Source organism: Streptomyces sp. 130 (assembly GCF_007096885.1).
Lineage (GTDB): Bacteria > Actinomycetota > Actinomycetes > Streptomycetales > Streptomycetaceae > Streptomyces.
Genome location: NZ_VJNO01000003.1, coordinates 57,672 through 115,342 on the forward strand (window position 1 = coordinate 57,672; position 57,671 = coordinate 115,342).

The following is a 57,671-nucleotide window of genomic DNA, read 5'->3' on the forward strand; positions in this document are numbered from 1 at the left end:
GTCACGAAGGCCGAGCGGCCGGGCGACCCGCTCCTCGACGACGTCCGCGAGGGGCCGGGCGTGGACCCGTTCGACGATCGCGCCGAGCACCGCGGACGTGCTCTGGGCGTTGTAGTGGGCTGGGCCCTGCCGGGGCGTGGCGGACGCGACGATGCGACGCCCCCGTTCGTCCAGGGACGGGCTGTCCCGGTGCAGGGAGGGGGGAAGCCTGACAGTGTGCCCGAGCAGGTCGGCGACGGTGACGGCGGCCATGGCCGGGGCGCAGTCGTCGAAGAAGCGGGCCAGCGGGTCCTGGAAACCGAGAAGCCCGTCTTGGGCAGCGAGTCCGGCGATGACCGCCAGCACCGGCTTGTTGGCGCAGTACAGCCGTCCGGCCACCTCGTCGGCGCCGGCCCCGGCAACCGCCTGGCCCACCGCGAAACGGTGGGTCTCGCCGCGATGCCGGTGGAAGACCTGGCCGCCGAGAAGAATTCGGCGCTCCACCAGCTGCTCCAGCATCCGGCGGATGCGCGCCGGGGCCTCGGACGCACTCACAGCACAGCCCCCGCGAGGGAGTGGCCACGCGGTGAACGGGGCGGCCGAAGCCTTTCGTCGGAGGCGGCCCGGGAACGCGGCCGAGCCCGGGCACGGCCTTCCTTCCTGAGACGCGCAGACCCCACCACCAGGTGTTCCACCCTGTCTCCGATCTCCGATCTCCGGACGAGCCGGAGGGCACCTTACCGGGGGTCGCCTCGGGATGTCCCTCCCCGATGCCCTACCGCAGTTCCCGGCTCGGTGGCGGGCGGGTGCGCCATGCGGTGCCTGGGACCGGATGTCATGCTGCGGGCCGGTGTGCTCCTGTTCGCACAGCGCCCCGCCCGTGGCCGCGCACCGCGAAGGTCGTCGACGCCATCGCCCAGGTCGAGACCGGACGCAACGACCGCCCCGTCGATGACGTGGTGATCGAAAAGGTGGTCATCGAGACCCGCTGACACCCACCAGCGGCTCGCGAGAACACCGCAGCACCACAAGTCCCGCAGCGCGCCGCTCCGGACAACCGCCTCCGCGGGTTCAGTACGTCCGGACATTCCGCGAGAGCCCGGCGCTCCGAGTGCGCGCCGGATCTGCGGGGGTGCGCACCTGGTGAAACGTGTCGGCCGGGCGGACGGCAGCGGTTCCACGGCGGTGTTGCTGACGGGAGGGACGGGTTTCACCGGGTCCAGGCTCTGCGCTGGGTTACCGCGCCGCACGGACGGGCCCGTGGCTGCTCCGCGCGACTGGCCATGTGCCCGGCCAGCCTGCACGGTTGCTCACGGTCGCATGCCACTGGGCCCGGTTGAGCCGCGACGGTGCCGGCCGCGTCCCGGTTGCTTCCATGGCTGCGACGTCCGGTCAGCGGGCGAGCGGGCCGGACAGCGCGTCCAGGAAGGTGCCGCCCAGCAGGCCGAGCAGGACGGAACCGGCGGCTGCTCCGTAGGCGGTCGCGGCGGCGATCCCCGATGTCGGGTGAGGGACGTCAGCGGGGCCGGGTGCCAGGAAAGCCGGGGCGATCCAGCGCAGGTAGTAGAAGAGGGACGCCACCGTGTTGACCGCCGCGACGACGGCGAGCCAGGCGTAGCCTCCGTCGATGGCTGCGCTGAAGGCTTCCAGTTTTCCGAGGAAGACGGCGGTGGGGGGCGTACCCACGAGGCCCAGCAGGCAGACGACGAGAGAGGCCAGCAGGGCCGGGTGCGTCCTGGCCAGGCCTCGGTAGTCGTCGATGGTGCGGGCTCGGCCGAGTGCGCAGACGACGGCGAAGGCTCCGAGGTTGGTCAGGGCGTACCCGGCCAGGTAGTACAGCAGTGTCCGCTGGTCCAGGCCGGTGCGTCCGGCGACGGCCACCGGGAGCAGGAGGTAGCCGACCTGGCTGATGGTGGAGTAGGCGAGGAGCCGTTTCACGTTCTGCTGGAAGAAGGCCGCCAGGTTGCCCAGAGTCATCGAGGCCGTGGAGAGTACCGCCACCAGGCCGGCCCACGGCAGGCCGGCGTCCGCGAGGGGGACGGCGGCGAGCCGGTAGAAGGCCGCCAGCGCACCGATCTTCGGGATCGTGGTGAGGAACGCGGCGACCGGAGCCGAGCTGCCCTGGATCGTATCCGGTACCCAGAAGTGGCCCGGCACGCCTCCGGCTTTGAAGAGGACACCGGCAAGCAGGGCGAGCGTGCCGGCCGCCACCAGTCCGGACGGTGCCTGGGCGAGTTCGGTGCGCAGCGTGGCGTACGACGTGGTCCGCCCGGCGGCCAGCAGGATGGTGATGCCGGTGAGCATGACTACGCCGAGGAGTGCGCCCACCATGTAGAACTTCAGGGCGGCCTCGGTGCCCGGGCCGTCCTTGCGGAAGCCCGCGAGCGCGTAGGCCGGCACGCCGGCCAGCAGATAGCCGGAGGCGAGCAGCAGCAGATCCTGGGCTCCCGCCAGGACCAGGGCGCCGGTCGTGGCGAGCTGGAGCAGGACGTAGAACTCGGTTTCGCGGGGGTCGCCGTGCAGCCGTGGCATGGCGAGCGCGAGGACCAGCAGGGCAGCCCCGAGGATGATGACCCTGCTGGTGGCCGTGAGCGTGTCGAGGGCGAAGGACTGGCCGAAGGCCGTCTTCACCGGGCCGCCCGCGTCGAGCACCGCGGCCACGGTCCCTCCGGCGCATGCCGTACCCGCCAGGGCTCCGGTCAGCCACTGGCGGTGGCGCGGCAGCCAGGCGCCGAGCAGCAGACCGAGCACGGCGGAGGCGGCGAGGAGGACCTCGGGCAGGAGGTCGAGGGGGTTCTCGTTCATCCCGGTCATCTCGCGAACAGCTCCAGCACGGTGCGCGAGGCGGGTTCGATGACGTCCAGGACGAACCGGGGGGCGAGGCCGAGAACGACGCCCAGGATGAGCAGCGGAATGATCGCGAGCCCTTCGTTGACTCGGATGTCGGGGAACGGCCGGTCGGCGCCCGGCGCGGCGAGCGGCAACCGCAGCGGCCCGAGGAAGATCTGCCGCAGGGCGCGCAGGAACAGGCCGGCGGTGAGCAGGATGCCGAGCACCGCCAGTCCGGTGGCCACCGGTTGCGGGCCGAGGCTGCCGGTGAGCACCTGGAATTCGGCGATGAAGCCGGAGAAGCCGGGGAGCCCCAGGGAGGCGAAGGCAGCGACACCGGTCAGCGCGGCGAAGACCGGTGCCCGGCCGGCGACCCCGGAGTAGGCGGACATCTCATACGTACGGCCACGCTCGTACAGCACCCCGGACAGGAGGAACAGCGCCCCGGTCAGCAGCCCGTGGCTGACCATCTGGAAGACCGATCCGGTGACGGCGAGGCGGCGGGCCTCCTCCTGGCCGGTGCCTACGGCGCCGGCCGCGCCGATGGCCAGGATGATGTAGCCCATGTGGTTGACGGAGGTGTACGCGACCATCCGTTTGAAGTCGCTCTGGGCCAGGGCGACGAGCGCGCCGTAGAGCACGGAGACCACACCGATGGTGACGAAGACGGGGGCGTACTCGCGCCAGGCGCCGGGCAGGACGGGCAGGGCGATGCGCAGGAAGCCGTACGTGCCCATTTTCAGCAGCACCCCGGCGAGGATCGCCGACCCGGCGGCCGGGGCCTCGGTGTGTGCGGGCGGCAGCCAGGTGTGGAAGGGCACCGTGGGGGTCTTGACCGCCAGTCCGACGCCGATGGCGAGAAGGACGAGTGCGCCGTACGAGGCACGGCCGGCCAGGGGGTTCGCGGTGGTCAGCTCCATGATGTCGAAGGTGTGGGGGTCGGCGGCCAGGTACAGGCCGATGAAGCCGAGCAGCAGGGCGAGGGAGCCGATGAAGGTGTAGAGGAAGAACTTCAGGGCGGCGCGGGCGGCGTGCTCGTGCCCCCACCCGGCGATGACGAAGTACATCGCGACGATGGACAGGTCGAAGAAGACGAAGAACAGGATCAGGTCGAGGGCGACGAACAGACCCAGGCAGGTGGTTTGCAGGAAGAGGAACAGGGCCGCGAACTCCCGCACCCGCCGGGTCGAGCGCCAGGCGTACAGAGCGCACGCCAGGAACAGGACGCAGGTGACGGCCACCAGTGGCAGGGACAGGCCGTCGACTCCGATGTGGTAACTGACGCCGGCGCCGGGGATCCAGCGGGCCCGCGTCTCGTACTGCATGCCCGCGCCGAGGTCGTAGCCCGCCCAGACGGCCGCCGTCAGGACGAGTTCGGCGGCGGCGGTGGCTGTCCAGGCCGTCAGGAAGAGGCTCCGGGGCGCGCTGCGCGGCACGCACAGCAGGAGGGCCGCCATGACGGTCGGGAGCAGGACGATGGCCGTGAGCACGGCGGTCACCTCACGAGGACGAGGACGACGGCGAGGACGGTGAGGGCGGCAACCGCCTGAGCGAGGTACTGGTGCAGCTGCCCGGTCTGCGGTCGGCGTGCCCAGCGGCCGAGCGCTCTCGCGCCTGCGGCCACGCCCTCCGCTGCGCCGTCGACGAGCCGCTCCACGTGTGCGTCGGTCCATTTGGCCAGCCGGACCGATGTGTGGGCGGTGGCGTCGACGGCACGGTTGAGCACTCGGTCGTCGAAGAGGGCGAGTGCGCCGGCCAGGCGCAGCACGGGGGTCACGAACAGCGTGCGTGCGGCGGTTTCCAGGACGAGCCACTGCGACACCGCGGCGGTGATCCGGCCCGGCAGGGCGAGAGGCCGTGGGCCTCGGATCCAGACCCCGGTGGCGACGGCGACCGCCAGTGCACCGGTCAAGGCGAACTCCCAGGCGTACGGCCCCGGTTGCGCCTCGCCGCCGAGCACCCGCCCCACCGCGTCCCGTACGGGCGGGAAGGAGGTGACGGTCAGGGCGGCGCACGCGACGGCCAGGGTCAGGAGCGGCAGCCGGGTCCCGTACGGCTGAGGCTGCCGCTCGCGGGCGTCCGGTACGGACGTGGGCAGGGGCCGCCAGACGAACCACAGGGCCTTGACGCTGTAGACGGCGGAGATCGCGGCGCCGGCCAGCCCGGCGGCGTACAGAGCCGTACTCTTCTCGAGGACGCCGGCGAGGAGTACGTCTTTGGCCGGCCACAGGGCCAGGGGCGGGACGCCAGCCAGCGCCAGGGCCGCGACGCCGAAGGTGACGCCGGCGGTTCGGTAGCGCCGGGCCGCCCCGCGCAGGGCGGGCAACTCCTTGGTGCCCAGGGCCGTCAGCCAGGCGCCCGCGACGAGAAAGGCCAGGCTCTTCGCGGCGGCGTGCGCGACGAGTTGCAGGGTGCCGCCGGTCACCGCGCCGGCGCCGGCCGCCAGCACCATGAAACCGGTCTGCGCGCAGGTCGAGGCGGCAAGGAGCTGCTTGAGGTCGCTCTGGGCCACGGCGACCAGGCCGAGCGCGACCGCCGTCACGGCACCCGTCCACGCCACGACGTGCCCGCCCCAGCCGGACCGTGCGAGGAGCGGCTCCAGCCTCAGCAGCAGATACGCCCCGGCCGCGACCATGGTCGCCGAGTGCAGCAGCGCGGAGACGGGGCTGGGGCCCTGCATGGCCCGGGACAGCCAGAAACTGAACGGCAGCTGGGCGGACTTGCCGAACGCGGCCGTGATGACACCGGCGGTGACGAGGTCGGACCAGGCACCGGTCGTGGCCGCGAGGCCGTCGAGGGCGAGGGAGCCGGCTTGTCCGCTCGCCAGCGCCGCCCCGGCGGCGAGGTAGAGGCCGAGGTCGGCGGCGCGGGTGGTGAGGAAGGCGGTGTCGGCCGCGTCACCGCGCTCGCTGTCGCGCCACCAGTAGCCGATCAACGCCCAGGAGGTGGCGCCCATCACCTCCCACGACATCAGCAGGACCGGCAGCGTCGTCGCCGTCACCGTCCCCAGCATCGCGCCGGCGAACAACAGCATCAGCCCGAAGAAGCGGGCGCGTGCCTCTCCCGGGCCGATGTCCGCGACACTGAACAGGAGGACGGCCGTGGTCACCGCGGTGACGGTCACCGCCATGAGGCCCGACAGACCGTCCACCGCGAGGGCGGCGGGAAGCCCCTCCAGCAACGGCGCTTCGACGCGCGGGTGCCCGAACGCCACCGCGACGGCGAGGCCGAGCCCGACGGCGGCCGTGACGACCGCGACGGCGGGAGCGCAACGGTCCACCGGCCTGCCGACGACCGCGAGCAGGGTCCCCACGCTCAGCGGCAGCGCGATGAGCACCCACAGCAGCGCGCTCACTCCTTCAGCTCCGCCGCCATGTCGGTCATGTCGACGTCTCGGGCTCTGAAGAGCGCGGTGACCACAGCGAACCCGATGGCCATCTCCACCGCCATGACCGTGACCGCCAGGACCACGAGCACCTGACCGTCGGCGGTGGCCGGGGCGATGTAGTGCCAGGCTGCTGCCGCGCCGACGATGACGCCGCCCAGCATCAGTTCGAACCCCATCATGAGCATCACGACCGACTGCTGGGTGAGCGCGCCGAACAGTCCGATGCTGAACAGGGCCGCGGCAAGCAGCAGGAAGAGTTCCAGGCTCATCGGCCCACCCCTCCCCGTACCGGGTCGTCGGCGGTGCGGGACTTCAGGTCGTCCCCGAACCGGTCGTACCGGCCGCGGCGGGTGGCGAGGACGACGGTCGCGACGATGGTCGCGAACAGCGCAAGCCCCAGGGTCATCATCGTGAGCATCTGAGGGCCCATCAGCGACATGCCCAGGTCCATGGCCGGGTCGGCCGACGGCCGGCCGCTCCGGGCCGGCCACGGAGCGACGAACACGCCCAGGGCCAGGGCAGCGAAGAGCGCCGAGCAGATCACGGTCGCGCCCTTCTTGTTGTGGACCATGCTCATCGGCATCAACCCGGCCGGATTCATCATGTACATGAGCATGAATACGGCCATGATGGTCATCTCGATGGTCATCATCAGCACGATCACGATCCCGAGGTAGTCGAGCCCGAGCAGCAGCACCTCTCCGGCGACGCACAGCAGCGAGGCCAGCAGCGCGTACGTCGCCCGGGCCATGGAGTCGAACCGGAACACCATGGCCCCGCCGGCCACCGCCAGGAGGGCCAGCGCCCAGAAGATCACGTCGTAGAACATCGGCCGCGGACCTTTCCTTTCACCGGTTCAGTACGACCACGGCGACGAACAGCGCCTGCAGGAGCGTCAACGGCATCAGCACCATCCAGGCCACCTCCATGTACCGCTCCATACGCAGTACGGGCAGCGCCCGGCGCCCGGCCACCAGCAGCGCCAGGACGGCGGCGGTCTTGAGCAGCGTCCACGCCCAGCCCGGCAGCAAGGGGCCGTGACCTCCTCCGAGGAACAACGGCACGCTGAAACCGGCGGTCACCACGAGCAGCAGCCATCGCCCGCCCAGGAACACCAACCGGTCCACGCCCGCGAGCTCGGCCGACGCACCACCGGCCGCATCCCGGGACAGCGGGTGGGAGAAGGGCCCCCAGAAGGACATCGCGAGCGCGCTCAGCAGGTAGACGGCGAACGCCACCGGCATCCACACCACGAACCACACACCGTTCTGGGCGGCGACCACGTCCCCGACCCGCAGGGACTCGGCTCCCAGTGCGGCGGTGGTGAGCGCGAACATGTGCGGAAGTTCGTAGGCCAGGCCCTGCGCCAGAAACCGGTAGCCGCCGATCAGCGGCAGAGCCGAGTTCGGCCCCCAGCCGGCCAGCCACACCGCTGCCCAGGCCAGCGCCTCCATGGCGTTGAACCACACGACGCCGACCGGGGGATCACTCACCGCGCGAAAGCCCCACGGCAGTACGCCGCCCGCGAGCACCGCGGCCACGGGGACCAGCACCACACCCAGCCGGCCCAGCAGCCGGTCGGCGGCCGTCGTACGGCGCGGCTGCTGGACGAGCAGCCGCAGGGCTTCGCGCAACGGTGACAGCGCCCGCACCCCGGCCTCCCGGACGCTCCCGGCCCGGCCACGCTCCGCCTCCCCCGTCAGCACCGCGAAAAGGCCTGCCGTGGCAACGGCTGCCGCCGACAGCGCCATGGGAAGGACGACGGCCGCCCACAAGGGCGCGGCATCAGACATGGACCGCTCCGGACACGGGCGTGAGGGCGAGTTCATCGACGTCCGGGTCGAGACTGGCCAGGACGATCCGCGCGCAGGCGTACTCGGCACCGGTCAGCAGTCCGGGAAGAACGTCGAGCAACGCCTGCGACGGCGGCTTCGCCCCGTCCAGCCGGCCGCGTGGTCCGGTCCGGTCGGCAGACGTCAACGGCCGCGCGTCATCGAGGGCTTCGAGGCCGCGCTCCGTTTCCTTCAGCCACGTCAGCAACCGGTCGTGGGCGTCTCCGTCCGCAGCCAGCGCCGGCCCGGACACGCCGGCCGCTTGTGCTTCGCCGGCCGGCAGCCTCCCGAGTCCGGCGATCGACCAGCGCAGGATCCGGGACCGTCCGATTCTGCGCACCGTCCCGCTGAGCACGCCGCCGATCGCCTGACGCGACGCCCCCGACAGGAACGCGTCCCGCAGCAGACGGCATCGCGCCGCGGCATCGTCCCAGCCGGCGACGGCAAGGAGCCGTCCCGCGCTGTCCAGATGCGCCGCACAGCGCCGGCGCGCCGCGCTGTCCCTGGTGACGTGCTCGCCCCGGACGGCCCGCAGCCACGGCTCGTCCCAGAAGGGCAGGCGAAGGCCGGCCGGCACGGGGAGGTGGTCCGCTTCGACGTCCTGCACGACGTCTCCTTGCAGCGTGAGGCGGAGGATCAGCCCCGCGGGCCAGTCGCTCAGCCCGGGACCGAATGGCACGTGCAGTCGGTCGAGTTTCAGCGCGTCGCGGTCATCGGCCCGCTCGGCCATCGGCAGGCCGGCCACCTCGTCCATGGAGTGACCGCCGGACGCTTCGGGCTGCGAGCCGTCGTGGTGCGCGTGGTGGCCGTGCCCGGAACCGTGTTCCCCGTGCCCATGACGCTTGGCGGGGCGCTCTGCGGGGTGGGGGGCAGGACCGTGTGCCGCCCTCGCCTCGCGCGAGCGAACCGCCCGGTCGGTCAGTTCCCGGCGCGCCACGTCGAGTGCGTGTGCGACCTGGCCGCTGCGCTCCACCGTGATGCGCACGGCAGGTGCCGGCACCGACTGTTCGATGCCGTCCACCCATTCGGCGGCCGTGCGGACGGGGACGCCACAGACGAGAAGCAGGTCCGCAGCCGCCGGAGCGGCCACGAGGGGCCATCCGCGTCGGCGCAGCTCCGCCTCCGCCTCCAACCGCAGGGCGGTCGCTCCGGGCACCGTGACCGCCAGAACTGCCGGGCGGTTCATCGCCGTACGCCGCAGCAGCCCTCTCACGTCCACCGCAGAGCCCCCTCGCGCCAGGCGTAGGCCACCGCGGCGAACAGGACGCCGAGGAAGACGAACATCTCCACGACGGCAGCGGTGCCCACCCGGGAGACGACCTTCACCCACGGATACATGAAAAGCATCTCCATGTCGAAGGCCAGAAAGATCATGGTGACCGGATACCAGCGCACGTGGAAGCGTGACACGGCATGCTGGTCCGGCCCGACGCCTCCGGAGAACGCGCCGGTCTCCAGAGGAGTCCGCACCGCGGCGAGGTACAGGCCCAGGCCGTACAGGGCAGCCAAACCGGCGCCGACGACGCCGAGAAGGACCAGCAGCGACCGCCATGCGTCCATCCCGCCCAACCTCCGCTCGCGGCGTCACCGTCGTCCCCATAGTGCGTGGCCGGCCGCTTCACGTCCTGCAGGCAGGCCCGAGCCGCCGTGCGACGCGCCCGCCTTCCACCGGATGACGCAGCGCTCCGTGACGCGGAGTCCGACGCCCGGGGTGGGCCATGAGCCGGACCGGGCGGAGGGAACCGCTCGGGGGCGAGGGGCGAAGGACGGGTGGAGGCCCACGTATGCGGGCGTCGTCCGTGGGGGATCTCAGCTACGAGGTGTCGGCCCGTGCTCTCGGCATTCCCGTGGGCGCGGTCAGATCACGGTTGCACCGGGCGTGCGGCAAGCCGCGCGATGCATGGGGCGGATCCCGTCCGACGGCACTGCGAGAGGTATCCGGCCATGAATGACGAACTTCAGCGCCGTCCGTGCCGCTGGCCGGGGCGGGGCGGGGCACCTCGTGGTGCGCCGCCCCGCTTGTACGGCCGGTCCGGTCAGTCGTTGCCGAGCAGCTCGTTCATCTGCGTGATCTCAGCGGTCTGGGAGGTGATGATCGCTGCGGCCGTCGTCTTGGCGGGTCCGTAGACGCCGTCGGCCTGCTCGGTCTTGGCCATCTCGACCGCCCCCTCGTGGTGCTCGATCATCATCTTCATGAATGCGGTGTCGAATGCCTCGCCCGAGGAGTCCTTGAGCTTGTCCATCTCCTCGGCGCTCATCATGCCGCCGCCCCCGCCGTGCGCGGAGTGGTCCATGGCGCCCTCGGCGGGTACGTCTTCGCCCCAGGAGGTCAGCCATCCGGACATCGTCCTGATCTCCGGGTCCTGCGCCTTCTTGATGTCTTCGGCAAGCTTCTTCACCTCGGCCGACTCGGCGCGGCTGGGGGCGAGGTCGGCCATCTCCACGGCCTGGCGGTGGTGGGGGATCATGCCCTTGGCGAAGGCCGCGTCGGCGGCGTTGTGCCGTCCCTGCGCGGCGGACGCCGAGGCGGAGGGGGAGCTTGCGGTGTGGTCGTCGTGACCGGACGGGCCGTCGCCGCTGCCGCAGGCGGCCAGGACGAGCGCGGCCGCGCTCGCGGCGGCCGCGGCGGCGGTACGACGGACCAGAGAACGCTTGCTGATCATGGTGGTGCAACTCCTTGAGCGCGCGGCCCCGGAGAGGGCGCGCGAAGTTCACGGTGTGAGAGCGGGTGGGAGTGCGGCACCAGTGGCCGGAACAACCGGGCCAGGTGCCGTGCGGGCCGCTCTATATGCGAAGAAGTTGCAGCTCGGAAAGGTCGGGCGGGGCCCGTCCGCTCTCCGCGGAGGCCGCCGTTCGCCTCGGCGCGACGGCGGCGACGGGCGCGTCCGACAGGGCGCCGGCCAGTGGGGGCGGCGCATAGGAGGTTTCGGTCCCGGCCGCCACGCATGATCCATCGGCGTGAGCCAGATGCTCCGACCCGCCGTCGGTCGGCGAGCACCCGGGCAGCGGATGCGAAGCGTCCTCGGTGGCCGTGGCCATCGCCGTGCCGTGGTGGCCCGCCTCGGCGCGTGGAGACTGCGGCGCTCCCCCGGGGGCGAGGGCGTGCATGCCCAGCAGGCCGGCGAGCACCGCCAGTACCAGCAGCACGAACAGCCGCCCGGCGGGGCGGCGGCTCGAACGCGGCGCGGAGGAGGCCATGCGCACATCGTACGGGCTGCCCCGGCGGAGGGTGCCGGCCGCCGGATGTCCGCCAGTTCGTGGAGCGCAGCCACCACCGGGCCCCGGGGCCCATCGGCCCGCGGTCGGCCGCGGTGGCGGAGCTGAAGACGTCCGGGCTGGGGGCGCCCTCAGCCGGCGTTGCCCTGGCCGGGGTCGAAGAGTTCGTTCGACAGCAGCCCGGCGGCGGCGCCGTCCAGTGTCGTCTGCATCTCGCGGGAACGGGGCACCATGGTCTTCTCGTACGCGCGAATGGCGTCGGCGATGGTGCCGTGACTCGTGATGGCGGTGGCGAGTTCGCTCGCGTCGAGCATGGCGAGGTTGACGCCGACGCCGAGCGGGGGCATGAGGTGCGCGGCGTCACCGAGCAGGGTGACGCTGGGGTTCGTCTGCCAGGTGTGCGGAACCGGCAGGGCGTAGAGGGGACGGTGGATGTAGGGGCCGTCGTTGTCCGTGATGAGCCGGCGCAGGCCGGGCGCCCAGCTCCGGTATCGGTCCAGGAGCAGAGTGCGGATCCGCTCGGTGTCCTGGCCGGTCAGTCCTGCTCGGGTGAGCCAGTCGGCGGGGCCGGACTGGATGATGTAGACGCGTAGGTGACCGCCACTGTTGCGCTGGGCGAACAGGCAGCGTTCACCGTCGGCTGCCATGGCACTGCCCTGCCCGACGAGATCGGCGACGGCGCGGTGTTCGGTCTCGACGTCGTTGAACCAGGCTTCGAGGAAGTTGATGCCGATGTGCTCGGGTGTGGCGGGTGAGAGCACGCGGCGAACTCTGGACCAGGCGCCGTCGGCGCCGATGACGAGGTCGGCCTCGACGACGCTGCCGTCGGCGAAGTGCAGCCGGCGGGGCCCGTCGTCGGGTCCTTCGACGCTCTCGAGCGTGCGTCCCCAGCGGACGGTGCCGGGGGCGAGGGAGTTCAGCAGGAGGTCACGCAGCCGGCCTCGGTCGATCTCGGGGGCGGCGAACTGATCGTCGGCGGGTTGGTGGTGAAAGCGGAGGGTTCCGTCGGCGGAATCGAACTGCCGCATCTCCTGGCCCTCGGGACGGGCGAGGCGCGTGAACTCCTCCAGCAGTCCGGCTTCCCTCAGCGCGGCCTGCCCGTCTTCCTCATGCAGGTCCAGCGTGCCGCCCTGATTGCCGTCGTCGGGGCCGGAGGCGAGGTCATAGACAGCGACGTCCACCCCGTTGCGCTGAAGGATGCGGGCGCAGGTGAGGCCGCCGGGGCCTGCTCCGACGACAGCGATACGGGGGGCGGGTGAGGGTGTGGTCATGGTGATGCTCCGTTCCTGTGGACCGGCACGAGTGGGACAGCGACAGGGGGATCGAGGTCGGGCAGGGCGCATCCTTCGGCCTGCCGCACCAGAAAAGCACACCCGATCAACAAGTGCAACGGTTCAACTTTTTGATCGGTGTCACCAGTGCTGTAGATTGTCGGCATGCCCGATGCCAGCAGTGCGGCGCCCACGCCGATGGGCCGTCGTGAACGCAAGAAGGCCGCCACCCGCCAGGCCATCGCCGACGCGGCCCTGCGCCTGTTCCTGGAGCGCGGCTACGACGACGTCGGCATCCGCGAGATCGCCGACGCCGCCGACGTGTCCACCACCACACTGTTCAAGCACTTCACCGGCAAGGAAGCGCTCGTCTTCGACCGGCAGGAGGAGATGAAGGCCCACCAGCTCGACGCCGTACGCAACCGCCCGAAAGGGCAGTCCGTCCCCGGGGCCCTGCGCGAACACGCCCTGCGCCACCGGCTGCTCGTGCCCGGCACTGATCCCGAGGTCAACGCCTTCCTCGGCCTGGTCACCGGGACCCCGGCGCTGCTGGACCACCAGCACAACGCCTGGCTGGAGAACACCGCTCCCCTGGCCCAGGTCATCTCCGAGGAGAGCGGCCTTCCCTCCGACGACCCGGCCGGCACCGCCCTCGCCCGCTTCGCCCTCGAAGCACCTCGCATCGCCCGGGACCAGCCCGACAGCACCGCAGCCCTCAACGCCGCCTTCGACCTTCTCGAACACGGCTGGCAGAGCATCGCCCCGAGCTCCACAACCGCGGAGCGGGGCGAGCACATCGACGCACGGCCCTGACTTTTGAACGGGTTCCGGGCACGGCGGCGTTGATCCTGTCGGCCGGGGCGGCCGGGGGCTCGCCCCACTCGGCCGGCCGTTCGTCGTCGAGCGCTCCGACGAACCGCGCACCCCGCTTGACGCGCTCTCCCAGCGCCTCGCCTCGTACGCCCGCCGGCGTCATCCTCTGGCATGCCGGGCTGTCGTACCGGTCGCCGGCCGTGCGCCGCCGGTCCGAGCTGAGCTCGCGGGCCCCGGACCTGTGGCTCGGGCCGGTGCGCGTCGCCCCCGGTCGCGCAACCGACAACGGGGAGAGCGAACGCCGCCCGGCCCGGCGGCCGGAGGCGCGTTCGAAGGCCATACCGGTGGGTGAACGGTGAAGAATCTTCCCGCCGTACTCCTTCCGTTGGCCCGGTCTCACTACTCTCCAGTCGCCCGGTCCGGCACAGGAGAGGTACGTCATGAGCACCCCGGTCCACCGCACCCCGTCTCGGCAGTCGGTCGTGCCCCCAGCCAGGCAGAACCGGGAACAGGGCCGGACCGGGCATCCGTCCCTCAGCTCGCCGGACCACCCGCTCCTGGCGATCCAGGCCAGTCTCGGCAACCGGGCCGCGGTCGCGGCGGTGCAGCGCGCCGGCGAAGCCGCCAGGAGCACGGAAGCGGAGAACGCCGACCCCCTCCCCGCTCCGAAGAGTTACCGCGACCGGATCGCCGCAGTGCTCGACAAGGTCAAGAAGAACCTCGAACTCATCGACACCTTCGTCAAGGGCGTCCATGTCCCCGCCAACGCGGGATTCGCCCAGCAGGCGTCTGCGACCGCGAGCGAGGGTCTCAAGCACTCCACCGGCGCGTCGGGCTCCGCCGCCGCATCGGAGAACCTCGTCACGGAGACCGCCGGCGCCCTCCTCAGCGGAATGGAGGCGGTCAAAGCCAGGAAGCACAAGGACGGGGCCGCCTTCCACACGGCGGACAAGAAGGCGAACACCAAGAAGGCCGACGCCGTCATCGGTGCCGCCGGATCGGGGAACTACGCCCTCGGCATCGCCAAGGAACTGACGAAGGCGCAGATGGCCGCGCACGCCGCGACGGCATCCGAGGTCAGCGGTATCGGCTCCAGCGTGGTCGGAGCGGTGAAGGGCGCCCGCGCGGCCACGCGTGTCGGGCTGACCGCTCGCAAGTACCACGCCCTGAAGGGGCTCGAAAAGCACGACCGCACCGACGAGGGGGCCATGGCCCGGCTGGACATGGCCCGGCAGGAAGCCGAACAGGCCGCGGACGACGCGTACATCGCCCTGGACGGCCACTGGGACCACGAGGGCGAGGACCGGATGGCTCGCGTCTCCCAGGCCATCGATACCGCCTGGGCCGCGACGGCCGCCGCCCGTGACGCGGCCGCCGACATCCGGCGCGCCGAGGACGCGAACACCATGAACACCGTGCACACGTACGCGCTGGGCAAGCAGCGCAAAAAGATGGGCAAGCAGGCGTTCACCGCCGTGGGCGAGTCCGCCAAGGCCGCCGGCGGGATCGTGACGGCGGTCGCCGCCACAGCGGGCGGAGCCGAACTGGCGAGCAACCCGGTCGGCTGGGGTCTGGCCGCCGGGGCGGCCGGTCTCATCCTCGGCGTCACCGCGTACAAGGCTGGCCGCGCGGGCATGAAGCGCTACGACGGGGCCCGCCACCCCGAGCGCTGGGCGGAGGGGGCTGAAACCCCGGCCGCGCCCGCCTCCCGGCCCGAGGCGCTGAAAGAAGCCTTGAAGTTCTGGAAGAAGGTCGAGAACGGCGAGCGTCAGGCCATGGCGCGCAAGATCTACGGGCTCGCGGCGGGAGCGGCGATCGAAGGGAGCGGCCCGACGTCGTCCGCCATGCGGGACTCGGCCAGGGCCCTCCTCATCGCCCTCAAAGCGGGTCCCGCCAACCACGGCCTGACCCCGGACGAGTGGGCGGAGTCCCTCAACGACCCGGCCAAGAGCGCTGCGTGGGTCAAGGAGATCGCCGAGCAGTTGTCCTCGGCCTGACGTGCGGGCGTGACCGCGTCACCTTCGGGGGTCCGCCGCGGGGACGAGGCAAGCGGGGTGGCCCCGGCGGTCGAGCACCTGCTCGCCACCAGGGGCCCCGCGTCGCACACGTCACGGGACCGGCCCATCACGCCGCCGCGCAGAACCGGGCCCGGCACACCGCGGATCTGCTCGGAGCCACCGGCCTGGAACCAGGCACGGGTGGTGCGGGGGCGGCTGAACCCCGGATCCGGCAGCGGGGCTGTTCGTGCCGGATCCGGGGTGGCGGTGGCGCCCTGCGGGCGGTTGCTTGACGGCGCCTGCGGTCATCCCGCGGGTGAGGGAGCGCTGGAAGATGAGGAAGAAGACGATCATCGGGACGACGCCGAGGAGAGCGGCGGCGCTCATCGCGGTGGGGTGGTGGGGCGGTCAGGCGCTGCGGCGGAGGACGCGGGCTTCCCAGGGCTGCAGGGTGTGCGAGGCCGTGAGAGGTGAGGTGAGGTGAGGTGAGGGAACGTTGGCGATGAAGGTCTCGCTGTCTTCCCAGCCGTCGGGCACAGCTCCCACAGGGCCCCCGTCCGAACACCCTTGCGGATGGCACACACGCCACCCTCGTTCCCCGGCGCGGCAGCGGCGTGCACGGGCGGACACCGGCCACTACCGCGTCTACGACACCTCCGCGCAGACTGCACCGCACCAGTCATGCCACTGACTGGCGGCGAGGCTCGGGGGAGGATGCGTCTGATGGGGGCCGGTGGGCCCGGGGGACGATCAAGGGGACTGCAACCATGCGCCTTTCGCGCACTCGTCTGACCTCGGCCGCCGTGTGCGTCGGCGCGGGTCTGTTACTCGGTCTGGCGGGGCCTGTCGCCGGAAGGTTCGACAACTGCGCCTGTGAGGCCCTGAGCGTGCTCTTCTCCGGAGGCTGGCCGTGGGTCGGCTACGCGTTCCTGGTCGGCTACTGCCGTCGGTCCGGAAAGGAGTCGGCGCTGCTGGCCGCCCTCGGGCTGGTCGTCGGCGTGGTCACGTACTACCTGTTCAAGCAGATGTATCCCGCGGTTCCGGCCGGGGCCGAGCCCGGTCCCTCCGCCGCTGTCGGGATCTCCCCGCAGATCCTCCTGTGGGGAACGGCGGCGTTGGTCTTCGGCGCCCCGGTGGGATTCGTGGGCAACCTGGCCCGGACCCCCGGCATCGGCGGTCTCTTCTTCCGGCTCCTCGTGCCGCTGACGGCCTGCATCGAGACGACCCAACGCCTCCGCGGGGAAGCGGACGCGCAGCATCCGGTGCTCGGTTTCACCTGGGCGGCGAGCCGCGCCGCCGCCTGTGTGGCCGGGGCGTGGATCGTGGGGCACACCGCGTGGCGGTGGTGGCGCGGCCGGGGCGGGGTGCGGGCGCCGGTCGACCGGGTGTGACGCCCCTCATTTCGGTCGGGCACCGCTCGCGGGTCGGGGTGAGAGGCGGGTGGCGACCGTCGTGGCGGTGTGGACGAGTGGCGTGGCCATGATCCGGGCGACGCTGGTGCGGCCCGAGATGTAGGCGTCGAGGCGGCGCCAGGCCGGAGGGAGGCGGGTCAGGGCGGTGTGAACGAGCCGGGGGTTGCGGGTGAAGAGGTCCATCAGGGTGCTGCTGGCCCGCATCTCGGCGCCGAGGGTCTCGGTGACCTGCCGTCCGTAATCGCCGGTGACGGCGTCCACCTCGTCCCCGGGAATGTCCACGAGGCGGGCGGCTGCCCTGCCCGCGAGGTCACCCGAGCGCAGCGCGTAGGAGATGCCCTCGCGGGACCAGTGGTCGACGAGAGCGGCGGCGTCCCCCGCGACGAGCACCCGGCCGCGCGCCAGCGGGGAGTCCGGGTGGCGGCACCGGGTCAGGTGGCCGGTGTCGTGGAGCGGACGGGAGCCGTCGAGGCCCTGGCGGCTGAGGAAGTCCTCCTTGTACGCGCGGAGGGCCGCGGGATTGCCGCGCGCCGCGACCACGCCGGCGGTGCAGACGTCCCCTTTCGGGAACACCCATCCGAAGGAGCCCGGGAGGGGACCCCACTCCATGAGGGCGCACCCCTGCCACCGGGCGGCGGCCCGGTCCCCGACCGGTACTTCGGCCTCGAGTGCCAGATCGACCTGCGCGCAGCGCACGCCGACGTACCGGGCGACCCTGCCGGCACTGCCGTCCGCACCGACGACGGCACGCGCGCGCAGGGTGTCGCCGCGCCCGGTCCGTACGGTCACCGTGTCGCCTTCCTGTTCCAGGGTGGTCACGACGGTGCAGTCGTTCACCTGTGCTCCCGCCGCCGCCGCGGCATCGGTCAATGCCGCGTCGAGCTCGCTGCGGTAGACCATGGCGCAGGTCGGGGTCAGGCAGCTGAGGGTGCGTGCGGCGCGTCCGCCGAGGGTGAAGGCGAACCGGTCGGCGGTGTCCCGGATGTTCAGGGGCAGATCCGGTGGCAGGGCGGCGAGCGAGGCTCCGATGAGGCCACCGCCGCAGGTCTTGTAGCGAGGGATCGAGGCACGTTCCAGGAGGAGCGTCGAGCGGCCGCTGCGGGCGGCGACGCGGGCGGCCGTCGCGCCGGCCGGTCCGGCGCCGACGACGATCACGTCCCAGACGACGGGTGTGTGGGCGGAAGTGTGAGGAGCAGCCATGGGAGCCACCTAGCGGTTTTCCTGAGCGGGTGCGGTGAGGCCGGCGTCGAGCGGTGAGGGCTGAGCGGGCATGTCCACCGCCGAGGGCGACGCCGTCCCCGGCGGGTCCGCTTCGGGGTGGAGGCGGCCCATGAGGTATCCGGTCAGGGCTGAGGCCGTCGGATGGGTCCACATGACGGTGGTGGGGATGTCCAGTCCCGACGCGAGCTGGAGGCGGTTGCGCAGGGCGATGGCCATGAGCGAGTCCAGGCCGAGGGAGACCAGGGACGTCTCGGCGTCGAAGCGGCTGGTGTCCAGGCGCAGAACCGTGGCGATGTGCTCGATGACGTGGGACTCCAGCAACTGGCGGCGCTGTTGGGCGCTCCCGGCCTGCCGCAATCGCTCCGGCAGTGAGTCGGGCGGGCCGGCGGAGCCGCCGCCTCCGGCTGGAGCGGCCAGGCCGGCGAAGAACGCGGCACGTCCCGTCCCTGGGTAGGACTCCAGCCAGCGGCCCATGTCGACGGGTGTGTACGCCGTGCGGTCGCGGTCGTGGGCGAGGATGCGTTCGAGCGCTTCGATGCCCTCGGCCGGGGAGATCATGGCGTAGCCCCGCTCCTCCATGGCGACGCCGCGTCCGACCTCCGCCCAGGGGCCCCAGTTGACGCTGGTGGCCGGCAGGCCCTGTGCCCGGCGCCAGGAGGTGAACTCGTCCAGCCAGGCGTTGGCGGCCGCGTAGGCGCCCTGCCCGGGGTTGCCGAGCAGGGAGGCGGCCGAGGAGAAGGTGACCCACCAGTCCAGGTGGTGTCCCCGCGTGGCGGCGTGGAGGCGCCGGGCACCGGTCGCCTTCGGGCGCCAGACCCGTTCCAGGAGCGCCGGGGAGATGTTGTCCGCGGTCGCGTCCTCGACGACGGCTGCCGCGTGGACGACGCCACGCAGCGGGTGACCGGTGTCCACGGCGGTCCGGACGGCGGTGTCGGCGGCTCCCGGCTCGGCCAGGTCCCCGTTCACGACTTCGACGCGGGTGCCGAACTCCGCCGTGAGGGCGGCCAGAGCGGCCTGGGCGGCCGGCGTGGGGGCCCTGCGCGAGGTGAGCACCACGGCCGGGGCACCTCGCTGGGCCAGCCACCGGGTCACCAGCAGACCGAGCCCGCCCAGCCCGCCCGTGACCAGGTAACTCGCGTCGGGCCGCACGACGGAGACGTCCTCGGGCCGCACCGGAAGGATGCCGGTGCCCTCGGCCGGCCAGGTGAGGACGAGTTTGCCCGTGTGCTGGGCGCGGGCCATGGTGTGGAAGGCCGACGACGCCTCCGTCACGGGCCGTTCGGTGACGGGCAGCAGCGGCAGTCTGCCGTGCGCGAGCATGTCGGCCAGCTCGCTGAAGCCCTCGGCGAGCAGCTCGGGGTGGCGGCGCATCATCATCAGGATGTCCACGCCGGCGAAGGTGACGTTGTGCCGGAACGGGAGGAGCCGGAGGCGGGCGTCGGCGTAGATGTCCCGCTTCCCGAGCTCGATGAAGCGGCCGCGGTGAGCCAGCGCACCGAGCCCGGCGGACTGCGCGGGCCCGGTGAGCGAGTTGAGTACGACATCGACGCCCCGGCCACCGGTCAGCACGCGTGCCTGGCCGGCGAAGTCCGTCGTACGGGAATCCATCACGTGCTGCACTCCGAGCCCGCGCAGGTACGCACGTTTGGCCACGCTGCCCGCGGTGGCGATCACCTCCGCGCCGCACGCGCGGGCGAGGTTCAGCGCCGCCAGGCCCGTGCCGCCGCTCGCCGAGTGGATGAGGACCGTCTCGCCGGACCGGAGCCGCGCGAGATGCCGCAGGGCGTACCAGGCGGTGAGATAGGCGCACGGCAGGGCGGCGGCGTCCGGCCCGCTCACTTTGCCGGGCACCGGCAGCAGGCAGTCGGCGCGGACCAGCGCGAAGGAGGACATGACGGCCGCCCGTGACCCGTCCACGAACATGGCGGCCACCCGGTCCCCCTCCCGTACACCTCTCACCCCCTCCCCCACGGCGGTGACGACGCCCGCGCCGTCGAACGCGCACACCTCCTCCGGCTCCTCGACGCTGAAGCGCTGGTAGACGCCCATGGCCTGGAGGACGTTGATGAAGTTGACGCTGGTGGCGTCGACCCGGACCTCCACCTCACCGCGTCCGGGTGAGCGGCGGGGCTGTGCGACCGATTCGAAGGAGTCCAGGTCACCGGGGCGGGCGAGGCGCAGCGCCACCCGGTCCCGTGCGCGGTCGACCGTGGTGCGCCGGCGCTCCCGCTCGTCCAGGGGAACGTTGCGCAGGCGTGCCAGGTGCCGGACGCCCTCGCGGTAGGCGACCTCGTCGTGCTCTTCGGGGCAGGACAGGAGCTCCGCCGCCACGTCCGCCACCGGCGTGCCCGGGCCCAGGTCGAGGACGCTCGGGCGCAGTTCGTGATGCTCGTAGCCCAGCACCCGTACGAGTCCGCGCAGGCCCGCCTGTCCCAGGTCCGGGCGGTCTCCGGGGGCCACGTGCTGGGCGCCGTGGGTGAGGGCCCAGAGGCGTGCGGGCGCCCCGCGGTCCGCCGATCGCGCCGTGTCACGGGCGATCTCCACGAGCCGCGCGACCTGCTCCAGCGCCAGGGCGTCCGGGTCGCGCCCGTCGGCCGCCCCGCTCGGCGCGGGCAGGTACACCACGGCGCGCGGAGCCGGATCGTCGGCCGCGGGAGGCAGCGACGGGCCGGAGCCACCGCCCCGGGCGCAGGTCCGGACGGCCACCGTGGCGCCCTGCCGTCGGAGCGCGTCGCCCAGGGCCGCCGCGTAGGCCGCGCGTGCGGGTTCCGCCAGGAGTTCCCAGTGTCCGGGCTCCGATCGGGGCGCCGGGCGCTCTGAGTGCTCCCAGGCCGTGCGCAGGAGCCGCTGCGCGAAGCGCTCCTGCGGGCTCTCAGCGGGGACATGACGGAACTCCACCCCTGTGGCGTCGGCGGCGACGGAGCCGTCGTCGGCCCACAGCCGGAGATCCGCGGTGTAGCGGTCGTCCTCCATCCGGCGGAGGGTCACCAGGCAGTACCCGCTGAGCGGCAGCGTCCCGTACAGCCGCAGTGCCCCGACGCGCTGGGGCAGGATGCCTCCGCCGGGCACGGTCCCGGTGCGCAGGACGAGGCCGGCGACGGCCTGGAGGCAGGTGTCCAGCGCGACGGGATGGCAGTGCAGCGCCTGGGCGCCGGCCCGGCCTTCGTCGGGGACCCGGAGACGGGCCAGCAGACGCGCGCCCTCACGGTCCGCCGGTGCGCCGTCCGTATGCAGGGCCTGGAGGCCGCGGAAGGGCGGGCCGTGGTGCACGCCGCGCTCCTCGCGCATCTGGCGGTAGATCTCCCCGGCGTCCACCGGATGGGGGAACTCGGCGCGCAGGCGCTGGAGGTCTTCTGCCTGCGGGGCCGGTTCGTTCTCGGGAGAGAGGCGCAGGCGGGCTCGGGCGTGTTCGACCGGCGCACCGTCGGCCGCGGTGCTGACGACGCGCCAGCGTGCGGTGTCCGGGCCGGTGGCTTCGGCGGTCGCGGTGAGCGTCGCGGCGTCGGAGACCAGCAGGAGGCGCCGCAGTTCGATGTCGGTGACGGTGAGCCTGCCGGTGCCGGCACCGTGGACGTCACCGGCTGCCGCCGCCGCCATCTCGCACAACGCGGCTCCGGGGACGACGGCGACGCCGTCGACGCGGTGGGCATCGAGCCAGGGAAGTGTCGTGTGCGTGATGCGGGTCTGCCACAGGTGACGCCCCTCGGCGTCCGGGTCGGTGGTGTGCGGACCGGTGAGCGGGTGCCAGGAAGCACCGCTGCGGGGTGCCGACGACTGCCGCAGGGGGGACGCGTCGACGACGTACCGGGTGCGTTCCCAGGTCGTCGGCGGTACGTCGGCCAGGGTGCCGTTCCGGTGGCGCTCGGCCCAGTCCAGCGGGTGGCCGGCGCAGTGCAGGGCGGCGACGCCGGTGTGGAACGCGAGCACGTCGTCGGTGTCGCGCGACAGGGACGCTACGACGGCCGTGCCGGTGCGGCCGTCCGCCGCGAGCGTGGCCTGGAGCGGCTGTGCCAGCACGGGATGGGGGCCGATCTCGATGAACAGCCGGTGCCCGTCCTCCGCGGCGGCCCGCACCGCGTCGGCGAAGCGCACCACCCGGCGGAGGTTGTCCGACCAGTAGGCGGCGTCGAAAGCGACGGGGGCGCGGGGATCTTCGGTGACGGTGCTGTAGAACGTCGCTTCCGGAGCCGTACCGGCCACACCGGCGAGTGCCTGCGCGAGGTCGGGCAGGACGGGGTCCATGTGGGCGGTGTGGGACGCCACGTCCACCTCGACGACGCGGATACCCACCCCCCGGGCGTCCCACTCCTCGGCGAGCCGGCGGATGCGGTCCGCGTCCCCGCCGACGACGGTGTTCCCCGGCGCGGCGACGACCGCGACGGTGACCCCCCGCACGTCCTCCTGCGACAACCGCCGCTCGACCTCCTCGCGGTCCAGGGCGACCGAGGCCATCAGCCCCTGCCCGGCGGCCCTCAGGATGAGGCGTGAGCGCCGGCAGATGACCCGTACGCCGTCCCGGACGCTCAGGGCCCCGCAGGCCACCGCGGCGGCGACCTCGCCCATCGAATGACCGATCACGGCCGCCGGCCGGACCCCGTGGGAGCGCCACATCGCCGCGAGGCCCAGCTGGATGGCGAAGATCACCGGCTGCACCCGGTCGATTCCCGTCACCACCTCGGGGCTCAGCAGGGTCCGCCGCAGGGAGAATCCGGACTCCTCGGCCACCAGAGGTTCGAGCGCGTCGATGACCCGGGTGAACTCGGGATCACGGTCCAGGAGTCCCTGGCACATGCCGGCCCACTGGGAGCCGTGTCCGGAGAAGACCCACACCACGTCCTGCCCGCCGAGGTCCGGCAGCGCCGTGCCGGTCGCGACTCCCGCGGGTGCGGGGGCGCCGTCGGCGAGTTCCTGGAGGCGGGCCGCCAGCTGCGTCCGGTCGGCGGCGACGACCGCGCCCCGTTCCCGGGCGGGCGAGCGGCGCACGGCCAGCGTGTGCACCACGTCCGCGAGGGGGACCCGGGCGCCGTCGCCTTTCAGCCACCGCGCCAGCCGGCCGGCCGCCGACCGGAGGGCGGTGGGTGTTCCGGCGGACAGCGGGACCACGAGCGGCGGGGCGCTGCCCCCGGCGGCGGCGCCCCGCGTCGGGCGGGCGCGCGGCAGGGCGGGGGGCTGCTCCAGCACGACGTGCACATTGGTGCCGCTGATGCCGAAGGAGGACACCGCCGCGAGCCGGGCTCCGCTCCCGACGGGCCAGGGGGTGGTGTCGGTGGGCACGAACAGGCGGGTGCCGTCGGCATCGATCTGCGGGTTCCAGCGGTCGAAGTGCAGGCTGGCGGGCACCTGGCCGTGGCGCAGGGACGCGATGGCCTTCAGCAGCCCGGCCACGCCGGACACCGGTTCGGTGTGGCCGATGTTCGTCTTGACCGAGCCCAGCGCACAGCGGTCCCGGCCCTTGCCGTAGACCTCGGCCACGGCCGCGAACTCGATCGGGTCGCCCACCGCGGTGCCGGGCCCGTGCGCCTCCACCATTCCGATGTCTCCGGGCTCCACGCCCGCGCGCTGCAGCGCCAGGCGGTAGAGATCGATCTGCGCGGTCTTCGACGGCGCGCTCAGCCGGGTGCCCCGTCCGTTCTGGTTGACCGCCGTGCCGCGCACCACCGCCAGCACCCGGTCCCCGGCCCGCGTCGCGTCGGCCAGCCGTTTGAGCACGAGGACGCCGCAGCCCTCCCCCCGGACGTACCCGTCGGCGGCGGCGTCGAAGGCGTGGCAGCGTCCGGTCGGCGAGAAGACGCCCCACAGCGCCGGTGCGATGACGCCTTCCGGCCCCAGGGTGAGCATCGAGGCCCCGGCCAGCGCCAGCTCCGACTCGCCCGTGCGCAGGCTCTGGCAGGCGGCGTGCACGGCGTAGAGGCCGGACGCGCACGCGCTCTCCAGGACGACCTGGGGCCCCCTGAGGTTCAGCATGAACCCGATGCGGCCGGGGCCGATGCTGTCGAAGCCGGTGTACATCGCGTAGGCGTCGACCTCTTCCAGGGGCCGCTGCACCCGCACCATGTAGTCCTTCTGGTAGATCCCGAAGAACATTCCGGTCGGGGTGCCGGAGAGCCGGCGGGCGGGGATTCCCGCGTGCTCGACGGCCTCCCAGGCGACCTCGGAGAGCAGCCGGTGCTCCGGATCGACCCAGGGTGCCTCCTGCGCGTTGATGCCGAAGAACTCCGGCTCGTAGGCGTAGACGTCGTCGTCGAGGAAGCAGCCGTAGCGCAGCCGGTCGGCGACCTGCGAGGGCAGCCCGGCCAGTTCCGACTGGTGCCACCGTTCCTCCGGTACCTGGCGATGGGTGTCCCGGCGCTCCAGCAGCAGCTGCCACAGGGACGTCAGCGATCTGACCTCACCGGGAAACCGGCAGGCCGCCCCCACGACCGCGATCGGGCCGTCCCGGTCTGCTTCCGGTGCGCTGTCGAGGAGTTGTGCGTCCATGAGCGGGTTCCGTCCTTCAGTCGTGGGGGGAGCCGGTGGCCGCCGGCCCGGGCACGCCCTAGCCGTGGACCTGCCACCACCAGGCGATGGAGGGCAGGCCGCGGGGGTCGGGCCCGCACGGAAGCGGCGTGTCCGTCCAGTGGGAGCGGGCCGGGGGCACGGCGCGCGGGATGCCGTCGGCGGCGTAGCGCGCTGTGCGCGCGGCCCACTCGATGTTGCCGCGGATGCCGTGCGCGAGGTCGTCGACATAGCGTCCGAGCGGCTCGCCCGCACGCGCCCGCACGCTCGCGTGGAGTTCGAGGAAGCGGCACAGGATGGTGTCGCGCAGACCGACGGCCCGGTGGAGTGCCTGTTCCGGCGTGCCGCCCTCGTGAGCCATCAGAACGGTGAGCAGGTTCTGGTCGGTCTGACGGCGCGTGGATTCGCGGGCGAAGGAGTGGCGGTCGTTGTCCAGGGCGTCGACGCAGATGGCCATCTCGGTGAGGGCCCGGACCGCCGGCGCGTCCATGTCGCGGGCGGGGACCTCCTCGCCGTTGACGATCTCCAGCATGGCGTAGGTGGGTTCGCCTCCCGCGGAGTGCAGCCGCATGGTGAGGTACTCGTCGAGGGTGGGCATGACCCCGGTGGCACGGTTGCACACCTGCCACTGGACGCCGGTGAGCCATGCCTGGTGGGCGTGGTGGAAGCGCCGGTTCTGTACGGGGGTGGCGCAGGCGCGGAACCGTTCGCCGAGGTCGTGGACGGCGGCGGCGAAGCCGTCATCGGTGCGCAGCGGCCCGGGGGTCTCCAGGGCCCGCTGGGTGTGTGCGGCCGTGCGGGCGAAGCCGGCCGGTTCCGCGGCCAGGGGGCCTTCGTCGCAGCGGGCGTCGTCGAAGGCGAACCCCCAGTAGACCCAGCAGGCGGCGAGCCACAGGCGTTCGGGGTCGGCGTGCGGCGCGAATCGCGCGTAGAAGTCGGCGCTCCTGGTCCCCAGTACGCGGGCGTACTCGTCAGGGCTCCGGGTGAACCCCATGGCGCCGATCCAGTCGGCGGCGCGGCGTTCGGCCTCGTCGGCCCGCGGGTGGACGGCCGGCTCGATGGGGCAGAAGAACGGCAGGGCCAGGGCGTCGGTGGTTGCGGTGTCGCTGCTCAGGGGGTGCCTCTCTCAGGGACTTCGGGCGAGGTGCGCGGGCGGCCTCATGCCCTGCGGATGACCGCCCGGGCGGCGATGCGGCGGAGCGCCAGCGCCGCACCGGGGGCGAACGGGGCCTGTTCGAGGGCGGTGACGGCTGCCTCGTAGCGGGCGTTGATCATCTGCTCGACGGTTTCGCGGGCGCCCGTGGCCTCCAGGACGCGGCGCACCGCCGCCGCCCCTTCCTCGTCGAGCCCGGGATTTCCGACGTACATGCGCAGAAGCCGCGCCTGCGGCCGCGTGGCTCTGCGGACGGCCAGCGCCATGAGCACCGTGGCCTTGCCCGACCGCAGGTCTTCGGCGACCGGCTTTCCGGTGACGCCGGAGTCGCCGAAGGTGCCCAGCAGGTCGTCGCGGAGCTGGAAGGCTTCACCCAGCGGGAGCGCGTACGCCGAGCAGGCTTCGAGTGTCCTCGCGCCCGCGTCGGCGAGCACCGCTCCCAGATGGAGCGGGCGTTCGACGGTGTACCGGGCCGTCTTGAGGCGGATCACCCTGAGGGCGAGGCCGGCGTCGCCGCCGGGCGGCCCCGCGGTCCGCAGATCCAGGTACTGGCCGAGTACGACTTCGTTGCGCATGGTGTCGACAAGTGGCAGGACCGCTCGGTACTGCGCCTCGGTGAACCCGGCGGAGTGCAGCATCTCGTCGCACCGTACGAGCGCGAGATCGCCCAGGAGCACCGCGAGGTTTCTGCCGAACGCGTCCGCGTCCGCGCGGTCACGGTGCCGGGCGGCGAAGGCCCGGTGGGCGCTGGGCGCTCCCCGACGGCTGTCGCTCTCGTCCATGACGTCGTCGTGGATGAGCGCGAAGGCGTGGAACAGTTCCAGTGACGCGGCGAGCCGAAGCGCCGCCTCCTCGCCGGCTCCGCTGCTTGTGCCGCCCGCCGCGTACCAGCCGATGAGACAGAGCAGGGGCCGGATGCGCTTGCCCGGGGCCAGAGCGTACTGGACGAGCGTACGGTCGAGATCGTGTTGCTGGCCCGGGTGCCGGCTCTGGGCGGGGACACGGGACGAAGGGCCGCGGAGGAAGCCGGCGAGCGCGGTGTCGATGCGCTCGCGCAGGTCGGCGAGATCGAGGTCGTCGGCCCCGAGGGCCTGTGGGTGCATGAGACGGGGCTCCTTGGTGTGGGGGGTAGGAGCGGGGGGGGGAACGCAGAGTTCACCGGGCTCTGGCGCAGTGCTGCCAGAACATGGCGGCCGCCATGGAGAGGCCGAGTTCGGGTACGCCGAGGCCGCGTATGGTCCGGGACGGCGGTTGGGTGCCGTTGAGGGTCATGCGCATACTGAGGTCGCGGTTGGACAGGTCCTTGGTGACGCCGCGCAACTGCTGGGGGGCCGCCGCGCCCGCTGTGATCAGCTCCAGTGCCGTACGCACCGCCTGTTGCGGTGACAGGGCCTCCTTGACCAGGTCGGTGACGATGCCGATCAGCTCTTCGGAGAAGACGTCGATGAGAGAGAGCTCCGGGCACAGATGGCGGATGGAGCCCTCGATGTTGGCGAATGACTTGCCGAGGATGGCGACCATCGGGCTGGTGCGGATGCCTCGGCGGGTGGAGTGCTGCAGGACGGCGGTCAGGGTGACGCCGAAGTCGAGTTCTTCGAGGGACGCCGTGGCGATCTGCGGTACCAGCGCGGACATGTCGCCGGCGAATGCGGCCGCCCGGGTCCAGGAGGTGGTGCTGCCCATGTCGATCCACGCGCGTGCGGTTCCCGCGCCGTCGTTCATGGCCAGGTTCAGGAGCAGGAGCAGGATGCTGGTGCTCATGGGCCGGTCGATGCGGCCCACCATGCCCCAGTCGATGAGCGTGGCCGGCCGGCCGGGCTCTACGAACACGTTCCCGGGGTGCGGATCGCCGTGGAAGACGCGGTCGACGAAGTAGCCCCGGTACATGAAGGCGAGGAGGTCGTGACCGATGGCCGTGCGCTCCTCCACGGTGAACGCGTCCCGGTCCGCGTCACGGATGGAGACGCCGGGGGCGAGGCTCTGGACGAGCACGCGGCCGGTGGCCTGGATGACTTCGGGTACGGCGATGTGATCGAAGCCGAGTGCCGCCTCGGCGGCCTCGGACATGTTGCGTGCCTCCTTCACGAAGTCGAGTTCGGGACGCATGGCGTCGAAGACGACGCCGAGCATGGCTTCGATGTCGATCACGTCGTTGAACCGCGTCGCCCGCTTCGCCCCGAACCGGGCCAGGGAGCGGATGAGCTTCATGTCCGCCTGCACCGACTCCCGTACGCCGGGGCGTTGGATCTTGACGGCGACCTGGCGTCCGTCCGGCAGTTCGGCCCGGTACACCTGGGCCAGGGAAGCCGTGCCCAGTGGACGTGCGGTGTCGATGTCCGTGAACCGCTTGTGCCACAGCGGGCCGAGTTCCTCCTTGAGTACGGGCTCGAAGTCGGTGAACGGCGCGGGGGACACGTTGTCGTGCAGCTTCTCGAACTCGGCGATCATCTCGGGCGGTACGAAGTCCGGGCGGGTCGCCAGCATCTGACCGGCCTTGATGTAGAACGGCCCGAGGCTCTCCAGCGCCTCGCGGGTGCGACGGGCCCGGCGCAGCCTCGCGCTCTCGCCCTGGGGTGGGCGGCGGCCACGCGGCAGCAGGGTGTGTGCTGCCTCCGCCCCGGCGAGTTGCGCCAGGACCCGTGCGAGCAGTCGCGCGCGGTGCTCACCCATGGACACCACCTCTGTCTAGCCTGCTGTCTTCCCCGCCCGTGCCGGTGGCCGGGCCGTCGCCGGGCCGTCGCCCATCGACGCGCTCAGCGCGCAAGGTCGCTGATCCGGTCGAGGCGGGCGGCCAGCGTCGCCAGGTCGGCCCGGACGGCGTCGAGGTCCTCGGCGTCCCGGGGCGGGGGGACCGTGCCCGTGGCGCGGACGTCCCGGGTGCTGTTCCGGTGCCTCTCCAACTGGTCGGCCAGGTGGGAGATCTGCTCGGTGAGGGCCCGCAGGTCGTCATCGTCACGCTCCGGCGGGCCGTCATGGCGACGGCGCGGACCCCGGCGGCACCGGTCGTCTCCGTCGTGGTCATGGTCGTGGTCGTGATCGTGATCATGGTGATCGTCGTGGTCCCGGTCGTGACGGCGCCTGTCGTCGTCCAGGGCGTCGCTCAGGGAATGCCGGACGCCGCGCTCGAAATCTCCGGCGCGGTCGAGGGCGTCATCGACCAGGTCCTCCGTCGCGTGCACCATGCGGCGCAGGGCGTGGCTGAAGGACGTACGGGAATGGCGACGGGACACAGCAGACCTCCGAGGTCAGGGGCGAGAACACTGTCCGGCGGTCCGACCGCCGGGCGCGGGTCTTGGGGCTCTGGTTCAGCGACGCGGCTCGTCCTCCTCGACGGGGCGGAGGTAGAGGGCTTTGCCGTAGCCGGTGTCCAGCCAGATGCGGTGTCCGCCAACGGTTCCGGACAGGGCGGGATGTGTGTAGCGACGGGAGCGCCCGGTGCCCGGGTCGACCGTCACCGATGCCCATTCGAGGCACCAGGCGGCCCTGTCGCCCGCCGATTCCACGCGCAGGTAGACGGGGAAGTGGTCCAGGTCCTGCGTGCTCAGCGGCGGGGTGCGGGGGTCGTTGTACTCCGGGTACTTGACGTTGCTGTCCTCGCCGAGACGGAAGTTCGCATCCGCCCCGCGCGAGAAGTCGACACCGTGCGTGTCGAGGCTGAACTCGCGGCCTGCCAGGCCGAGATAGATCCACGAGCCGGTCGATGCGTGATCGACGTCCGCTGTCACGATATGCGCGACGATCTGGGAGATCGCGGTCATGGGAAGAAGGTCCTCTCAGGTGGGGGCACCGTCCGGGGTACGGGGGCGCCTGCCGGCGCGAGGAGCACCCCGTATCCCCGGATCGGGGTGATGCCGCGGGTGGGCCGGCGGAGCCGGGAAGGCCCGGGGCTGCGGGGCTGAGGCGTTGCCCCGCGGCTGCTTCCGGCACAGTCAGGTTGCCCCAGGTGAGTGACGCTATGCATTTGCATGAACACGAAGAGTTGCGAACCGGTCGGCGGAAGCTTGCCTTCGCGCCCCGTGCGGTGCGCTGTGCACCCGCAGGCGACATGCGCGCCCCTCATGGTCCGTCGCGCCCGGGCGTACGCCCCGAGCACCTCTGACGGCCTGCGAGGACCGGAGCGAGCAGGTGACACCGGGCCGCCCTGCCAGGAAGGGCAGCGGCGGGGAACGTTCCGGCGGGGGGCTTCGTTCTCTGAGCCCGTCCACGTTCCCGACCTGGGGAGTATCGTGCCGAAAACCCCGCACGTCGCCTCCGACGTTCGACCCGCGCTCCCGGCTCTGAGCGCACAGGCCGACCGACTCATCGAGCTGGGGGTCCACGAGCAGGCAGGACTGCCCGCCGCCGAGATACGCGCCTTCGCCGCCGCCGCCACCGCTGCCGGCGACGATGGCGCCCTGCTCGTCGTGCACCCCGACAGGGCCCCCGCCTCCGTCCTGGCGCCACTGCTCCGCCGTGGCGACAAGGAGGGCTTCGTCGTCACGGACATGCCGGACGTCGATCTCTTCGCCCCGCTCGACACGGACGCGCCGCCCGACGCGCCGCTCTACCTCGTCACCGGACCCGACCGCGGTGACCGGATGGCCAACTGGAGCCCGAAGGAGGCTTTGCCCGCTCTCACCGCGGAGACTCGGACTCCGTTGCTGCTCGCCGAGGGCATCCACTGGGTCTTGCAGCAGCCCGCCGTCCTGGAGCGCAATCACTGCTTCATGACCATCGGTTCCCGGCTGCGCAGAGCCGGCGGCGCCCTGGACGCCCGCACGCCGGCACTGTGGATCAGCAACGGCACCGGGCGCGACGGCCGGGAGCGCCGCGACGCCCCCAAAATCGGTTGGTGCTGGGAGGGGAACCGCCACACCTGGCTGGGCTTCGCCTCCGCGACGGGCCGCCGGGTCCCCCACCCGTAGGGGGGCGCTGGAACGCCCGAACCGCCCTCCCCCGCTTTTCCCGGACGACGCGTTCCCCGTCCGGCCCCAGAGGCGTGCGGGCGCGCCACCATGTGATGTCGGCGTTCGAGAAGCGGCTGAAGCCGCGCACCCTTGAGCCCTCGGAGCCGGCGTCGAGTCGATCGAGGGCATCCGGCTGCACCCCCTGCGCGGGGAGGCGGCTCCCATGCGCTTCGCGCACGCGTCGGACACCCGGCGAACGATCCGACCCGGCATGCACGGTGCCCTGGCCGCCCCGGGCATCCGCAAGGGCCCGGCCGCAACGAGGACGGGTCCGTTACCATCCGCGTCGCCCCGGAACGCCCGCAAGCGGCTGGTTCAGTGCGGGAAGGCCCTCGGCGGACGCTGACGGGGCAGTGTGGTGCGGAACTCCTCGATCACTGAACTCACCTGCCGCATCAGCACAGTCCGCTCCAGCAGACTGAGGTAGAGATTGCGGCGGGCGAGTCCGGGCAGGTCCACACAGAAGTACATCGCCATCAGCGGGTTGATGAACAACTCACTGTCCTTGGTCCGTTCCGTGAACCGGACGTTGCCGAAGTCACCGCGCACCGCGGCGGCCACGGATCCGTTCACGATGCTCGGGTGGCTCGCGGTGTGGCGCTGGGCGTGCGCCACCGCGTCGAGATACAGCGCCCCCTCCCGCCCCGACCCGAGCAGCGAGAACGCGCCGAGGTAGGAGCCGTCCCGGTCCAGTGCGGCCAAGTTCTCCAGCACGAGCGAGTGGTTCACCCCGTGATAAGCGTCCACCCCGAAGCCGAGGCAGGCCACCAGCCGGTGCGCGACCTCGTCGAGTCCGCTCACGGCGCCGAGGCTCGCCATGTCCTCCTCCGGGGTGCCGAGACCGTGCTCGTCGCCGCGCATCAGGATGTCGGTACCGCCGTCCACCAGCACGATCGCGTCAACGCCGCCGAGATGCTCGATCAGCGTCCGGTAGGCCGTCCGCAGCGGCCCGACCCCGGTGCCCGGGAAGGCGTACACGGTCGGCGGCAGATCCTGCGTCACGAGCCACCGCGCGAGCGTGCGCTCAGGGAAGTAATCGCCGCGGCAGGCGGTGTCGGGCCCGATGGCCGCGACGTCCTGGCCCACCCACACATCGGCGTCCAGGCCGTACAGATCGGCGAAGGACAGGTTGGCGAGGTGCACCTCCTTGCCCGCTGTCCGCAGCGCGAATGCGAGCGGCAGCCCGGCGTACACGTCGAAGCCGCCGCCCGCGCCGGCGACGAGCACCCGTCGCGCGTCGTGCAGGCGAGTGAAGAAGGCGGGTTCCCCCAGAGAAATCACCGCATGACGTTAGCAGGAGGGCGAGTCGGCACCGGGGCGGCGCCGGCAGGGGTGACCCGCGCTCGCGGTCGGCGAGCCCGGTGCGCTCCGGCGCTGTTGCGGCAAGGCCGCCGGTGCCGTCACCGTACGCCCGAAGACCACGTCGCACTGCGCCGCGGGCGACCTCACGGGGGACGGCCTGCGCCGGCCATGGCACGAGCGGCTGACGGAGCGACGCGGGGGCGTACTGACGGTCACCGGATCCCGTCCGGCCGGCCGTCAGCCGGTGTGGGAGACCAGGGCGTCGATGAGCCGCGGCCAGAGCTCCCGGGGGCGGTCGTGGCCCATGTCGGGGATCAGCAGGAGTTCCGCGCCGGGCACGAGCTCCGCGGTGCGCCTTCCGCCGCTGGGAGCGATCAGCGTGTCGTCCAGACCGTGGATCACCAGCGTCGGCACGCGCAGCCGACGGAGGGCGTCGGCACGTGAACCGCTGAGGATCATCGCCCCGAGTTGCCGTCCGATCCCTGCGGGGTAGTACGAGCGGTCATGGCTCGCGGCGGCCAGCTCCCGCAGCGCCGCGGGGTCTGCGTAACGCTTGGAGGCCCACACCAGCTCCCTCTCCGCAGCCTTCACGTACCCCTCGCGGTCCGCGGGCTTCGGGGCGAAGAGTGCCGCTTGCGCCTCCGGGGCGGCCTGGCCGTATTCGGCCTCGCCGGTCGAGGACATCATCGACGTGAGGGTCAGCACCCGGTCCGGCGAGGCGAGGGCCATCGTCTGGGCGATCATCCCGCCCATCGAGGCGCCGACCACATGGGCCCGTTCGATGCCCAGCGCGGTGAGCAGGCCGAGTCCGTCGCCGGCCATGTCCTCAAGGCGGTAGGGCACCATCGCGAGGGCGGCGGACACGTCACCCGAGCTGACGGCGGCGATGAATGCGCCCAGATCGACGGGGTGCGCGTCGAACTTGGTGGACAGGCCGCAGTCGCGGTTGTCGTACCGGATCACGTAACGGCCGCGGCTTGCCAGCTCCCGGCAGAAGTCCTCGTGCCAGGCGAGCATCTGCGCACCGAAACCCATCACCAGCAGGACGGGCGGGTCCCCCGGGTCGCCGAAGGTCTCGTACGCAAGGGACACCTCGGGGGACACCGCAGCATGGGGCATGGCTGCATCGTGCCATGCGGGCCGGGCGCGAAACCACCGCGTTTGTCCGCCTGACCTGCGCGCCACCGGTCCGGGTGCGGCCGGTCACGGGCTCGGCGCGCGGCGTCATCCGCTGCCCCGGCGGGTCCGGGGCGGGCGGAAGCAGGCGATCACCATCTTGCCGTCATTGCAGGGATGGGCCTCCCAGTCGTCGGCCAGGGCGTCGACGAGGAACATGCCGCGTCCGCCCGGCCTCTCGGAGCTCGGCGGTCGCGGTGTCGGCAGCGTCGACGAGGAGTCGTGGACGGCGACGTGCAGGCAGCGCTCGTCCCAGGTCATCACCAGCTGCGCGCCGCTGCCCGCGTGGACGTGGGCGTTGGTGACCAGCTCCGAGACCGTCAGCAACACGTCATCGACCACGTCCGCGGCATCGTCCGCCCACGGCAGCGTCTCCAGGTGGTCGCGTGCCCACTCCCGCGCCGCCTTGACTTCGCTGTGCAGGGGCAACGACCGCGCCCAGCCCACCGCGCGCAGTGACTCCCCCATGGCGTTCCTTCCCTCGGTTCCGCGCCTACGTCTCGCGCCTACCCCGGACGCGGGCGCTGACGCGGCACGCAGGGGTGTCGCCCGGCCGGTGGTGAGGAAGCCGGGAGGACCTGGTGCGGGATCGGTGCGGGTCAGACCGGCAGCAGGCCCGGGAACCGGCCGTGGCCCACGTCCGGCGCGGTGACCGCCAGCCAGCCGTGGCCGCGTACGACCGTGTCGAAGACGCCCACCAGGTCCAGGTCGACCGACAGGTCCCCGCACGCCTCGCGGACACCGCCCGTGACGTCGTCCGGGGCCTCGCAGTCCTCCTCGTCGTCCTCTTCCTCCTCGTCCTCCTCGTCCAGGTCGTCCTCGCCGGTGTACAGGTCGACCAGCCGGCCGTCCTTGGCGACGAACCAGAAGTCCGCGCCGCCGGCGTCGTCCACGAAGAACAGCTGGGCCTGGCCGCATGCGACGCTGACCCGCTCGACCGTCTCGGTCATGCCCCTCCAGGCGTCGCGGCCGAAGAACTGCGGGAACTGGCCGAACACCAGGCGCCAGCCGTCGAGTTCGGGTGTCACGAAGGTCCGGCTGACGAACCGGGAGGGGTCCTCCTCGCTCGGAGCGGGTATCGCCGCGCACATGGCGGCCGCCACCCCCGTCTGGACCGGCACCGGGCGCGGGTCGTGCAGGCCGAGCGCTTCGAAGACGCCCTCGTAGGCCGTCCCGGGCACGGCCAGCCACCAGGCGCTGAGCTGGGTGTCCGGCGTGGCGCGGACATTGCCCGGGAGCTTCACCCGCACCAGGCGCTCCACCAGCGTGCGGTCGTGCGCGTCGAGCGCGTCGAGTCCGCCGCCCTCGATCAGGAGTCCGAGGGCGCCGCGCCGGACCGACCGGGAAGCCGTCGGGTCCCGGCGCAGTTCCCGCAGGCGCGGCGCGAAGGCGTCCTGCATGGCGCGTGCGTAGTCGCCGGCCGGGCCGTAGAAGTCGCCGCCTCTGCCGACCCGCTCCACCAGTGCGCGCAATCCGGCCTCGGAGTCCACGCGCAGCCTGAGCAGCCCCGCGAAGCCGCCGTCCGACAGCCACTGGTCGGGGTCGAGCGCCAGCGCCGCGAACCGTCCGGCGCAACGCTCGTCGAAGAAGCGGAGCAGCCGTCCCCTGAGCGGCGCGCCCAGGGAGCCGGCCTTCGACGCCGCGAGTACGGCGTCGAAGGCGGGCGGACCGATGCGGTTCAGCACCTCTCCGAAGGGCTGGAGAGGCCGGGACTGGCGGAGCGTGCCCACTCGTGCCAGCAGACCGGGCAGCGCGCGCTCGCCGTGTGCGGCCAACCGCTCGGCCGCCGCGGCCACTCGGTCCGCGTCCGCGCTGTCCAGGTCGTCGATGAGGGCCGCTGTCCCGGCTTCGGTCTCCATGAAGTGATCCTAACGACGGGGCCCGCGGCCCGGCGCACCCGTCATTCGCCCGGTGTGAGGCAGAGGGTGAGGATCTGGAACGGACGCAGGGTCAGGTGGATGTCGCGGCCTTCGACGGTGGGCGCGGGCTCGTCGGTCAGTTCCCGTTCGAGCAGATCCGTGATGTGCGCCGAGGCCAGCGGGAAGCCGCTCCTGAGCGTGGCCCGGGCGCGGCCGCCCGCCGATTCGTAGAGGCGGACGACGACCCGCCCGGTGCGGTCGTCGGCGAGCTTGACCGTCTCGATGACGACATCGGCCGCGGTCTCGCCGGCCAGCCGGACCAGGGGTTCGACGGGGGCTCCGCCGGGTACGGCGCGCTCGGGCAGGTTGAAGTGGTAGCCCTCGCGGACCGCGTCCCGCAGTTCGGCACCGATGACCAGTCCGTAGCGCAGGTGGTGTCGGCCGCGGTCGCAGTCGGGGTCCGGGAAGAGCGGGGCGCGCAGGAGCGAGAGCCGTACGGTCGTGGTGGTTCCGCCGTCGGGACGCACGTCCCTCGTGACGTCGTGGCCGTAGCTGGAGTCGTTGACGAGGGCGGCCCCCCAGCCCGGTTCCTCGACGTGCAGATAGCGGTGGGCGCAGATCTCGAAGCGGGCGCTGTCCCATGAGGTGTTGGTGTGGGTGGGGCGCCGGACGTGACCGAAGGGGATCTCCGCGCTGGACTCCGCGGCCCGCAGGTCGAGCGGGAAGGCCGCCTTGAGGATCTTCTCGCACTCCTGCCAGTCGACGTCGGTCTCCACGTCCAGGCGGCGGCTGCCCTCCGTCAGGCGGAGTACTTGGGTGATGCGGGAGGCGTTGAAGCCGCGTACCACCCGGATGCCTCCGGGGACGGCGACGACCTCGTCCGCCTCGGTCAGGTCTCGGACGGTGTTGCGGTAGAAGGTGTCGACGTCCCAGGCGTCCCACTGGTTCGGGAAGTCCTGGTGCAGCTGGAGGAGGTTTCCGACCGTGCCGGGAGCGAGCGCTTCGCGGCCCGCGGTCAGGTCGTACGCGGAGGTGATCAGGCCGCGGGTGTCCACCGTGACGCGTACGAGGCCGTTGTCCAGGACGAGTTCACCGTCCCGGGCGGGGCTGGGTTCGACCGGGCGCGCGGCCCGCTCGCGGGGGACCGCGCCGAGCGCGGGGACTCCGTCGCGGGTGTGGGGTGCGGCGTTGAACACGGTTTCGCCCGCCGTCTCCTCCGCGCCGGATGCCGCGAGGGCGCGTTGCGCCGCGTCGATGACCTCGCCGAGCTCCCGGGCGGTTTCGGCGTAGACCATCTCGGCTTCCCGGTGCACCCAGGCGATCGAGGTGCCGGGCAGGATGTCGTGGAACTGGTGGAGCAGTACCGTCTTCCACACCCGGTCGAGCAGTTCGTACGGGTAGGGCAGGCCGGTCCGCAGTGCGGCCGTCGCCGACCACAACTCGGCTTCCCTGAGCAGGTGTTCGCTGCGGCGGTTGCCCTGCTTGGTGGCGAGCTGGCTGGTGAGTGTGCCGCGGTGGAGTTCCAGGTAGAGCTCGCCGGACCACACGGGGGCGTCGGGGTATTCCGCCTGTGCCTTGGTGAAGAACTCCGCCGGGCCCTCCATCTCGACCCGGGCCGAGCCCTCCAGATCCGCCAGCCTGCGGGCGCGGGCCAGCATCTCGCGGGTGGGGCCGCCGCCCCCGTCCCCGTAACCGAAGGGGACGAGCGAGCGGTTGGCGGCACCCTTGTCCCGGAAGTTGCGCTCGGTGTGTGCGATGTCCGCGCCCGACAGGTCTCCGTTGTAGGAGTCGACGGGCGGGAAGTGGCTGAAGACGCGGGTTCCGTCGATGCCCTCCCACCAGAAGGTGTGGTGCGGGAAGGAGTTGGTCGCGTTCCAGGAGATCTTCTGGGTGAGGAACCACTTGATGCCGGCCAGCTTCATGAGCTGGGGCAGGGCCGCGTTGTACCCGAAGGTGTCGGGCAGCCACATGTCCTCGGTCTCGACCCCGAACTCCTCCAGGTAGAAGCGCTTGCCGTGGACGAACTGGCGTACCAGGGACTCGCCCCCGGAGAGATTGGTGTCGGGTTCGATCCAGAGGCTGCCCGTGGGGATGAACTGCCCGGTGCGCACCTTCTCCACGACGCGGGCGAACACCTCGGGCCGCTGCTCCTTGAGCCAGGCGAGCTGCTGTGCCTGGGACATGACGAAGCGGAATCCGGGGTGGTCGTCCATGAGTGCGGTGACGTTGGACACGGTCCTGGCCGCCTTGCGGACGGTCTCGCGTACGGGCCAGAGCCAGGCGGTGTCGATGTGCGCGTGGCCCACGGCGGAGACGCGGTGCGCCCCCGCGTGCGCGGGTGAGGCGAGTGCCGGGGCGAGTACCTCACGTGCGCGTGCGGCGGTTCCGCCGATGTCCTGGAGATCGATCGCGTCCAGTGCGCGGTCCGCGGTGTGCGTCAACTGCCAGCGACGGGTGGAGTCCTCGGGCAGCTGGTGCATCAGCCCGGACAGGACGTCCAGGTCCTGTACGAGTTCCCAGACGGTGGGGTCGAAGACGGCGAGGTCCATCCGGTTGAGGCGGTAGAGCGGATGGCCGGGTGCGGCTTCGCCGCTCAGCCACGGGGGAAGTCCGCCGGACCTGGTGGGGACGAAGGGGTCGCCGCCGCTCGCGGAGTCGAAGATGACCGGGTTGGCCGCCGCCTCGATGTAGTAGACGAACTCCTCTCCGCCATGGGCGCGTTCGGCGATCGGCAGCCATGTGTTGCGGGGGTTGAGCGCCTTGACCGGGCTTCCGTCGGGGCGGTACACGAGGCCCTCGGCGGAGAAGCCGGGCTGGGTGGCGCCGAAGCCGAGGTCGAGGACCGCTTCGACCCGCTGCCCGGCCCATCCGGCGGGGACCGTGCCGCTGATCCGGAACCAGGTGGTGGACCAGGCCGGCCCCCACGGGGCGCCCGTGCGCACGGGCTCGTAATGTGCGCCGATTCCTTCGGACACGGGCACGGGCTCGCCCGTGACCGGACGGACGGCGATGTCGAGAGGAAGGCTCTCGCGGTACACGGCCGGCCTCAGGCGCAGATCGAGGACGCGGGCGAGGCGGCGTTCGGTGACGGTTCGGTCGTGGTGCATGGGGTGCTCCGGGGGATGGCGGGGCGAGAGGGCGGACCGGTGCCGTGGAGGCGGCCGTGGGGTCCGGGTCAGCGCGTCCCGTAGCGGATGACGCGGGTGGGTACGACGGTGCGGCGGGCCGGGATCGGCTCGGCGGACGAGCCGTTGATGCGGTCGATGAGCATCTGGCCGGCTCGTCGGCCGATCTCGTCGGCGTCGTACGAGACGATCGTCAGGGGCAGACCGAGGACGTCGGCCAGCTCGAAGTCGTCGAAACCGGCGAGCGCGACCGGGCGGCCGAGGCCGTGCACGGCGCGGATGGCGCCCTGGGTCAGCCGGTTGTTGGTGCAGAAGAGGGCCGTGGGCGCGTCGGGGGCGTCGAGCAGCGCGCTCGCGGCGGCCTCGGCGGCGGGTACGTCGGCGAGGCCGCGCCGTACGTGGGTCTCGGCGGGCTCGATCCCGGCCGCTTCGTGGGCTGCCCAGTAGCCGCGGAAGCGTTCCGCGCCGGTGTACAGGGCGGGCGGGTTGCCGAGGAAGCCGATGCGGCGGTGGCCGTCCGCGATCAGCTGCCCGACCGCCTGTTCGGCACCGCCGAAGTCGTCGACCAGGACGCAGTCGGCGTCCATGCCGGCCGGCGGCCTGGAAGCCAGGACGATCGGCATTCCGCGCAGCGCCGTCGGGGCGAGGTGCCGGTGGCTGCTGCCGGCCGGGACGACGATCATGCCGTCGACCTGACGGGCGGCCAGGTCCTCGACGAGACCGCGCTCCCGGTCGACCTGTTCGGCGGTGTTGCTGAGCAGGACCCGCAGGCCGTGTTCGGATGCCACCTCCTGCACGCCGAGCGCCAGGCGGGAGTAGAACGGGTTGGCGAGGTTGGTGACGACCAGTCCGATCATTCCGCTGCCGCCCAGGCGCAGGCTGCGCGCCGTCTCGTTGCGCCGGTAGCCCAGTGCCTCGACGGCGGCGAGTACGCGTTCCCGGGTGGTGCCGCTGACCCGGGCGTCGTCCTTGAGCACCCGGGAGACGGTCATGGCACTGACGCCGGCGCTCGCGGCCACGTCGCGCATCGTGGGGGCGCCGTTGTCGCCCGCGCGGTGCTGTGCCATGTGCGGTTCTCCTGCGGATCGGTGGACTGGCCGGTGGGTCGGTGACGCGGTCATTCTAGGTCCGTTCCCGGAGGGCGACGGCGGGTGCGCGCAGGGTCCAGTGCGCGGCGCCGATGAGGGGCGCGTCGGCCGGGCGCTGCGCCGTGACGGCCGGGGGCGCGGTCCCGGGGCCCCCTGACGCGATGCCTTCGCGGACCGCGGGGCCGAGAAGGTCCCAGGAGCCGGTCATGGATCCGCCGACGACCATCAGGTCCGGCCGGAACCGCTCGCACCAGGGCGCGAGGGCCCGTCCCAGGGCGCCGAAGCAGTACCGGAGCGTGTGCAGGGCCGGACCGTCGCCGCCCCGGGCCGCTGCGGCGATCTCGTGCACGTCGGGGAGGTCCCCGTCACCGGGCAGGGCCGCGGTGCTGGCGTAGAGCCTGCGGATCGCCCGGCGCGAGACCACCTCCTCCAGCGGGAGTCCGTCGATGGTGAGCCGGTGGGCGCGTCCGCCGGGCGGTACGTCGGGGCCGCCCAGCACGGGCCGCCCGTCGTCCAGGAACGAGGTGCCGACCCCGGTTCCGAGCGTGACGCAAAGGACCCGGCGCCGCCCTGCCGCCGCACCCGCCCGGTACTCGCCCAGGGCGAACGCGTCGGCGTCGTTGACGAAGCTGATGCGGCGGGGGGCTCCGGGGAGCCGGACGAGCAGTCCGGCCCCCACGTCGACGCCGTGCAGCGACTCGAACTTGCCGATGCCGCGGAATCGGCCGACACCGGTTTCGTAGTCGAAGGGGCCGGGTATCGCGACGCCCCAGTGGGCGCCCGCCGGGGCGTCGACCTGGGCACCGACGGCGGCGATCGCGTCGAGGAGTTCACCGGCCGGCGCGTCGGCGGGGACCGGCCGGCGCACGACGGCCTGGGCGGCGGGCCGCGCGGACGCGGTGTCGAGGACGGCGGCCGTCACGTGGGTGCCGCCGATCTCCAGCACGGGGACGCGGCTCATTCCGGGGCCACCAGGGACTTCACCACGTGCACCGGGCCGCTTCCCACCGGGTGCAGGCGGTAACCGCCCACGCCCGCGGGGACGGTGAGGGTCTCGGCGAAGGCCAGGTCGTGCCGGTCGCCCCGGTCGGTCTCCACGACGACGCCGCCGCCCGAGGAGACGTTGAGGATGTGGAAGCGGCCGTCCGTGTCGTCCTCGGCGGGCTCGGGCCCCTCGATCACGAAGCGGTGCACCGCGTAGAACATCTCGGGCAGTGCGCCGATGACCTCCTCGCGCCAGCCCCGGCCCCGGCGCAGGGTCCTGGGCTCCTGCACGAGTTCCTTCAGGACGTCGTCGCCGCGCCGCGCGGTGTCGAGGTTGGCGAAGCCGTGGGCGAAGGACAGGGGCCTCGGTGCGCCGGAGACGCCCTTGCGCAGCCAGTCGTAGAAGCGCAGGGAGTAGAGGTACGGGGTGGCGCTGATCTCCAGGACCAGGTTGCCCTCGCCGGAGGCGTGCGGGGTGCCGGCCGGGATCATGTAGAGCTGCCCGGGGTCCGCCGGGTGCGTCATCACGTGGTCCTCGACGCGCAGCGGGGTTCCCTCCGCCGCGGCCTCCTCGACCTCTGCGCGCATGGCCGTCACGTCCGTACTGTCCCGCAGCCCGAGGTAGACCAGCGCGCCGGGGTCGCTCGCGGTGATGTAGTACGTCTCGTGCTGGGTGTAGGGCCACCCGAAGGTTTCCCGCATGTACTGCTCCTGGGGGTGCAGGTGCAGGGAGAGGTTGCCGCCGCCGACGGTGTCGAGGTAGTCGAAGCGGATCGGGAAGGACGTGCCGAAGCGGCGGTGCACGTCGGGGCCGAGGAACGTCTCGGGGTGGAGCTCGCAGAGCAGCTGGAAGGGCAGTTCCACCTGGGCCGTCTCGTCCTGGCCGACCAGGATTCCGGCCTCGGGGGCGATCAGCTCGTAGCCGAGTGCCGTGTTGCCGTCGCGGGGCTCGAAGCCGAGTTCCCGGGCGGCCCACTGACCGCCCCACGCGGTGGAGTTGAAGAAGGGGCGACTGCGGACGGGCCCCGTCGCCAGGGCGGCCAGGGTGGCCCGGACGGACTCGCCGTCCAGGGAGGCCGGGCCCGTCTCGCCCTGGAGGTCGATCCAGCGGTCGATGCGGGGAGCCATGCGGTCGCGGTGGCGGTCGCCGACGGGCCAGTCGGTGTAGAAGAGGCTGCGCAGCTCACCGGGGGCGCCGGGCCGGCCCAGGTTGACGCCGAGGGGCAGTTCGGCGCGGGTGACGGCCCTTTCCGCGTACCGCTTGGGCAGGTCGGCCCACCACAGCAGGTCGGGCTCGCCGAGCCCCGCGCCCGGCCCGAAGACCAGCAGGACGCCGGTGTCCGGGCGAGGCCGGACGGGCGGTGTCTCGAACAGGTCCTCCATGGAGAACTCGGCGAGCGGCAGGAAGAACGCGTCGGCGTCCGCGTCGGGAACGCAGAGCCGCTGGACCGCCTCGGGTGACCAGAGGGTGCGCACGTCGCACAGCGCGACCCGCGTACCCCGTGCGCGCAGGGCGGCGGCGAGGGAGCCGGCGGCCTCCTCCCAGTCGAGTGCGGCGGGGCCGTCCAGGGCGAGGACGGTGGGCGTGGTGGGCACGTCGGCGACCGCGGCGGCCCAGCCGGTGACGACGGCGCCGCCGGTGACGGCGTAGCGCGGGTTGCGTTCATAGGGACGGGGCTGGTGCACAGAAGCTCCTGGGGAAGGGACCGGCAAGCGCCTGCATGGTATCGATAACACCGCTGATCGGACAAGGCGCGTCAGGAACCGACTGACGAACCTTGGATTCAACAGGGGGTTTCTCGGATGCCCGACAGAAACTCTTGTTTCAGCCGCATGGTGTCGTTAACATCCTCGCAATCCGGATCCAGAGGGAAGTGAGCCCATGAGATCAACCGGCGAGACGACGGAGCGGTCGTCTCACCCGCTCCGCCGGCGCACCGTGCGGGCCGGCCGCGGGGCCGGCGCGGCCGGCGTGCTGGCCGGCGGCTGCGCACGGGGCGACAGCACCGCCGCGCAAGCGGGGACCACGTCCCTGGCCAACGACAACGCCACCTGGGACGACGGCTACGTGGCCGCCGGACGCGAGCTGAAGAAGCTCACCGGCTACGCCCTGCGCCCGCTGTCCAACCCGAACCCGACCGCGTACACCCAGGTCACCCAGATCTCCCTGCAGACGACCAAGGCCACCGACCTGATCAAGTGGCAGTCGGGCTACAACCTCAAGCAGCTCGCCCGCACCGGCAGCCTCAGTGACCTGACGAAGCTCTGGGAGGCGTACGAGCGCAAGGGCTGGGTGACCAAGTCCCTGCGCGACTCGATGTCCTACCGGGGCGCGGTGTACGGCATGCCCCTCTACCAGTCGTACTACGTGCTCTTCTACAACACGCACGTGTTCGACAAGCACGGCCTGCGGGCGCCGGAGACCTGGGACGAGCTGCTGCACACCGCGGAGGTGCTCAAGAAGTCCGGTGTCGTCCCGTTCGTGGCCACGCAGAGCGGCAACTGGCCCGCCTACGAGTGGTTCGAGGAGCTGATCAGCAAGGTCGACCCGGTGTTCTACGCCGATCTGATCGCGGGCCGTGCGCGGTACACCGATCCGCAGGCGCACAAGGCCATGCAGATCTGGCAGGACTTCATGAAGAAGGGCTGGATGACCCCGGCCGACTTCGACCAGAACAACGGTCCGGCCGCGCTGAAGACGGGCAAGGTCGGCATGTTCCTGCACGGCTCCTGGCAGTCGCAGGGCCTGGCGGCGGCGGGCATGAAGCCGGGCGAGGACTTCGACGCCTTCGTCCTGCCTCCCGTCGACACCTCCGTCAAGCGGTCCGTGATCACCGAGGCGGGCGTGCTCGCGGTCCCGGAGAAGGCCGTCTCGCACGACGCCGCCATGGCCAACGCGGGCCACTGGCTGCACCCCTCGGTCCAGCGGGTGTGGACCGACTTCCTCCAGGACGGCTCGGCCAACCCGAAGGCGGCCACCTCCAATCCGGTGCTCGCCCGGCTCAGGAAGCGGGCGCTGGACGAGCACTGGACCGAGCTGCCCCGCTACGGCCAGTCGGGACCGCCCAACCTCATGCAGGGGAACACCGATGACCTGGGAGCCTTCATGACGCACGCGATGTCGCCCGAGGCGACTCTGCGCAGCATGGCGAGCCGTGCCACCAAGGAGTGGGCGGCGTGGAACAAGGACGAGTCATGACAGCCGCCCTCGACGCGCGCCGCAGCCGCTCCGGCACCTCCACCTCCCCGGCGGTCCCGCCCGCTCCCCCGGCCCGCAGGCCCCCGCGCCGGCTCGGGGACCGGTTCGCCTCGGCGGGCTTCCTCGCCCCGGCCGTCCTGCTCGTCGCCGGGCTGCTGCTCACCCCGTTCCTGATGACGCTGTACCGCGGCTTCTTCAGCGACAGCCGGGTCTCCGGCTTCACCTGGTTCACCAACTACGGGCTGTTCTTCAGCGACCCGGTCCTCGCGAAGTCCGTGGAGAACACCCTGATGTGGGTGGTCGGCACGGTGGCCCTGCCGCTCGTCCTGGGGCTCGGCATCGCGGTGATGACGAACGGCTCCGGGTGGTCCCGGATCCCCCGGCTGCTGGTGGTCCTGCCGTACGCGATCTCCGGCTCGGCCGTGGCCGTCGTCTGGAACTTCCTCCTGACCACGGACGGGGCGGCCAACCAGGCGCTCGACGCGCTGGGGCTGGGGTCGTTCGCCCAGGGCTGGCTGCTGGAGTGGCCGGGGAACACCCTCGTCATGATCGTCGCCAACACCTGGCAGGCCACCGGGGTGGCCGTGATCCTCTTCCTGGTCGGCCTGCAGACCATCCCTCCGGAGACCCTGGAGGCCGCGTCGCTCGACGGAGCCGACGGGCTGCGCAAGTTCTGGTACGTGGTCCTGCCGCAGCTGCGGACCGTGTCCGTGATCGTGGTCGGCAGCAGCCTGGTGAACGGGCTGAAGTCGTTCGACCTGATCTGGGTCCTCACCCAGGGCGGCCCGGGCCGCAGCTCCGAGACGCTCGCCGTCTCGATGTACCAGGAGACCTTCCTCGCGCTGCGCCCCGGCGCCGGAGCGGCCGTCGCCGTCGTCCTCACCGTCATCGTGCTGCTGGCCTCGTGGCTGTACCTGCGGCGCCAGCTCACTCCGAAAGGCGCCTGAGCATGTTCATACGCCGCGTCTCCGCCGGCACCGCCGTCCGTAACACCGTTCTGGTGCTCGTCTCGCTCCTGTGGGCCGTGCCGACCTGGCTGCTGCTGGTCAACGCGCTGGTGCCGGCCTCCGAATACGGCGGCGCTCCGCACTGGCTGCCGCACGGAGGGTTCGGTCTCTTCGACAACATGTCCGAGGCGTGGTCCCGGGCCCGGCTCGGTCCCGCGATGGGCAACAGCCTGCTGTACGCGGTGACCAGCTCGGCCGCGGCCATCGTGGTGGCCACGACCGCCGCGTTCGCGACGGTGATCATGCCGGTCAAGCGCAAGGCCCTGTGGTTCTGGCTGATCTACTCGGGCACGCTGCTGCCCCTCCAGGTCTTTCTGCGACCGCTCTTCCTCGCGTACGCGAACACCGGCCTCTACGACGCGCAGATCGGGCTGTTCCTCATCTACGCGGCGGTGGCGATCCCGTTCGCCTACTTCATCATGCGCAACTTCGCCCAGACACTGCCCGCCGAGGTGATCGAGGCGGCGCGGCTGGACGGCGCCTCCTGGTGGCGGGTGTTCTGGCAGATCCACGTACCGCTGTCCCGGTCCGCGATGATCGCCGCGTTCGTCTTCCAGTTCGTCGCCGTCTGGAACGACCTGCTCTTCGGCATCACCCTGGCCACGAGCCGCAACATCCGGCCGGTGATGGCCGCGCTCGCCGAACTCCAGGGCAACTACTCCAACGTGGGCCCTCCGGTCGTCCTCGGCGGAGCCCTGCTGGTCTCGCTGCCGACCGTCGTGCTCTTCTTCGCGGCGCAGCGGTTCTTCGTCAGCAGCCTCAAGCTCGGCTGAGCCGGGTCCCACCGCGTGCGGGCGTCCCGCACAAAGCCCCGAGCCGATTCCCGAAAGGCATCCCGGTGAAACTCTCTGCCCGTACCGCTCTCGCCCTGGCCGCGGCGCCCCTGCTCTGCGCCGCCCTGAGCCCTTCCCCCGCCCTCGCGGCCTCACACCCGGCGACGGGCCCCTGGAAGGGCCGGGCCGTGCAGACGTACGACGCGCTCCAGGAGCACCTGTATCAGGGCGCGGACGACCACGGCCTCTACCAGGAGGCGACTCCGCACCGCAGTGCCGACAACGCCCACTCCTACCTCTGGCCGATGCGGGAGGCGGCCGCCGCGACGGTGGACATGGCCGGCCTTCCCGGACCGGGCAGGCGCTACACGGCGGACGCTGCGGAACGTTTCACCACCCTGGAGCTCTACTTCGACCCCCGGGACGGCCGGCCCGGCTACGACTCCTACCTGCCGGCTCCGCTCGGGCAGGGCGGTGACGTCTTCTACGACGACAACTCCGTCGTCGGGCTGACCCTGCTGGACCAGTACGAGGCGACGGGCGACCCCGTCTACCTGCACCGGGCCGAGCTGGCCTTCGACGTCGTCAGCCGCGGCTGGGACGACGACCCGGCCAAGGAGTGCCCGGGCGGGATGCACTGGGTCGACTCGCCGGCCAACGACATGCGCGCCGCCAACGTAACGGGCCTGGCGGCGGAACTGGCCGCCCGGCTCCACCTGGAGACGCGGGAGAGCCGCTACCTGACGAGCGCCCAGCGGTGGTACGAGTGGAACTGGTCGTGCCTGCGCCAGTCCCCCGGGCTGTACCGCAACAGCCTCGGCGACGACGGTTCCGTCAACTCCACCCTGTGGACGTACAACTCCGGAGCCATGATCGGTACCGCGGCCACGCTCTACAAGACCACCGGGGACCCCTCGTATCTCCGGCGCGCCGTGGAGGACGCCGAGGGGTCGCTCGCCTACTGGAAGCAGGGCGAACGCCTGCACGACCAGCCGGCGATCTTCAACGCGATCTACTTCGACAACCTCCGGATTCTGGACGGAATCCGCCACGATCCCGCCTACCGGCAGACCGAGAGCGCCTACGCGGAGCGCGTGTGGAAGGAGAATCGCGATCCGTCCACCGGGCTCTTCCGCTTCCAGCCCTCGGGCGGCGGCGACTACGAACCGTCCGCCTCCGCCGAGACCCTGGAGCAGTCCGCGATGGTCCAGATCTTCGCGGGCCTCGCCACCGACGCCTCCTGACCCCGCGCCTTTCCCCCCGCCCCACTGCTTTCACGTCCGCCCCACGCACCGCACCTTCCCGTCCGCCTCACGCACCGAACCGGCACCACGCCAGAGCGGAGAACTCTCTCCATGCCCCGCCCCGATCTGTCCCGCCCCTCCTGGTGGGACTCCGACATCGCCCGCGAGATCCTGCGCGACCGCGGCGTCAGCTCGACCGGAGTCCTCGGCGGCCATCCCGTCCGGCTCTCCTGCGAACCGCTGCTGCGCCACGACGGTGACGGCGGGCTGCTGCAGTCCGTGCGCATCCAGGCCGGCCGCCCCCTCGACCGGGCCGTGGTCACCACCCTGTCCGGCGCCTCCGTCCGCAGCGAGCTGATACCCGGTCCGGCCGGCGAAACCCGGATGCTCGTACCGGAGGTGAGCGCTCCGCTGCCGGTGCTGGTCGAGCTGCCCGACCTGGCTCCGGGCGAGCACGTCGAAGTGCTGCTGACCCCGCAGCGGCACTGGACTCTGCATCTGGTGCAGCACGCCCATCTCGACATCGGCTACACCGATCCCCAGGGCACGGTGCTCGCCGAGGGCCGCAAGTACCTCGATTCCCTGCTCGAACTGTGCCGTACGACGGACGACCGGCCCGACGCGTCGAAGTTCCGCTGGGCGGTCGAGGGGTTCTTCAGCTTCGAGAACTGGTCGGCGAACCGCCCGCCGCAGCAGGTCGCGCAGTTCCTGGACCGGGTGCGCGAGGGGCGCATCGAGCTGACCGCGATGCCCTTCAACCTGCACACGGAAACCTGCTCGACGGACGAACTGCACGAGTTGCTGCGCCCGGTACGCGAACTGCGCGCCCGGTACGGCATCGACGTCACCACGGCCATGCAGACGGACGTCCCCGGACAGGTCGTGGGCCTGCCCGACGTGCTCGCGGACAGCGGCATCCGCTATCTCTCGGTCGCCCACAACTGGGCGGGCCGGGCGGTGCCGCACCACACCGGCGGCGGGGCGCTGCCCCGGCTGTTCCGGTGGCGTGCGCCGGGCGGACGCAGTGTCCTGGTGTGGCGCACCGACACCCCGCACGGGCTGGCGTACATGGAGGGCTCGATCCTCGGGTTCGACGAGTCCTACGACCGGGTGGACGACCTGCTGCCGCACTACCTGTCGGCGCTGGCCACCCGGCAGTATCCGCACGAGGGGCGCGGCATCCCCGGCTTCCCGGTCCTGGACGAGGAGTTCAAGGGCGATCCGTACCCGTGGGACGTCCTGCACCTGCGGGTGCTGGGCAAGTTCGCGGACAACGGGCCGCCGCGCCGGATCATCGCCGACACCGTGCGCCGGTGGAACGAGGAGTGGGCGTTCCCCGTGCTGCGTACTTCACGCAACGAGGACTTCTTCGTTGACGCGGAAGCCCGTTACGGGGACCGCCTCGAAACCTTCGAGGGCGACTGGAGCGACTGGTGGGTGGACGGGGTCGGCGCCGGCGCCGTCCCGCTGGCCGCCACCCGTGACGGCCAGGCGGCACTGGCCGACGCCCAGACGGTCGCCGGGCACGCGGAGATCCTCGGTGCGGCGGGTTCGGGCACCACGGCGTCGGCCCCCGACGTGTACCGGGCGGCCTCCCTGTTCAACGAGCACACCTGGGGCGGTGGCGATCCCTGGACGCACGGCGACCACGGGCACGCGTCCGGTGAGCGCCAGTGGCACTGGAAGTACGCCCAGGCGCTGCGCGCCCACGACGACGCCAAGACGCTCCTGGACGGCGCGGGTGCGGCGCTCGGCGGCCGGCTCTCGCCGCGCGAGGGGACGCTCGCCGGTTTCTATGTGACCAATACGTGCAGCTGGCCGAGGTCGGAGACGGTGCGGCTGTTCCTCCCCGAGAGCACGGTCGCGCTGGAGGAGCCGGTCCGGGTGCTCGACGCGCGCGACGGTGCGGTGCTGGAGCACACCGAGGAGGCGCAGTCCAACGAGTTGCACCGGGCCGCGGGCCGCTTCCTGCTGTTCCGGCTCGCGGACGTGCCCGCGCACGGTGCGGTACGGGTGGACATCGTCGAGGGGGAGGCGTTCCCGCCCGTCGACGGGGGGCTCGCCGACGATCCGACGGTCCTGGAGAACGAGTTCCTGCGCGTGAGCGTGGACCTGCGGTCGGCGTGGATCGGCTCGGTGGTCGACAAGCGCACCGGTCGGGAGCTCGTGCGGCAGGACGCGACCGTGGGGCTCAACGCCTACCTGTACGACGAGTACGCCACGGCGGGCGGCTTCAACCACCAGTCGAGCAAGACCACGGCGAACGGGTCGATGCATCTCCTCGCCTCCCGCACGGCGGCGCCGCCGGCCGCCCTGGTGGACCGCTTCCGCGATGCGACAGGGCAGACGCTGGTCTACGAGTGCGCCCCGGCCGGCACCGAGCGGCTGCGGGTGCGGGTCCACCTGCCGCACGGGCAGGCCCGGATCGATCTGGAGAACCGGATCGTGAAGCCCGCGACGCTCACCAAGGAGAGCGCGTTCTTCGCGTTCCCCTTCGCGATGAGCCGGCCTGCCGTCCGTATGGAGGCGACCGGGGGTATGACGGGCACCGGACTGCCGGTCGTGCCGGGGTCCGCTCAGCACATGCGGGCGGTACGGCGCTGGGTGAGCTTCGAGGAGGACGCGATGGTGGCGGCCGTCGCCACGCAGGACGCGCCGCTCGTCCAGGTGGGCCAGATCGCCGTCCCCTACGCGCCGTATCCGCAGTCGCTGGCCCAGGACGAGCCCGGCACGCTCTTCTCCTGGGTGCACAACAACATCTGGGACACCAACTTCCCCTCCGAGCAGGCGTTCGACCACGTGTTCCGCTACAGCGTGGCCTTCGGACAGGCCGCGCGGACCAGTGGGCCCGTGCTGGGCATGCGCACCGCTGCCGCGGGCAGCCGTCCGCTGCTCGCCGTCCGCGCCCTGGGCGAGGAGAGCACGGCCCCGGATGCCTCGTACGCGTTGCTGACGGTAGGCGACCGGCGGGTGCGCGTCGTGGGGCTCACCGTTCCGGCCCCCGGTCAGGTGCTCGTCAGGCTCCAGTCCTTCGCCGAGGAACCGGTCGCCTGCCGGATCGCCCCCGGCTTCCCCGTCACGGAGGCCCGCATGGCGGACTACCTCGGGTCCGCCGGTGACCTCCTGACGCAGGACGACGAGGGCGCCTCGACCGTCGACGTACCCGTGCTGGGCACGTGTGCGGTGCTGCTGCGGCTGTGACGTGCGGCCCGGGGCGCCCGGGCCGCACGCAACGCGGCTCGGCGGCTCCGCCACTGTGCCGGCCCCTCTGGCCACGGGGCCGGCACGGTGTGTGTCACGGGCGCGGTATCTCGGTGGTGACCTGGTCGTACCGGACGAGACGGGGGGTGAAGGTGTACGAGGGATGTCCCGCCTGGAGACGAGCCGTGGCATCGTCGAGATACGCCCACATGTCGGCGGGGTCCGCGCCGACGCCGAACGTCGCGTCGTTCAGCACCTCCATGTCGGGGCTGGAGATGTATGCCACGTACTTGAGGGTCTGACTGCCGCCGGCCATGAGTGCCTCGGTCTCCTTCGGGGCGATGTGGTGTGTGTTCCCGTCCATGCCACCCGTGGTATCGGCGGCCTGTGCTGTCGCGGTCGTCGTGAGAAGTGTCGATGCGGTCGCCACGCCGGCGGCGCCCAGGATCGTTCGCCGGGAAATGTCTGGCACAGTCCTCCCCCTACGTCGGTGGCCCCTCCCGCGAGGGGCGCGCGGCCGACGTTACAGCCACGTGCTCGCCGTGGAAGACCTTTTACGCTCCGGGCCACGGGCCGCGCCCGCCCCGTCACGTCCGTCTCAGATCGGCCTGCACCAGGTCGTGGTCCGACCACGGGGTCAGGCGCACCCGGTGGTCCACCGGGTCGAAGCCGCGGAGAAAGATGTAGTCGAACTTGCTCCGCCAGTCGGTGGTCGGCTCGCACACCCCCGTACCGGACGGACCGCACGGGCGGTCCGCGTCCCTGGCCATGTCCCACATCACGGCGAGTTCGGGTGCTTCCGGCACCGCGTTGAAGTCACCGAGAACGATCGCGCGGTCGTACCGGGCGACCGCCTCGGCCAGCACGCCGGTCTGCTCCGCCCGGACCGACTCCTGCCTCCGCTGGGCCAGGTGCGTGTTGAACACCCGGACCCGCAGGCCGTCCACGAGGGTCGTGACCGCCATGTACCCGCGGTCCTCGGAACCGCCGTGGGGGTATTCCACTGTCACCGGGTCGGTCATCGGGGCGGCCGACAGGATTGCCTGGCCGAAGCCGCCCGGGCTCCAGGGCACTCCCCCGCACCGGCTCCAACTGGGCAGAACCGGCCCGTACTCGACGTGGTAGACCAGCCCGTACCGGTACCGCAGATGGTCCCGGATCCTCTCGACATCACCCACGCACGCTTCTTGCAGGCCGATGACCTGGGGGGCGTACGCGGCGATCTCCGCCGCCCTGCCGCCGTTGCGCCCGCTCGCCTCGCAGGGGTTGCAGATGTTCCAGGTCATGACGCGGCCCGGCACGGCCGCCTCGGGGGCGTCGGCCGGCAGCGGTCCGGCCGTGTAGGCGATGTTCGACACGCTCGGTCCGGCGAGCAGCAGGCAGGCCACGACCAGTGTCCCCGCAAGCCACCGCGCGCCTCTTCCGGCCACTCTCGGCTCCTCGCCGTAGATCCACACACTCACCTGCGAGGTCTCCCCCCGCACGCGCTCATGTGGCGGAGTCTAGGCGGCACGAGGAGCCCGGGTCTCGTGACGGCAGCACCTCGGACACGCCGGTCGCCTATGATGCGGCCATGCATCTTTCGTCTTGTCTGAGCTGGTGGCGCTCCTCGTAGGAGCGGCTGCCTCTCATTCATGACCGGGCCGTTCGAATGGACGGCCCGCTCGTGGTCCCTGCGCCAGGGACGTGTCGTCCGAACGGCGACACGACCACCAGGAGACCACATGCACATCACCTCGCAGCCGGCGGCCCCGGGCCCTCAGGCCGACGCCGCCCATTCGTCCACCGACGCCCTCGGCGTGAGCGCCGCGCAGGCGCGCAGCGCGGCGCTGGAAGAAATGATCCTCGTGGACCCGGGGCGGTTTCGCGTACTGACCGGGGACCGCCCGACCGGACGTCTGCATCTGGGGCACTACTTCGGCACCCTCCACAACCGGGTCCGTCTGCAGAACTCGGGTGTGGAGACGTTCGTGCTCATCGCCGACTACCAGGTGCTGACCGACCGCGACGCGGCGGACGGCCTGACCGGGTATGTCGAGGAGCTGGTCCTGGACTACCTCGCCGTCGGAGTGGACCCCGAGCGCAGCACGATCTTCACGCACAGCGCCGTTCCCGCCCTCAACCAACTGCTGCTGCCGTTCCTCAGCCTGGTCTCCGTCGCCGAACTGAGCCGCAATCCCACGGTGAAGGACGAGATCGCGCACTCGCAGCAGTCCTCGGTCAGCGGCCTGATGTTCACCTACCCCGCCCATCAGGCCGCCGACATCCTCTTCTGCAAGGCCAACCTGGTGCCGGTCGGCCGGGACCAGCTTCCCCACCTGGAAGTCGCCCGCACCGTCGCCCGCCGCTTCAACGACCGCTACGGCCGCGGTGACGCCGTCTTCCCCCAGCCCGACGCCCTGTTGTCTCCCGCTCCGCTGCTCCTGGGGACCGACGGAACCAAGATGAGCAAGAGCCGTGGCAATGCGATCGCCCTGGCCGCGGACGCCGACGAGACGGCCCGGCTGATCAAGGGGGCCAAGACCGACTCCGAACGCCGCATCACCTACGATCCCGCCGGTCGCCCGGAGGTGTCCTCCCTGGTGCTCCTCGCGGCTCTCTGCCAGAACCGCACCCCCCAGCGGATGGCCGACGACATCGGAGCCGGCGGAGCCGCCGCTCTCAAACGGACGGTGACAGAAGCGGTCAACGAGTACCTGGCCCCGATCCGGGCCCGTCGCGTCGAGTACGCCCGAGACCGCGCCCACCTGCGCCGGACACTGCACGAGGGCAATGAGCGGGCACGAGCCGTCGCCGATGCCACCCTCGCCGAGGTGCGGGCGGCGATGAACAGCCGCTGCTGACGACCGGGCACCACCGCGCCGCGTTCTCGCGCACGTGGGAACCCCCTCCCCCGTGGGGGCGTTGTCACGGGTTGCGGGGAGGACGAGGGGAGTTGCACCGTGGCGCACAAGCACGCGCGGGGGCCGTGGCGGCTGCTGCTGGTGGAGGACGACCGGGAGCTGGCCGACATGCTCTCCGACGTACTGCGGGCCGAGGGATACGCGGTCGATCTGGCGACCGACGGCCAGCAGGGTCTCCATCTCGGCCTCTCCCGGCAGTACGACGTACTCGCCGTCGACCGACGCCTGCCCGGGCTCGACGGCGTCGACCTCATGGGCCGGTTACGGTCCCGCGGCGTGCGGACACCCGTGCTGCTCCTCACCGCGATGGGCACGGTGCACGACCGGGTCGACGGGCTGGACGCCGGTGCCGACGACTACCTCGTGAAGCCCTTCGACCTCGACGAACTCAGCGCCCGTCTGCGCGCGTTGTGCCGACGGGCCCTCGATGTCAGCGATGTGCTCAGGATAGGCACGGGGCACCTGTACGTCGGCCGCAGGGAGGTCGAGCTGGCGAACGGCGAACAGGTCGCCCTCGCGCCGCGCGAGTTCGCACTGCTGTGGGCGCTCGCTTCGCGCCCCGAAACGGTGCACTCGCGGGCGGAGTTGCGCCGGCTGGTGTTCCAGGAGGCGCCCGCGTCGTCCATCGTCGACACCTACGTCTACTACCTGCGCCGCAAACTGGGCAGGCGTGTCGTGCGCACGGTCCGCGGTCTCGGCTACCGGCTGGGGGCACTGTGAGCCGGTCGCCGTCGGCCGAGTGGGCGGCGGTGCGGCGCGCGCGCCTGCGGATCGCCGTGATCACCGGGGCGATCATCACGCTGCTGGTCACGGTCGTCGGAGGCGTGGCGCACACGGTGATGGTCGACGCGCAGAACGGCCAGGTGTGGCGCGAGCTGCGCTACGGCGCGATGTACGGCGACCCGGTCAAGCCTCCCGTATGCACCTGGCTGTACGCACCCGGCGTGGAGCCCCTGTCCAACGCTCCGCTCGGCTTCCCGTTGCGCGCCGACATCGAGGAGGTCCGCGGCACCCGACAGGCCGTGGAGCGCACCGTGGAACGTGACGACACGGTCTATCTGGTGCGCACCCAGCCCCGGGCCGACGGAGACGTCGTGCAGGCCGTGTTCGACATGCGCTTCCAGCTGGCCGACCGCAGCCATCTGTGGTTCGCGCTGGCGGTGGCCGAAGTCGTGGGGCTGCTGGCCGCGGCCGTCACGGGGGCGGTCCTCGGGCGTCGTGCCGTGGCCCCGCTGGCGGAGGCGCTGACCCGCCAGCACCACTTCGTCACGGATGCCAGTCACGAGCTGCGCACCCCGGTCACCCAGGTGCACACGCGGGCGCAGATGCTGGCGCGCCAGGCGGCCGACCAGGGTCTGCCGGGCCCCCACCGCGACACGCTGGCCCGGCTGGTCGCTTCGACGGGGCGGCTCGGCGAGGTGCTCGACGACCTGCTGCTGTCCGCGAGCCTCGCGGCCGGCCCGGCACGGCGGTCGGAACACCGGCCGGTCGAACTGGTCGCGCTGGCCCGGTCCGTGGCGGCCGAGGAGTCGGACCGGGTGGGGGCGCGTGGTCTCACCGTCGTGGTGGACGGTCCCCCGCACCCTCTCTTCGTGGACGGTGTCCAGTCCGCGCTGCGCCGCGCCATCGGCGAGTTGCTGTCCAACGCGATCCGTCACACCCCGGCCGGGGGGCGGATCGAGATGGTCCTCTCGCGCTCCGGAGGTACGGTGCTCCTGGTCGTCGCGGACACCGGGCCCGGGTTCGAACCCGCCGCCGTCGAGCAGCTGTTCCGCAGGTTCCACCGCGGCAGCGGTGACGGCGGGCGGTACGGGCTGGGGCTGGCGCTGCTCCAGGAGGTCGTCGAACATCACGGGGGCACGGTCGCGGCCGACGGGCGCCCCGGCCGGGGCGCCCGGTTCACCATCCGCCTGCCGGAGTGCGCGGCCCCGCCCGGCGTCCCGGCCGAGGCGCGGCCGGCCGAGGCGCGACCGGTCACGGCGACTCGTGAGCGGCGACCAGGCGGGCCGCGGCGCGTACGTCCCGGTCCAGCGGGCGGTCCGGGTCGACCGGGGGGATCGCCTCGCTGAGGGCGTCGAGGAGTGCCGCGCACCGGGGCGCGGTGGGGCGGCGGGCGCCGACGTGGACCGCCTGGCGCAGCCCGAGCGCGAGCGAGCCGGTGAGCAGGCCGAGCAGGTCCGCCATGTCGTAGGAGCGCAGGGCTGCCTGGGTGCCGAAGGGGACGACGTCCTGGTTGTGCAGGTTCGTCGGCAGGCTCTGCATGCCGGCCGGTGTGGCGTTGCGGCGGATCTCCGCGACGAACGCGGTGGCGGCCAGCTGCACGCCTTGGAGCCCGTGCTGGCGGCCGGGCTCGGTGGCGAGCATCGGCGGCAGCCCCCCGTTGCGCGCGGGATCGGTCAGCAGGTCGAGCTGGCGTTCGGCGAGATTGCCCAGCTGGGCCGTCACGGACGCCAGGAGGTCGGCCGCGAACGCGGCGGGCTGGCCGAAGAAGTTGCCGCCGTGCACCACCTTCCCCTCCCGCTCGTCGTCGCCGGGAAAGAACAGCGGGTTGTCGCTGACGCCGCCGAGGTCGGCGGCGACCACTGCGTCGACGTAGCCCAGCGCGTCCTCCGCGGCACCGAGCAGCTGCGGGCTGCAGCGGATGCTGTACGGCTCCTGGAGCGGCCGGCTTCCGGAGGGGCTGAGGCCGGTGAGGGTCCGCCGCATGCGGGCGCCGGCGTAAACCGCCCCGGGGTGCCCGTACGCCCGGAGCAGGTCGTCGTCCAGGAAGCCGGGGTCGCAGCCCAGCAGGTCGGCCAGGAGGCAGGTGAGGGCCGTGAGTGAGCGGTGCGCTTCGCGGACGCGGTCGCGGGCCAGCGCCAGGGCCGCGGTGGTGACGGAGGTTCCGTTGACGAGGGCGAGCGCGTCGCGGCCGTCCAGGGCCAGTGGGCGCAGCCCGGCGGCGGTGAGCGCCTCGTCGGCCGCCATGCGGCGGCCGTCCAGATAGGCGTGTCCGCGACCGCGGAGTGCCTGGGTCGCGTAGGCGAGCGGGATGAGGTCGCCGCTCGCGCCGACCGATCCGTAACGGGGGACGGCGGGCGAGAACGTCGTGGCGAACATGGCGGCGAGGCGGTCGATCACGTCGGAGGAGACGCCGGAGAGGCCCTGGGCGAGGGACCGGGTGCGCAGCAGGAGGGCGGCACGGCAGATCTCCTGAGGCAGGTCCGGCCCCTGCCCCGCCCCGAGGTGGGCGAGGGTGTTGTCGCACTGGTCCGCCTCGTCGGGGCGGCCGGCGTACCCGACGAGCGCGCCGAAGCCCGTGGTGGCGCCGTAGACGGGGCGGGTCCCGTCGCCGTGTCGCAGCCCGTGGAAGAAGCGGCGTGCGCGCTCCACACGGGCTCGGGCCGGGGCGTCCACGGTGACGGTGAGCGGTGTCGCGGCGCGGCGCAGGGCGGCGGAGTCCAGAGGGCCGGTGAGGGACAGGGAGTCCGTGGTGGTGGGCACGTCCAGAACGGTAGGCGGGGAATCTCAGAGTGCTCTGAAATCGGGTGACTAGCTTCCCGGGGCATGACCCATGACTACCTGATCATCGGTGCGGGGCCCGCCGGACTTCAGCTCGCCTCCCTGCTGGAACGGGACGGCGGGGACTACGTCGTCCTGGAGCGCGGCAGCGGTCCGGGTACGTTCTTCACCCGGTTCCCCCGGCACCGCTACCTCATCTCGAACAACAAGGTGCACACGGGGTACGACGATCCGGAGCTGAGGCTGCGGATGGACTGGAACTCCCTGCTGAGCGACGATCCGGAGCTGCTGTTCACCCGGTACAGCCCCCGGTACTTCCCGCCCGCGGACGACCTGGTGCGCTACCTGTCGGACTTCGCCTCCCGGACCGGGGTGCGCGTGCGGTACGACACCGAGGTGACGAAGGTGTCCAGGCACGCGGAGGGCTTCGTCGTCACCGCCCACACCGGCGAGGTGTGGCGGGCCCGGCACGTGGTGGTGGCCACCGGGATGCCCGTCCCGAACCTGCCCGCGATCCCGGGGGTCGAGCTGGCCGAGCGCTACGACACCATCGACACCGATCCACGGTCGTTCACCGACCAGCGGGTGCTCATCATCGGCCGGGGCAACTCCGCCTTCGAGACGGCCGAGAACCTGATGGAGACGGCGGCGGTCATCCATGTCGTCGGCTCGGGCTCGCTGAAGATGGCGTGGCGGACCCACTATGTGGGACATCTGCGCGCCGTCTACAACAACTTCCTGGACAGCTACCAGTTGAAGTCGCAGAACGCCCTTCTCGACGGGCGGGTCCTGGCCATCCGGCGTGACCGGGACGGATTCCACGTCCCGGTCGCCTTCGAGCGGGTCGACGAGGTGGTCAAGGAGATCCGTTACGACCGGGTGATCGTCGCGACCGGCTTCCGGTTCGACGCCTCGGTCTTCGACGACACGTGCGCGCCGGACGTGATCGTCGACGGCCGCTTCCCCGAGCTGACGCCGCTCGGCGAGTCGGTCAACGTACCCGGTCTGTATTTCGCGGGGACGCTGATGCAGGGGCGGTCGTTCGGGAAGGCGACGACCGGCTTCATCCACGGCTTCCGTTACGCGGTGCGCGCGCTGTACCGGGGACTGCGGCAGCGTCACGCGGGCGTGCCCTGGCCCACGACGGTGATCGGGGATTCCACCGGGCGGGCCGTCGACGCGGTGATCGGCCGGGTGAACCGTTCCTCGGCGCTGTGGCAGCAGTTCGCCGTCCTCGGTGACCTGCTGCTGCTCGCCCCGGACGGCACGTTCCGCTACGCCGAGGAGGTGCCCGTCGACCATGTGCCGGGGGCGGTGCGGGCCGGGGACTTCGGCGAGGTGGCGGCGTACGCGGTGATCACCCTGGAGTACGGGGAGGACCACGACCGGGTGGACCCCTTCGACGTCGGCGCCGGCCGCAAGTCGCAGCAGGACGTGTCGGGGCTGGACGGCCGCTATCTGCATCCGGTCGTCCGCTGGTACCGGGACGGCGAGTTCGTGGCCGACCACCACCTCACCGAGAACCTGGAGAACGAGTGGGACAGCGAGGAGTTCCACCGCGCCCCGCTGGACGCCTTCCTCACCGCGCGGCGCAACCCGGCCGCCCCGGTGGCGCCGTGACGCTCCGCGAGCTGCACGACAGGGCCCGGAAGCTACTGGACCCGGTCGTCTACGACTACGTCGCGGGCGGCGCGGGCGAGGAGCGTGCCCTGGTCGAGAACGAGCGGGCGTTCGACCGGTACGCGCTGCTGCCTCGG

The 57,671-nt window shown here is 72.1% G+C and carries 44 protein-coding genes and 3 pseudogenes (2 of these 47 cut by a window edge); 16 read left to right on the forward strand and 31 right to left on the reverse strand.

Translation table 11 applies throughout. The annotated features are described in order from the left end of the window. A protein-coding gene (locus tag FKN01_RS04190; RefSeq protein ID WP_143616478.1) for a serine hydrolase crosses the window boundary here: on the reverse strand, positions 1–534 show its 5' portion. It extends 477 nt beyond the left edge of the window; 534 of the gene's 1,011 nt are visible here — the first part of the coding sequence; it begins with the start codon at positions 532–534; its stop codon lies off the left edge, out of view. Between the two features lie 341 nt (positions 535–875). On the opposite strand from FKN01_RS04190, the pseudogene FKN01_RS32985 reads away from it, so the two are divergent. Next, positions 876–971, forward strand: a pseudogene (locus FKN01_RS32985) (peptidylprolyl isomerase); the annotation flags it as partial. Positions 972–1,371: 400 nt separating this feature from the next. Here FKN01_RS32985 and FKN01_RS04200 read toward each other — a convergent pair. The 8 genes from FKN01_RS04200 to FKN01_RS04235 form a co-directional block, all read right to left on the reverse strand. After that, the gene (locus FKN01_RS04200) at positions 1,372–2,793 is read right to left on the reverse strand and encodes an NADH-quinone oxidoreductase subunit N (RefSeq protein ID WP_143616480.1); all 1,422 of its coding nucleotides are present in this window, start codon (positions 2,791–2,793) and stop codon (positions 1,372–1,374) included. Further along, complete coding sequence (locus FKN01_RS04205) at positions 2,790–4,298, reverse strand: NuoM family protein (RefSeq protein WP_185992738.1); 1,509 nt, start codon at positions 4,296–4,298, stop codon at positions 2,790–2,792. The genes FKN01_RS04200 and FKN01_RS04205 overlap by 4 nt, the downstream gene beginning before the upstream one ends. 5 nt (positions 4,299–4,303) lie before the next feature. Next, the gene (locus FKN01_RS04210; RefSeq protein ID WP_143616484.1) at positions 4,304–6,163 is read right to left on the reverse strand and encodes a proton-conducting transporter membrane subunit; all 1,860 of its coding nucleotides are present in this window, start codon (positions 6,161–6,163) and stop codon (positions 4,304–4,306) included. Further along, on the reverse strand, positions 6,160–6,465 hold the full coding sequence (gene nuoK, locus FKN01_RS04215) for an NADH-quinone oxidoreductase subunit NuoK (RefSeq protein ID WP_143616486.1): 306 nt from the start codon (positions 6,463–6,465) through the stop codon (positions 6,160–6,162). Before nuoK ends, FKN01_RS04210 begins: the two co-directional genes overlap by 4 nt. Beyond that, the gene (locus FKN01_RS04220; protein ID WP_143616488.1) at positions 6,462–7,025 is read right to left on the reverse strand and encodes an NADH-quinone oxidoreductase subunit J; all 564 of its coding nucleotides are present in this window, start codon (positions 7,023–7,025) and stop codon (positions 6,462–6,464) included. Before FKN01_RS04220 ends, nuoK begins: the two co-directional genes overlap by 4 nt. Before the next feature lie 19 nt (positions 7,026–7,044). After that, positions 7,045–7,989: an NADH-quinone oxidoreductase subunit H gene (locus FKN01_RS04225; RefSeq protein ID WP_143616491.1), complete on the reverse strand. Its 945-nt coding sequence runs from the start codon at positions 7,987–7,989 to the stop codon at positions 7,045–7,047. After that, complete coding sequence (locus FKN01_RS04230; protein ID WP_313906130.1) at positions 7,982–9,118, reverse strand: hypothetical protein; 1,137 nt, start codon at positions 9,116–9,118, stop codon at positions 7,982–7,984. The genes FKN01_RS04225 and FKN01_RS04230 overlap by 8 nt, the downstream gene beginning before the upstream one ends. A gap of 119 nt (positions 9,119–9,237) precedes the next feature. Continuing rightward, on the reverse strand, positions 9,238–9,588 hold the full coding sequence (locus tag FKN01_RS04235; RefSeq protein WP_143616495.1) for an NADH-quinone oxidoreductase subunit A: 351 nt from the start codon (positions 9,586–9,588) through the stop codon (positions 9,238–9,240). A 245-nt stretch (positions 9,589–9,833) separates the two neighbouring features. Between FKN01_RS04235 and FKN01_RS32990 the strand changes: the two are divergent. Further along, positions 9,834–9,980 (forward strand): annotated as a pseudogene (locus FKN01_RS32990) (sigma factor-like helix-turn-helix DNA-binding protein); the annotation flags it as partial. Positions 9,981–10,064: 84 nt separating this feature from the next. Here the strand turns inward: FKN01_RS32990 and FKN01_RS04245 are convergent. The 3 genes from FKN01_RS04245 to FKN01_RS04255 all read right to left on the reverse strand — a co-directional run bounded on the left by FKN01_RS04245 (position 10,065) and on the right by FKN01_RS04255 (position 12,515). Further along, positions 10,065–10,691: a DUF305 domain-containing protein gene (locus tag FKN01_RS04245; protein WP_143616497.1), complete on the reverse strand. Its 627-nt coding sequence runs from the start codon at positions 10,689–10,691 to the stop codon at positions 10,065–10,067. Positions 10,692–10,812: 121 nt separating this feature from the next. Beyond that, the gene (locus tag FKN01_RS04250) at positions 10,813–11,226 is read right to left on the reverse strand and encodes a DUF6153 family protein (RefSeq protein ID WP_143616499.1); all 414 of its coding nucleotides are present in this window, start codon (positions 11,224–11,226) and stop codon (positions 10,813–10,815) included. A 149-nt stretch (positions 11,227–11,375) separates the two neighbouring features. Further along, entirely contained in the window at positions 11,376–12,515 is a 1,140-nt protein-coding gene (locus FKN01_RS04255) for an NAD(P)/FAD-dependent oxidoreductase (RefSeq protein ID WP_143616501.1), read from the reverse strand. Positions 12,516–12,680: 165 nt separating this feature from the next. On the opposite strand from FKN01_RS04255, the gene FKN01_RS04260 reads away from it, so the two are divergent. Both FKN01_RS04260 and FKN01_RS04265 read left to right on the forward strand, forming a co-directional pair. Continuing rightward, positions 12,681–13,328 (forward strand): TetR/AcrR family transcriptional regulator, encoded by a 648-nt coding sequence (locus FKN01_RS04260; protein WP_143616503.1) that lies wholly within the window; start codon positions 12,681–12,683, stop codon positions 13,326–13,328. Between the two features lie 440 nt (positions 13,329–13,768). Continuing rightward, the gene (locus tag FKN01_RS04265) at positions 13,769–15,325 is read left to right on the forward strand and encodes a hypothetical protein (RefSeq protein ID WP_143616505.1); all 1,557 of its coding nucleotides are present in this window, start codon (positions 13,769–13,771) and stop codon (positions 15,323–15,325) included. A 288-nt stretch (positions 15,326–15,613) separates the two neighbouring features. On the opposite strand, the pseudogene FKN01_RS32995 reads toward FKN01_RS04265, so the two are convergent. After that, positions 15,614–15,718, reverse strand: a pseudogene (locus tag FKN01_RS32995) (carbohydrate ABC transporter permease); the annotation flags it as partial. Between the two features lie 494 nt (positions 15,719–16,212). Between FKN01_RS32995 and FKN01_RS04275 the strand changes: the two are divergent. Continuing rightward, positions 16,213–16,716, forward strand: coding sequence for a hypothetical protein (locus FKN01_RS04275; protein WP_260696762.1), 504 nt, complete (start codon positions 16,213–16,215; stop codon positions 16,714–16,716). Between the two features lie 6 nt (positions 16,717–16,722). Here the strand turns inward: FKN01_RS04275 and FKN01_RS04280 are convergent, their stop codons facing one another. The 7 genes from FKN01_RS04280 to FKN01_RS04310 all read right to left on the reverse strand — a co-directional run bounded on the left by FKN01_RS04280 (position 16,723) and on the right by FKN01_RS04310 (position 29,364). Next, positions 16,723–17,937: a geranylgeranyl reductase family protein gene (locus tag FKN01_RS04280; protein WP_143616509.1), complete on the reverse strand. Its 1,215-nt coding sequence runs from the start codon at positions 17,935–17,937 to the stop codon at positions 16,723–16,725. Between the two features lie 9 nt (positions 17,938–17,946). Then, a complete protein-coding gene (locus FKN01_RS04285; protein ID WP_143616511.1) occupies positions 17,947–24,435 on the reverse strand; it encodes a type I polyketide synthase in 6,489 nt (2,162 codons plus the stop codon). 58 nt (positions 24,436–24,493) lie between these two features. After that, a complete protein-coding gene (locus FKN01_RS04290; RefSeq protein WP_221939350.1) occupies positions 24,494–25,447 on the reverse strand; it encodes a terpene synthase family protein in 954 nt (317 codons plus the stop codon). 164 nt (positions 25,448–25,611) lie between these two features. Further along, entirely contained in the window at positions 25,612–26,709 is a 1,098-nt protein-coding gene (locus FKN01_RS04295; protein ID WP_143616516.1) for a polyprenyl synthetase family protein, read from the reverse strand. Positions 26,710–26,761: 52 nt separating this feature from the next. Continuing rightward, the gene (locus FKN01_RS04300) at positions 26,762–28,276 is read right to left on the reverse strand and encodes an AarF/ABC1/UbiB kinase family protein (protein WP_260696763.1); all 1,515 of its coding nucleotides are present in this window, start codon (positions 28,274–28,276) and stop codon (positions 26,762–26,764) included. An 83-nt stretch (positions 28,277–28,359) separates the two neighbouring features. Continuing rightward, a complete protein-coding gene (locus FKN01_RS32435) occupies positions 28,360–28,836 on the reverse strand; it encodes a hypothetical protein (protein ID WP_185992739.1) in 477 nt (158 codons plus the stop codon). A 75-nt stretch (positions 28,837–28,911) separates the two neighbouring features. Then, a complete protein-coding gene (locus FKN01_RS04310) occupies positions 28,912–29,364 on the reverse strand; it encodes a hypothetical protein (RefSeq protein ID WP_143616518.1) in 453 nt (150 codons plus the stop codon). A gap of 468 nt (positions 29,365–29,832) precedes the next feature. Between FKN01_RS04310 and FKN01_RS04315 the strand changes: the two genes are divergently transcribed. After that, on the forward strand, positions 29,833–30,510 hold the full coding sequence (locus FKN01_RS04315; protein ID WP_143616520.1) for a DUF5701 family protein: 678 nt from the start codon (positions 29,833–29,835) through the stop codon (positions 30,508–30,510). 357 nt (positions 30,511–30,867) lie between these two features. Here FKN01_RS04315 and FKN01_RS04320 read toward each other — a convergent pair whose 3' ends face one another. The 8 genes from FKN01_RS04320 to FKN01_RS04355 all read right to left on the reverse strand — a co-directional run bounded on the left by FKN01_RS04320 (position 30,868) and on the right by FKN01_RS04355 (position 41,772). Further along, positions 30,868–31,833, reverse strand: coding sequence for a DUF1152 domain-containing protein (locus FKN01_RS04320; RefSeq protein ID WP_143616522.1), 966 nt, complete (start codon positions 31,831–31,833; stop codon positions 30,868–30,870). A 258-nt stretch (positions 31,834–32,091) separates the two neighbouring features. Continuing rightward, positions 32,092–32,973 carry an alpha/beta fold hydrolase gene (locus FKN01_RS04325; RefSeq protein WP_143616524.1) on the reverse strand — a complete coding sequence of 294 codons (882 nt, stop codon included), beginning with the start codon at positions 32,971–32,973 and terminating at the stop codon, positions 32,092–32,094. Positions 32,974–33,078: 105 nt separating this feature from the next. Further along, positions 33,079–33,498 (reverse strand): ATP-binding protein, encoded by a 420-nt coding sequence (locus tag FKN01_RS04330; RefSeq protein ID WP_143616526.1) that lies wholly within the window; start codon positions 33,496–33,498, stop codon positions 33,079–33,081. 131 nt (positions 33,499–33,629) lie between these two features. Next, on the reverse strand, positions 33,630–34,889 hold the full coding sequence (locus FKN01_RS04335) for a hypothetical protein (RefSeq protein ID WP_143616528.1): 1,260 nt from the start codon (positions 34,887–34,889) through the stop codon (positions 33,630–33,632). Positions 34,890–34,930: 41 nt separating this feature from the next. After that, positions 34,931–37,996 carry a glycoside hydrolase family 38 C-terminal domain-containing protein gene (locus FKN01_RS04340; protein ID WP_143616530.1) on the reverse strand — a complete coding sequence of 1,022 codons (3,066 nt, stop codon included), beginning with the start codon at positions 37,994–37,996 and terminating at the stop codon, positions 34,931–34,933. 68 nt (positions 37,997–38,064) lie between these two features. Continuing rightward, positions 38,065–39,081, reverse strand: a complete 1,017-nt coding sequence (locus FKN01_RS04345) for a LacI family DNA-binding transcriptional regulator (RefSeq protein ID WP_143616532.1) — start codon at positions 39,079–39,081, stop codon at positions 38,065–38,067. Between the two features lie 55 nt (positions 39,082–39,136). Continuing rightward, complete coding sequence (locus FKN01_RS04350; protein WP_143616534.1) at positions 39,137–40,063, reverse strand: ROK family protein; 927 nt, start codon at positions 40,061–40,063, stop codon at positions 39,137–39,139. Continuing rightward, positions 40,060–41,772, reverse strand: a complete 1,713-nt coding sequence (locus FKN01_RS04355; protein ID WP_143616536.1) for a class I mannose-6-phosphate isomerase — start codon at positions 41,770–41,772, stop codon at positions 40,060–40,062. Before FKN01_RS04355 ends, FKN01_RS04350 begins: the two co-directional genes overlap by 4 nt. A gap of 196 nt (positions 41,773–41,968) precedes the next feature. Here FKN01_RS04355 and FKN01_RS04360 point away from each other — a divergent pair, with 196 nt between their 5' ends. The 5 genes from FKN01_RS04360 to FKN01_RS04380 all read left to right on the forward strand — a co-directional run bounded on the left by FKN01_RS04360 (position 41,969) and on the right by FKN01_RS04380 (position 49,510). After that, positions 41,969–43,285: an ABC transporter substrate-binding protein gene (locus FKN01_RS04360; RefSeq protein ID WP_143616538.1), complete on the forward strand. Its 1,317-nt coding sequence runs from the start codon at positions 41,969–41,971 to the stop codon at positions 43,283–43,285. Then, positions 43,282–44,232 (forward strand): carbohydrate ABC transporter permease, encoded by a 951-nt coding sequence (locus FKN01_RS04365; protein WP_143616540.1) that lies wholly within the window; start codon positions 43,282–43,284, stop codon positions 44,230–44,232. Before FKN01_RS04360 ends, FKN01_RS04365 begins: the two co-directional genes overlap by 4 nt. A 2-nt stretch (positions 44,233–44,234) precedes the next feature. Further along, positions 44,235–45,065 carry a carbohydrate ABC transporter permease gene (locus FKN01_RS04370; RefSeq protein WP_143616543.1) on the forward strand — a complete coding sequence of 277 codons (831 nt, stop codon included), beginning with the start codon at positions 44,235–44,237 and terminating at the stop codon, positions 45,063–45,065. Positions 45,066–45,130: 65 nt separating this feature from the next. Further along, a complete protein-coding gene (locus FKN01_RS04375) occupies positions 45,131–46,309 on the forward strand; it encodes a glycoside hydrolase family 76 protein (RefSeq protein ID WP_143616545.1) in 1,179 nt (392 codons plus the stop codon). Positions 46,310–46,420: 111 nt separating this feature from the next. Continuing rightward, entirely contained in the window at positions 46,421–49,510 is a 3,090-nt protein-coding gene (locus FKN01_RS04380; RefSeq protein ID WP_143616547.1) for an alpha-mannosidase, read from the forward strand. A gap of 94 nt (positions 49,511–49,604) precedes the next feature. On the opposite strand, the gene FKN01_RS04385 is transcribed toward FKN01_RS04380, so the two are convergent. Both FKN01_RS04385 and FKN01_RS04390 read right to left on the reverse strand, forming a co-directional pair. After that, on the reverse strand, positions 49,605–49,874 hold the full coding sequence (locus FKN01_RS04385) for a hypothetical protein (protein ID WP_143616549.1): 270 nt from the start codon (positions 49,872–49,874) through the stop codon (positions 49,605–49,607). A 223-nt stretch (positions 49,875–50,097) separates the two neighbouring features. Next, complete coding sequence (locus FKN01_RS04390; protein WP_398930990.1) at positions 50,098–50,973, reverse strand: endonuclease/exonuclease/phosphatase family protein; 876 nt, start codon at positions 50,971–50,973, stop codon at positions 50,098–50,100. A 261-nt stretch (positions 50,974–51,234) separates the two neighbouring features. Between FKN01_RS04390 and trpS the strand changes: the two genes are divergently transcribed. The 3 genes from trpS to FKN01_RS04405 all read left to right on the forward strand — a co-directional run bounded on the left by trpS (position 51,235) and on the right by FKN01_RS04405 (position 54,482). Beyond that, positions 51,235–52,353: a tryptophan--tRNA ligase gene (gene trpS, locus FKN01_RS04395; RefSeq protein ID WP_143616551.1), complete on the forward strand. Its 1,119-nt coding sequence runs from the start codon at positions 51,235–51,237 to the stop codon at positions 52,351–52,353. A gap of 99 nt (positions 52,354–52,452) precedes the next feature. Further along, positions 52,453–53,133 (forward strand): response regulator transcription factor, encoded by a 681-nt coding sequence (locus tag FKN01_RS04400; protein WP_143616553.1) that lies wholly within the window; start codon positions 52,453–52,455, stop codon positions 53,131–53,133. Next, the gene (locus FKN01_RS04405) at positions 53,130–54,482 is read left to right on the forward strand and encodes a HAMP domain-containing sensor histidine kinase (RefSeq protein WP_143616555.1); all 1,353 of its coding nucleotides are present in this window, start codon (positions 53,130–53,132) and stop codon (positions 54,480–54,482) included. Before FKN01_RS04400 ends, FKN01_RS04405 begins: the two co-directional genes overlap by 4 nt. On the opposite strand, the gene FKN01_RS04410 is transcribed toward FKN01_RS04405, so the two are convergent. Further along, the gene (locus tag FKN01_RS04410; protein ID WP_143616557.1) at positions 54,388–55,896 is read right to left on the reverse strand and encodes an aromatic amino acid ammonia-lyase; all 1,509 of its coding nucleotides are present in this window, start codon (positions 55,894–55,896) and stop codon (positions 54,388–54,390) included. The two genes, FKN01_RS04405 and FKN01_RS04410, sit on opposite strands and share 95 nt — an antisense overlap. A 63-nt stretch (positions 55,897–55,959) precedes the next feature. Here FKN01_RS04410 and FKN01_RS04415 point away from each other — a divergent pair, with 63 nt between their 5' ends. Continuing rightward, positions 55,960–57,534 (forward strand): NAD(P)-binding domain-containing protein, encoded by a 1,575-nt coding sequence (locus tag FKN01_RS04415; RefSeq protein ID WP_143616559.1) that lies wholly within the window; start codon positions 55,960–55,962, stop codon positions 57,532–57,534. Continuing rightward, on the forward strand, positions 57,531–57,671 hold the 5' end (the start) of the coding sequence (locus FKN01_RS04420; protein WP_143616561.1) for an alpha-hydroxy acid oxidase. It continues 930 nt past the right edge of the window; only the first 141 of its 1,071 coding nucleotides appear in the window; it begins with the start codon at positions 57,531–57,533; the stop codon falls past the right edge of the window. The genes FKN01_RS04415 and FKN01_RS04420 overlap by 4 nt, the downstream gene beginning before the upstream one ends.

Excerpts from the sequence above, each read along its gene's own strand:
- FKN01_RS04350 (WP_143616534.1), bottom strand. The coding sequence starts at position 40,063 with ATGAGCCGCGTCCCCGTGCTGGAGATCGGCGGCACCCACGTGACGGCC.
- FKN01_RS04255 (WP_143616501.1), bottom strand. The coding sequence starts at position 12,515 with ATGACCACACCCTCACCCGCCCCCCGTATCGCTGTCGTCGGAGCAGGC.
- FKN01_RS04385 (WP_143616549.1), bottom strand. The coding sequence starts at position 49,874 with ATGGACGGGAACACACACCACATCGCCCCGAAGGAGACCGAGGCACTC.
- FKN01_RS04325 (WP_143616524.1), bottom strand. The coding sequence starts at position 32,973 with ATGCCCCATGCTGCGGTGTCCCCCGAGGTGTCCCTTGCGTACGAGACC.
- FKN01_RS04235 (WP_143616495.1), bottom strand. The coding sequence starts at position 9,588 with ATGGACGCATGGCGGTCGCTGCTGGTCCTTCTCGGCGTCGTCGGCGCC.
- FKN01_RS04290 (WP_221939350.1), bottom strand. The coding sequence starts at position 25,447 with ATGGGGTTCACCCGGAGCCCTGACGAGTACGCCCGCGTACTGGGGACC.
- FKN01_RS04335 (WP_143616528.1), bottom strand. The coding sequence starts at position 34,889 with ATGGAGACCGAAGCCGGGACAGCGGCCCTCATCGACGACCTGGACAGC.
- FKN01_RS04250 (WP_143616499.1), bottom strand. The coding sequence starts at position 11,226 with ATGGCCTCCTCCGCGCCGCGTTCGAGCCGCCGCCCCGCCGGGCGGCTG.
- FKN01_RS04360 (WP_143616538.1), top strand. The coding sequence starts at position 41,969 with ATGAGATCAACCGGCGAGACGACGGAGCGGTCGTCTCACCCGCTCCGC.
- FKN01_RS04380 (WP_143616547.1), top strand. The coding sequence starts at position 46,421 with ATGCCCCGCCCCGATCTGTCCCGCCCCTCCTGGTGGGACTCCGACATC.
- FKN01_RS04300 (WP_260696763.1), bottom strand. The coding sequence starts at position 28,276 with ATGGGTGAGCACCGCGCGCGACTGCTCGCACGGGTCCTGGCGCAACTC.
- nuoK (WP_143616486.1), bottom strand. The coding sequence starts at position 6,465 with ATGAGCCTGGAACTCTTCCTGCTGCTTGCCGCGGCCCTGTTCAGCATC.
- FKN01_RS04280 (WP_143616509.1), bottom strand. The coding sequence starts at position 17,937 with ATGGCTGCTCCTCACACTTCCGCCCACACACCCGTCGTCTGGGACGTG.
- FKN01_RS04370 (WP_143616543.1), top strand. The coding sequence starts at position 44,235 with ATGTTCATACGCCGCGTCTCCGCCGGCACCGCCGTCCGTAACACCGTT.
- FKN01_RS04200 (WP_143616480.1), bottom strand. The coding sequence starts at position 2,793 with ATGACCGGGATGAACGAGAACCCCCTCGACCTCCTGCCCGAGGTCCTC.
- FKN01_RS04245 (WP_143616497.1), bottom strand. The coding sequence starts at position 10,691 with ATGATCAGCAAGCGTTCTCTGGTCCGTCGTACCGCCGCCGCGGCCGCC.
- FKN01_RS04295 (WP_143616516.1), bottom strand. The coding sequence starts at position 26,709 with ATGCACCCACAGGCCCTCGGGGCCGACGACCTCGATCTCGCCGACCTG.
- FKN01_RS04285 (WP_143616511.1), bottom strand. The coding sequence starts at position 24,435 with ATGGACGCACAACTCCTCGACAGCGCACCGGAAGCAGACCGGGACGGC.
- FKN01_RS04260 (WP_143616503.1), top strand. The coding sequence starts at position 12,681 with ATGCCCGATGCCAGCAGTGCGGCGCCCACGCCGATGGGCCGTCGTGAA.
- FKN01_RS04365 (WP_143616540.1), top strand. The coding sequence starts at position 43,282 with ATGACAGCCGCCCTCGACGCGCGCCGCAGCCGCTCCGGCACCTCCACC.
- FKN01_RS04330 (WP_143616526.1), bottom strand. The coding sequence starts at position 33,498 with ATGGGGGAGTCACTGCGCGCGGTGGGCTGGGCGCGGTCGTTGCCCCTG.
- FKN01_RS04340 (WP_143616530.1), bottom strand. The coding sequence starts at position 37,996 with ATGCACCACGACCGAACCGTCACCGAACGCCGCCTCGCCCGCGTCCTC.
- FKN01_RS04415 (WP_143616559.1), top strand. The coding sequence starts at position 55,960 with ATGACCCATGACTACCTGATCATCGGTGCGGGGCCCGCCGGACTTCAG.
- FKN01_RS04310 (WP_143616518.1), bottom strand. The coding sequence starts at position 29,364 with ATGACCGCGATCTCCCAGATCGTCGCGCATATCGTGACAGCGGACGTC.
- FKN01_RS04345 (WP_143616532.1), bottom strand. The coding sequence starts at position 39,081 with ATGGCACAGCACCGCGCGGGCGACAACGGCGCCCCCACGATGCGCGAC.
- FKN01_RS04265 (WP_143616505.1), top strand. The coding sequence starts at position 13,769 with ATGAGCACCCCGGTCCACCGCACCCCGTCTCGGCAGTCGGTCGTGCCC.
- FKN01_RS04220 (WP_143616488.1), bottom strand. The coding sequence starts at position 7,025 with ATGTTCTACGACGTGATCTTCTGGGCGCTGGCCCTCCTGGCGGTGGCC.
- FKN01_RS04225 (WP_143616491.1), bottom strand. The coding sequence starts at position 7,989 with ATGTCTGATGCCGCGCCCTTGTGGGCGGCCGTCGTCCTTCCCATGGCG.
- trpS (WP_143616551.1), top strand. The coding sequence starts at position 51,235 with ATGCACATCACCTCGCAGCCGGCGGCCCCGGGCCCTCAGGCCGACGCC.